The following is a 55,907-nucleotide window of genomic DNA, read 5'->3' as shown; positions in this document are numbered from 1 at the left end:
GCAGATGACCGAGCAGCGCATGCGCAGCACGACGTTGCCGCCCGTACGCAGCGCCCCGGCGCTCTTCAAGGACGCGTTGAAGAAGGGCTACGCTCCGCCAGTCGAAGTGCTGCCTTCGGTGGATGGCGTGAAGGGCATCACCGCGGCCGTGCCGGCGGATGACCTGAAGGCGCGCCTGCTGGGCGAATACTCCGCCTACCGTCGCAAGGAAGCGCGCGCACTGTATGACGAGCAGGGTGAGTCGGAGCGGGATGTGGCGCGGCAGTCTTTCGAGGAAGACGAACTGCCGTCGCTGGGCGCGCATATGCGTGATGACTGGCGTCGTCGCGGCCTGGATTCGAAGCTGGCCGAGACCGCATTCTTTGACTGGCTGGCCCGCAAGACATGGGGCGATCCCACCGATGGTGATCTGCTCGCCTTCACGCTGAGCCAGTCCCGCGCTGCCTGATCCGGCGGTTTGCCAATGAGGGCTGCCCGCTGTAATGGCAGGCAGCCTCGGTCGGATCGAGGTTTACTTCGGCAGCAACATCTGTTCGATCTGCTTCAGGATGTCGTCGCGCTTTTCACGCGTCAGCCCGCGCAACCTGAGCTCCAGACGGTCATCACCGTATGATTTCAGGTCTCCGACCGTCATTCCGTCGAGTTTGATATCGAGTCGCTGGGCGTAGCGCTGGCGTCCTGTCGGCTTCGCGCTTTCCTGCGCCGTGGCCCGGCCTTTAACGATGTCCGCGACTTGCCGCGTGCTCAGATCATCTGAAAGAATCTTGTTGATCAGGCGCAGCGTGGCGTCAGCGCCGCGCGCACTGTGGTACCGGCCAACCTGATAGGCCATGTTCGAACCAAAGCGGTCTGGCCGGGCGACCATCTCATGCATGACTGCTTCGGGCAACTTCGCGATTGACAGCGCGACGGCCACAGTGGATTCATCGAGACCGAGATGTTCGGCGAGTTCTTTCTGGCTTTGAAAATGTTTGTCATCTAGAAAACGCTTCCAGACGACGGCGTTATCAAAGACAGTCTGCGAATCACGCTGAACGTTGAGGTCGTAGCCGAGTTTGTAGCTCTGGATACCGATCGGCAGATCGATGACGATCGCCTTGACGAAATCCTTGTTCGCCTCTTTCAACGCCCGAACGCGGCGGCCGCCATCGCTGACGAAATAACTGCCAGGATTGTCATAGTCAGGGATGACATGGATCGCCTGTTGTTGCCCCTGCTTTGCCAGATTGACTGCGAGTTCGGCAATCGATGATTTCAAATAGAAATGACGTGGATTGAACGGACTCGGCTTGATCGTTTTCAGTGCAAGCTCAATGACCTGGCCAGAACGGTATCCATGTTCGATGCGCCAGGCGTGGTACTCAGCCGATTCGCTCCCAGCTTGTGACAGTGCTGGTTCTTCCATCATCGGCACAACCGCGACGTCGGACTGGCTGGAGCGTCCCGGCACGTCGGCTGACTTCGCATCGCTACGCTGAACAAGGCCATCGATAGCGTTGAGTCGGTCGAGCGCGGTGCGTTTTTCACTGCTGGTCGTATCAGGGCGCGCCTGGAAGCCTTTAGCGAATTGAGAGGGTTTCATTCAGGGTCCTTTATGCGCATAAATTCAGGGGAGCAAGGCGGCGATCTCGTTCGCGCACGCCCGTATTTCAAGGCTGGCGAGTTTGGCGCCGCGGTCATTCATCTGCAGGACGGTCTGCCCCAGTGCCATTGCCTGTTTATAGGCTTCTCGGGTCGGAATCTGGGTTTTGAGCAGCGGAAATCCGAGTTCTTCGAGGGCCCGTTTCAGTTCGCGGGTCAGCATGCGCTTCTCTTCAGTCTTGTTGAGCAGGAAGACTGCGCGAAGGTCCTCATTCATGGCCTGAGCCTGCTGAATGAGTTTGACGAGACCGACGCTTGACCAATAGTCGGCGGGCGATGATGAGGTAGGAATGACGGCGACCGTCGCTGCGAGCAGAACGACGCCAGAGACTTTTTCGGTAATGGACGGCGGACAGTCGACAACAATGATGTCGTAGTCGCCGACGAATTTCTTGATCTCGCGATGGATCTGGCCGCCAGCTTCAGAGAGATTGACGACGGGAAACGGAATTCCCGATTCTCCTTCAGACGATGCGCTTGCCCAGTGAACGAGGGTGTTCTGGCCATCGGCGTCTACAACGAGGACGCGCTTACCTTTTTCATGGAAGGCAGCGCCGAGATGCATGGCGATAGTGCTCTTCCCGACTCCGCCTTTTTGTTGCGTGACCGCGATGATTTCAGCTGCCAATTCTTCACCTCATTTTTAGACGCTGATGGATTTTACCGTGATGAATTTCGATTTCAATGATTTTCGTAGTTCAGACGCGACGAATTAGCTATTCGGCCAAGGTTTATGCGCATAAACGGGCTCCTGCGGGCTGATGGGTCACGGCAACCACGACTTTCGACATTTCGTTGGCCGGAGGCTGGGTTTTTGGCCGAGACGTACTGCGGTTATTTATTTTGTGGCGATGCGGTTCGCCATTTTGAGGAGACGTTGCGGATGTACCAACGTCTCTCTCACAAACGCGTACCCACCCTGATCTGCACACGGCATCCCCGCAGGTCTCAACAATCAGACTGGCGTTTATGCGCATAAACCAGAGGTCAATGAATCGTTATCGTGGAATGGGATCAAGACGGACAGATTTGTCCGCTGCCGGTAATACAGTCGTCAAGCTGCGAAACCAGAGAGCGGGCCGCGTGATTGCGAGTGCATCGAGTGCCTTGGCCGCGAGGCATGCATCGATGGTGAACCGCTAAAAAGGCGGCTTAATGTGACGGTTGGGAATGCGTCAATCCCCGGTCTTCTGGCTGGCACGATTGGCACCGGAACTGCTCGCTGTGGGAGACGTACCTCACGTTCAGCGAAAGGGCTTCGATTCGGGCCGTAACCCGTATTCACCCGTCGTCTTTGATGTGGCAACCAGCGCTTCGACAACAGGACGATATAAACCGCGAACGACCCACGGCCGTCGATCGGCCAGCAAATCGACACTCGACGCCCACCCACGTCTAAAGCACGGCGGCGTAAGCAAGCCGCGCAGAATTCACATCGAACGTCGATCCATCCGGTCGTCATCCCAGGAACCGTGGCCGCCTAAATCGGGCGGAATCGGTACACTTCCGGTTGCTCAACGACCCGCAGGCACTTCAAACCATGATCACGATCTATCACAACACTCGCTGCTCGAAATCGAGAGGCGCTTGCGATCTCGTCGCAAACGCCTTCAATCCGAAAAATGAACCAGTGGAAATCATCGAATATCTGAAGACCCCGCCTTCGGTTGCCCAACTGAAAGAGCTCAACCGCATGTTGGGTTGTTCCGTACGCGAGATGATGCGCGATACGGAAAAGGAATACACGGCGTTAGGTCTCGCTGCTCCCGAGTTGACGGATGATCAGTTATACGAAGCAATTGTGGCGAACCCGATCCTGCTACAACGCCCGATTGTCGTGCGAAATGGACGGGCGGTCATTGGCCGCCCGCCCGAGAACATCTCCGCGCTGTTTACCAGCGCGGATTGATCAGCAACGGTTGCGATAAAACATCGACTCAAACAAAAGAATAAGCGTGATGGCGCGCTTATCCTTTCGCGCCGAGCACGGCATCCTGAGTCACGATCTTTGCCGGAATGATATGCAGTTCAGCGAACGTGTCTGCAATTCGCTGTTGTGAGGCAAGCACGGCGGCGTCGACGGGCTTGTAGATGTGTTCGTAGTGTCGGAGTCCCGCTTCGATCACCTTTGCGTCGAGGCCCTGAATGGGAGCGAGCTGCGCCGCCGCTTCTGAATAATGGCCACGGACCCAGGCGCCTTCCTTGTTGACTTCGTCGATCACGACGGCGAGCACATCGCTGTTGTCCCGAGCGAACGGCCGCGCGCTCAGGAAGAATTGATGGTGATCCACGATCCCGCTCGCGTCCGCAAGCAGTCGTGCATCTGGTTGCTGTTTTGCGGCTTCGAGAAAGGGATCCCAGATCGCCCACGCATCGATCGCGCCGCGCTCGAATGCAGCGCGCGCATCGGCCGGCGGCAGGAACACCGGCTGTACGTCCGCATACGGGACGCCCGCTTTCTGCAGCGCTGCGACCAGAAACCAGTGCACGTCCGAACCTTTGTTCAACGCAATTTTCTTGCCCTTCAGATCAGCAAGTGTGTGGATTGGCGCCTCCCGATGGACAAGGATGCCTTCGGCGTGCGGTGTCGGCACCTCGTAGGCGGTGTAGACAAAGTTCGCGCCCGCGGCCTGCGCAATAACAGGTGGCGCCTCGCCGACGTAGCCAAAATCGATCGCGCCGACGTTCAGGCCTTCCAGTAGCTGCGGGCCCGCCGGAAACTCGGTCCACTTCACCGATACGTCGAGCGGTGCAAGGCGTTTCTCAAGCGTTTGCTTCGACTTGAGCAGCACGAGCGTGCTCGCAGCCTTCTGGTAGCCAATGCGCAGTTCCCGCGCGGACGTGCCCGCGAAAACGGGCAGGGCAGACGCGGCCAGCGCGACGCCGGCGCCGACAATGAATGCACGACGTGTCGGTATAAAAGTTCGTGGCATAAGAGGATTTCTGACGTTATGACGGCCGCAACAGGGACCGGTTGCGGCCAACGATAAGACGCCCCGCGCCAATTGCGAACTGATGGATTCGCATAAGCAAATCACGCGGCCCCTCTATGCCAACGATTGAAACAGACAACCGCGACACTCCGGTATCGTCCGGATGGCCAGGGTGTCGCGTTCTTCAGCGCCCGCTACAATCCGTCTGTGCCTCTCACGTAATGTCTTCAACCGACACAGGAAACGCCTTGCATCCATTGACCACTCTTGCGCCATGGGCAGCCCACGACACCCAGCTCATTCTTTCCTGTGTGTTGGGCCTCGCGATCATCATTGTCTTTATCAGCGCGCTCAAGCTCGCACCGTTTCTGTCCATTCTGGTCGGCACGTTCGCGGCGGGATTCACGGCGGGTTTGCCGCTCGAAGCAGTTGCAAGTGCGTTTAGCAAGGGCGCCGGCGCGTTGCTGGGGGACGTCGGTATCATCATTGCACTGGGCGCGATGCTCGGCGCGCTAATGGCCGATTCGGGCGCGGCCGACCGGCTCGTTTCCACGATTCTCAAGCACTCCACGCCGCGCCTGTTGCCATGGATGATGGCGCTCGTCGCCATCATTATCGGGTTACCGCTTTTCTTCGAAGTCGGGCTCGTCATGATGGTGCCGATCATCTTCGTGATGGCGCGCCGCTCGCAGCAACCCATCTTGCGCATCGCGATTCCCGCGCTGGCGGGCATGACAACCTTGCATGCGTTGCTGCCGCCGCACCCGGGGCCGCTGATCGCCGTGAGCGCACTCCACGCCGATCTCGGCATCACGCTGGGGCTGGGACTGATTGTCGCGATTCCCGCTGTGATTCTCGCCGGGCCGCTGTACGGCATGTGGCTGTCGAAGCGCATGCACGTCGTCGAGCCTGAGGAGATGGGCAAGCTGTTCACGGCCGAATCCAGCCAGCTGGAGCCGCCCGGCTTTGCGATTTCGCTGATCACGATCCTGCTGCCGGTCATACTGATGCTGGGCCGCACGGTCGCAAAACTGGGTCTGTCGCCGGAGACGTTTCTCTTCGATGCGCTCAACTTTCTCGGCGAGCCGCTCGTGGCGCTGGGCCTTACCGTGCTTTTCGCGATCGTCGCACTGGGCTGGTCACGCGGCATGCCCCGTGAGCGCGTCGGCGGCATTCTCCGCAAGAGCCTGCCGCCGATTGCCGCGCTGCTTCTGACCATCGGCGCGGGCGGCGGTCTCAAGCAGACGCTCGTCGTCGCCGGCATCAGCACGACCATTGGCAAGATCGCGGTCGGCGCGCATCTTCCGCTCATCCTGCTCGCCTGGTTGATCGCCGTCGCGTTGCGTCAGGCAACCGGTTCTGCCACCGTCGCCACGACCACGACGGCCGGCATCGTTGCACCTGTCGTCACTGGCCTGAGCGCGACGCACAATTCGTTGATGGCGCTTGCGATCGGCGCGGGCTCAGTCTTCTTCTGCCACGTGAACGACGCGGGTTTCTGGATGGTGCGCGAGTACTTCGGGCTGCAACTCAAGCAGACGGTCTTCGTCTGGTCGATTCTGCAAACGATTGTTTCGGTGGTCGGACTGGCCCTGACGCTTGTTCTATGGGGCGTGCTGACCTGAGGTGAGGTTCCGGCGCCGAAGCATGGCGCCCCTGCACGATGGAAGCGAAACGCGCGGCGAACCAGCAACGTTACGCGATTTGCGATGCGCCACGCGCGTGCCATCCGCAGGCTGGCAGGAATTGCCTGCTGGGTGGCAACCGTGCGTGGCGCCGCGTCGCTAGACTGGTTGCATCAGCGTCAGGTGCGCCGCATGAAGATGTGGCGCACCAGCGAACGAACCCGGCGATCTGCAGAAGCGCGTCACGCCCTTTCCATTCCGCTCAGGAGTCTTTTTATGCTGGAGTTGCGACCATCCTGCGAATGCTGCGGCAAATCCCTGCCGCCCAGCGCAACCGACGCAATGATATGTACGTACGAATGTACGTTCTGTGAAGTTTGCGCGTTGAGCGTGCTACGCAATGTCTGTCCGAATTGTGGCGGCAATTTTCAGTTGCGGCCGAATCGCCCGAAGGCGATGCTGGCGAAACATCCGGCACGCACAGAGCGGCACGAAGCGAAGCTCGACGAAGCGTCGCATGCGGAGTATTTCGAGCGCTATCGCACAACACCACCGTCCAGGCGTTGAGCGATCCGGCTTGCCCGGGGTCGCGCAGCGCAAACCCGCGGCGAACCGTCGTCCATCAACCTGAGTTCGCCAGAGCCGAACCCGAAATGCGCCCAACGAGCACCAGAAAACTTATTGCTCGTCCCCAGCCTCAGGGTTGCTGGCGGTGCCGTTGATTTCCTGCGACGCCGCGCGCAGCAGGCTGATATGTCGCCGGTAGTTGCGGCAACCGCTGCATGTCGGCAAATGCACGCCGATGGCGACCCACTCGCCCGCTGTCAGCGGGCGGTCGAGCGCGTCGGATAACAGTCGCGTGATGTGCTTACACTTGCCCATTGATATCCTCGCTGGAAAAGCCTTTCTCGCTGAGGCAGGTGCGCAGTCGCAGCCGCGCACGGTAGATGAGCACGCTGCAGTGATTTGCCGTCATCTGAAGCTCGGTGCAGATGTCGGCCGTCTCCAGTTCGAGGAACTCACGCATCATGAACACGCGTCCGATGTTTTCCGGCAGACGGTCGAGACAGATCTCGAACAGTTCCCAGAACTGCTGCCGACGTAACGCTGTTTCGGGCGTCGGCCACGGTCGCGGTTTGGCCTGTGCCGACCAGTGCCCGTTCTCCTTGAACAGCTCCCGGTCGAGCGCGGATTCGTCGTCGAGTTCGGATTCGAGCGCCGACAGGTTCACGGTGCGGTGTCGCGCGCGCAACGTATCGACGAGCTTGTGACGCAGGATGCCGAATACCCAGGTCTTGTGCCCGGACTGTCCCTCGAAACGATCGGCCTGCGTCCAGGCTGCGGTGAGCGCCTCCTGAACGGCATCTTCCGCTGCGGCGGCATCGCGGAGCTGCAGGCGTGCAAACCGGAGCAGGTCGCGGCGCAGTTGCGCCAGGTAGGCCGGATCGTCGAAAGCGGGACGCATCGGGCCGGTCATACGCGCCACTCCAGACGGACGGTGCTTTCCGCGCGAATCCGCCCGGTAGCCCATGCGCACGAGGCATCGGACCGCGCCGGAGCAGCGCCCGGGATGCGCGACGGTGGTCGCTGTCCAGTGATCGTCGGTGTGAATGCATGACTGCTGCTGTCGCGGTCGGCGAAATCAATCGGGTTCATGTGTGCGTGTGCGATGACGGATGGGTGCCGACGTGGGCTCGACTGCGGGGCAAGCTCAGGAAGCGGCCCGACAGCATAACCGCACGAAGCGAACTCCAGCTCCGGACGCACAGCATGCCTTCTGCAACCGGAGCGGTCGCGGGCTGGTTCGCCCGTCATTCTCCCGCACCTTGCCGTGTCGCGAGACAAAATTCGGCGTGTCGCGGGCAGCGGTCCGGTTTTCAGTCATCTCACCTTGGTCGCGCGAATGGCGGCTTTATGACAGTTGGCTTGCAAATGATTTCCCGATCCGCGTCGCGATCTTCAACCTCGCGCTCAAACCGGACCACCGCCGCGAGCGCTGTTACAGGTCCTGATGCCGGACGCGCGTCACACCTTGCCGCCACCGTCGATTCCGCATCCCTGCCGCCACACCGCCTTGCCGCGCTCCGAGAGTTCGCCGCTGCTGTGCCCCGCATCGCCCTCGGTGCCCTTGACCGCCATGTCGCCGCCGGCCTGTTCCTGCGCTTTCTGCTCCTTGTGCTTGCGTGCTGCAACGGCTTCATCGTGTGACTTGCCTGCGTAGTTCAATGTCATGTCTCTCTCCTCTTGAAAAAACCACGGACCACAGAGATTCGATGCCGTCGCGCCTGCACAGGTTCACTTTTCTACGACGCAACCCGCCTGCGGACTGTTTCGTCTTTACCGCGGTTTTGGGGCCCGGAAATAGATGCCGGGCGTTTTCCTTGATGGGCAAGGTTTGCAGCTCACTTATCCACAAGGTTGTTCAACGAAACTGTGGATATCTCGGATGCGCTGCGAGTTATCCACCGCACGCCGTGGCGTGGGCGTCTCAGGACGTTTCCCTTTCTGTCGGCATCGGCTCCGCTGACCGCCTATGATTGAGCATCGAGACCTTTTCGCGCGGCGCGCGCTCCACCTGAGGAAACGAAGATGGCTTATCAGATCGCGGTTATCGTAGGCAGCTTGCGTCGGGATTCGACGAACAGGCAACTGGCCCGGGCGTTGATCTCGCTCGCGCCGGCCGATTTTTCGTTCGACTTCGTGGATATCGGCGGATTGCCGTTGTACAGCCAGGATTACGACGCGGATTACCCCCCGGTGGCGCGCGAGTTCAAACAGAAGATTCAGGCGGCCGACGGTTTGCTGTTCATCACGCCCGAGTACAACCGGTCGATTCCCGGAGTGCTGAAAAACGCGCTCGACTGGGGTTCGCGGCCGTGGGGAACCAGCGCCTGGGGCAACAAGCCGGGCGCGGTCGCTGGCACCTCGCCGGGTGCGACCGGCACGGCACTGGCGCAGCAGCATCTGCGCAACGTGCTCGCGTATCTCGATGTCGCGACGCTCGGCCAGCCCGAGATGTTCATCAAGCACAACGCGGCCACGATCGACGAAAACGGCAAGATTCTCAACGACGACACGCGCAAGTTCCTGCAGTCGTTTGTCGATCGCTATGTCGCGTGGGTCAAGACGCACGGCGGGACACGATAGGCATTCCGCTCCGCCGATTCACCGGTTATCGCGAGACCACGCGACAAAAAAGCGGCGCTTCCGGAAGGAGCGCCGCATGTCCCGCTACACGCTACACGCCGGACGAAATCGACAGACCTGACTTAAACGTGATGGTGACCCGTCACCCGATCCCAGCCGTGACGCACAGCCGCCTTGACGCGTTCCCACGTGTCGCCTTGAGGTGTCGTTTCCCAGTTGCGACGGGCTTCGGGTTCGATGTCGTCCCACTGACGGTCGCGGTAACGGACGTCCTGGCCCATCTTTGCACCGTAGTGATACGCGCCTGAGTAGTCTTCGTAACGCGCGTCTTCGGCTGCGTATTTTTCGTCGTAATGGCCGCGGAAGTCCTCTTCGTATTCGAGAAACTCGTCAGGCACCGGCGCACCAATAGCGTCAGCGTCAGCGTCAGCCGCAGGCGAGGCGGGCGTCATGTAGGCGCCCGATCCTGGCGCGGCAGCCATCGAGACCGCGCGTGTCGCGTCGTCGTACGGTTCCGGCGTGTCGTAGCCTGAAGATGTACCGCCCAGCGGCGCGTGATCGCGTGCCTCGACACGCGCCGGGTCGACTGGATCGAGCGGCTCCAGCATCGGGCGTTCAGTCGCCGGAGACACCGGCGGGACGGGGGAGAGCGGCGGCGGCACGGCGCCAGCCGCACCGATCCCGAGTTCGTCGAGCATCGACTGGTCGCGCGCCGTGGTCGCATCCATCATCGGTGAATCCCACGCCGGCGCCCGCTCGCCGATATCGACCGCGCCGAGTTTCGCCAGCGTGCGCCCGGCGAGTTCCGCGTGCGATTCGCTCGCTGCGCTCACACAAACGAGTACCGCGCCGCGCCGTACGGCGTCGGCGTAGCGGGCAGTGGTGGCGGGGTCGGCCGGGCGCGGCCCCGAAGCGAACAGGCTCGACAGGAACCGCTCGATGTTGGCCATGAAACCGTGGCCGGCCTCGAGATTAGCGGCTGGATCGATGCCGGCCCCGGATGGCGTGACCGGATTGGCCTGCAATTCGATGTCGGTACGCGCGAAACCGGTTTGTACGAGTGTGTCGCGTGCACCTTCGGCCTGGGTGTAGGTGTCGAATAACCCGATCACGGTGTGTCGCATGGCTGCCTCCCTTCGTTTTCACAGGGCCGGTCCGGTGGGTCCGGATCGCGCGGCGCGAGGCGCGTCGCTGCCCAGTCATGGAAGCGAACGCAACGACCATGCCGGGTCTGCAAAAGTCCCGCTACGAAGGGGCGCGCACGGTTTCGCGGCGGGCGCCGCGACGCCCCCTGATTCGGCGTCGACGCGCTTTTTACAACCGCCACGTAATTAGCACTGCGCATGGCATGGCGCCGGGTCAGCGGGTCATCCGGAACTACACTGCGGGATGCGTGGGCGAGAGCGTGCCTTGAATGGTCTGCAGAATCTTGTCGAGCAAAGCGATATCGAACGGTTTCGACAGCACGCGCACGTCGACGTGACGCGCCCGGTCCAGTTCCTCGGCGTAGCCGGTCACGAGAATCACCGGCAGCTTCGTTTCGAACGCGAGCACGGCTTCGGCAAGGTCGATGCCGTTCATCGCGCCCGGCATGTGGATGTCCGAAATCACGAGATCGAACGGTAGCGGTTCGCCGCTGCGCGCCTGCTTTGCACGCGCTTCGTCGAACAGGCGTATCGCGGCGTCGGCGTTGAAGACACAGGTAATTTCGTGTCCCATCATCTGCAGCAATGCTTCGGTGCCGGCGGAGACTTCCTCGTTGTCCTCGACAAGCAGAATCCGCAAACCCTGGCGCACGGCAGCGGGTTTTTCCGCGCCGGGTTCCTCCGGGCGCGCGATCTGCGGCGCGGCCTCGGCGCGCGGCAGGTACAGACGCACCGACGTGCCCGCTCCAGTCGCGCTGTCGATTGCCGCGAGACCACCCGAGCGCTCGCAGAACGCGAACACCTGCGGCAGCCCGAGGCCGGTACCCATGCCCTTTGGCTTCGTCGTGAAGAGCGGCTCGAATGCGCGCGCGAGTACGTCAGGCGGCATGCCGACGCCCGTGTCCTCGAGCGAAATCTGCACGAAGTCGCCGGTGAGCGGAAAGCCGTCGTCGTGCCGGAACGCGACGTTGCCCGCGCGCACGGTGAAGCGGCCGCCGCTCGGCATCGCGTCACGTGCGTTGACGGCGACGTTGATCAGCGCGAGTTCGAGTTCGGCGACGTCGACGCGTGTGGGCCACACGCCCGCGCTCACGTCGACGACGAGCGCGACCTTCGCGCCAAGCGACGCGCCCAGCAGTTCGCGGCAGCCGGGCAACCAGCGTTCCACGACGATGGTTTCGTTGCGCAGCGGCTGCTTGCGCGCGACGCCGAGCAGTTGCCGCGTCAGCGACTGACCGCTTTTCAGCGCGCGCTCGATGGCGGACAGTTCACGATCGAGGCCAGGCGCGCCCCGCCGGCGGGCGATCTGCACGTTGGTCGAGACGATCATCAGCAGGTTGTTGAAGTCGTGCGCGACGCTGCCGACCAGATTGCCGAGCGCCTCCATCTTGCGCGACTGCCGGTACGCGGATTCGAACGAACGACGCATCGACACTTCCGCCTGCCAGCGCTCCCACCCTTCCTCTTCCGCGTGGAGACGCCTGAGCGAAAGCCAGATCACGCACCACAGCACGATCGAGGGCGTGAACATCGAGAGAACCAGCAGGCTCAGATGCCGGTACCAGCCGGCCCAGATCGCCGACGTGCGATAGCCGCACGACACATACACCGGATACGAGCCGACGCGCCGGAACGCGAGAATCATGCTGTCGCCGTCCACGCCGCGCATCTTGACGACGCCCGCGCGGCGGCCTTGCGCCAGTGCTTCCGTGAAAGGCGTGGGTGACGGTGCGTGCAACCGTTGCGGATATTGCGCGAGCGTGGCGCCGTCGGCGCGGGTGAGCGCGAGCGTCATCGGGGTGCCTTCGCCGCCGGGCAGTTCGCGATAGAACGCGTTGAAGTAGCCCGGCCGCAGCGCAACCGAGACCACGCCGGCAAACGCGCCGTTCTCGTCGTGACGGGCCACGCCGGTGTTGAACACCGTTTCACCGGCGACGTCGCCAGCCATTACCTTCGAGACGTGCTCCAGCACCTTGTTGTCGCGCAAGCCGGTGAAATCGGCACGGTCCGCGATCGAAACGGCCGGCACCGGATACAACCGGCTACTCACGAGCAGCTCGCCCGTGCCGCTGAAGATCGACACTGCGGCGATCTGCGGATAACCGCCGCCCATCGTGCGCAGCTTCTCGTGAATTCCCGCTTCGCGCTCGCGGATGCCCGCGTCGTCAAGACCGCTCACCAGGTCCACGACGCGCGCGTCGAGCGCCTCGTTCATGTCGAAAACCTTCAACGCGTGCTCTTCGGCGACGCGCACCGTGCGCAGCGTGACATCGGTTGCATCGGATTCGCGCGCTTTCAGGTCGCTCCACGCCATCGTCGCGACGTAAACGCACGGCAACACGACGGCCGCGATGAGCAGCGCGATCAATGTCAGGCGTCGCGCCGCGAAATGATGTTCGGGAGGCGCCGCCGGAAACAGCGGTTCGTCTTGCCGGCTGGCAGGCGCGCGGCTCGCCCGGAGCAGGTCGGGCCGTTCAGGATTCATCGTCGGCAGGGCTGGAAACGTCGGAAAACAGGGACACCGTGTCCAATATCATAAACGAGAAGAAAGTCCGGCTCGGATTGCGCGACGCACAATGGAAAAGGTTTTCCCGTACGCATACGGTTTTCGAGCGGTTTTTTCGCGAGGCAGCCGCAATCAGCGACGAATCCAGAAGCGCAAACGTACACAAAAGTATAAATTATAAATATTTACTATTTTTTGAAATGATTTATTCGATTCAGCGCTATTCATGGGTGGATTCTGTCAAGCCGATCGATTTTGGCGCGTTGCTTTTTCGCTGAATTAATTCAAGAATCATTCCTGTGACAATTAGTACGTCCGCCATGCCCGGACGTATCTCCAGCGGGGCCCATCAGACAGTGCGTGTGACATGCATGCTGGGGCCATCCGCGGATGCAGGCGCGGGGGCACCAGGTCTCAGGTCCAGAGGTCGTCTACTGCTGCGCCGTTCATGTACGGGGTAGGCTTCCATCATGTCGGATTCTGGCGTTGTCTTTTGCGCTCATGCACCTTGTTGTGCGGGCGCTTGTTCCTCGCATGCCGGCTTTTGCGGCGCGGTCACCTTCGTTCGATCCCTTTCTGACTGTTTATCCGCATGGCCGGTCCGGCGGCGGCTCAAGAACGGCGTCGCGCTGCCGTTAACCCGATTGAGCCTATAACGTCTACCGACCGCCGCCATGTCCTTGCCTATTGTGATTGCCGACGACTCGCTTCTTGCCCGCAAGGTGCTGACCAAAGCCCTTCCGCAAGACTGGGATGTCGATATCGCCTACGCATCGAACGGCGTCGAGGCGCTCGACCTGTATCGGGCCGGCAAGGCTTCCGTCATGTTCCTCGACCTGACGATGCCCGACATGACGGGTTTTCAGGTGCTGGAAGCGCTGCAGCACGAAGATCTCAATACGTTCGTGATCGTCGTGTCCGCCGACGTTCAGCCGATGGCGCAGGCGCGCGTGCGCACGCTGGGTGCCATTGCATTCGTCGCCAAGCCGGTGACGCCCGAGGCGCTACTGCCCATCCTCAAGGAGTACGGGTTGTATGTCTGAGCCAGCCCTGAACGAAGAACAGCGCGACGCGCTGCAGGAGGTCGCCAACCTGGCGATGGGCCAGGCCGCGACCCGTCTCGCGACGCTGCTCGATACGTTTATCGAGCTGTCGGTGCCGCGCGTGCGCGTCGTCGACGTGCGCGAGGCGGCTGCGGCGCTGCGCGACATGACCGGTATCAACGAGGCCGTCACGGCGGTGCGGCAGGGCTTTCGCTCCGACATCAAGGGCGAGGCGCTGGTGATCTGCCGCAGCGACAGCATCGCGCAGCTGTGCGCGCTGGTGAACGACCCGTATGCCGGTTCGGCGTACGAAACCGTTTCGCAGGAAGAGCTGGTTTACGACGTGGCGAACGTGCTGACGGGCGCCTGCGTGTCGTGCATTCTCGACCAGCTGGGCCGCACGCCGGTGTTTTCGGCGCCGGGGCTGCTGGGCGCGTCCATGTCGCTCGACGATGTGTTCCAGCCGAAGGTGCTCGCGTGGGAAGTCGCGCTGCTGGTCGAAGTGAATTTCGCGCTGGAAGACCAGAGCTTCCGTGCCCACCTGGTGATGTTGATGGCGGAAGAGTCGATCCGTCACATGAATGAGGCGCTCGACGCGCTGCTGTCCAGCCTATGAATGAGCCGTCCGCGTCCTTGAGCGATCTGGTTGTCGAGCGCGTTGGTTTCGGCATCTTCGTGCTCGATCGCGAAATGAACGTGCTGATGTGGAACCGGTTCATGCACGACCACAGCGGCCTTTCCGCGGAACAGGTGGTCGGAAAACCGATTTTCGCGAGCTTTCCCGAACTGCCGCGCGTGTGGCTCACGCGCAAGCTCGAAAGCGTGTTCCAGCTGGGCAGCTTCGCGTTCAGTTCGTGGGAACAGCGGCCGTATCTGTTCAAGTTCGACCATGACCGGCCGATTACCGGCGGCGTCGACTTCATGCAGCAGGATTGCACCTTCATGCCGCTCACGCGCGACCGCGAAGTCGTGGCTGTCTGCGTGACGATTTCCGATGTGACAGCCGTGAGCATCGTGCAGCGCGAACGCGAGGAAGCGGTCGCGAAGCTGCAGGAATATGCCGATCGCGACGGCCTCACGGGCATCGCGAACCGGCGCTATTTCGAGTCACGGCTGCGCGACGAATACACGCGCTGGCAACGGTACGGCGGCGACCTGTCGGTGCTGCTCTTCGACCTCGATCATTTCAAGAAGATCAACGACCGGTTCGGCCACGTTGTGGGCGATACGGTGTTGCGCGTGATGGCGCAGCGCGTCGCGGAGGTGGTGCGGGTACAGGACACGTTCGGCCGCTTCGGCGGCGAGGAATTCGCGCTGCTGCTGCCGTGCACGCCGCTCGAGGACGCCATGCTGGTCGCGGAAAAAATCCGCTGCAAGATCGGCGATACGGCCATCGACGTCCAGGGCACGCTCGTGCCGGTGACGGCGAGCGTCGGCGGCGCGTGCGCGCGTACCGGCGTGCCGGCCTACGAAGTGCTGATCAACGAAGCTGATGCCGCGCTCTACAGCGCGAAGCGGCAGGGGCGCAACCGGTCGGTCGCGTTCAACTGAGTCCCATCGCCCGCCTGAAGCGCGTGAGAATCAGCGCTGTCTTTCTGGTGGCGCTGCACACGGGTGAGTGACTCCGGGGGGATGTTCGCGTTGACCCGATAAAGCGGAAAACCGCTGGAACCCGCGGTCCTGGCGTGACCTTTGCCACGGCATTATTACGCCGGCCTGTCTTGCCGACGTGTTTTCAGCGGCGAAGGCCAAAGATTGTTATACTTTTCGGCGTTTCCGGCATCCCAGCCGGAATGTTTCGCGCGTGTCCGCGCGCGCGGACGACATGCCCTGCGTCCGGCCACCTGGCCAGGAACAGCGGGCGCCTCAGCGGAGATCGTCTTGGCCGTTTCCAACCTTGTCGTGGACGAAACAGAAACCGACGCAGCCGCCGTTACCTCGGGCAGCTCGTTCTATCTCGCAATGCGCATCCTGCCGGCTGCGCAGCGCGACGCGATGTATCAGGTCTACGCTTTCTGTCGCGCGGTCGATGACATCGCCGACAGCGACATGCCACGTGCCGAACGTGCGGCCGCGCTGGAGCGCTGGCGTACCGACATCGACGCGTGCTACGCGGGCACGCCGCGCGCTTCGTTGCGCGCGCTGACCCGGCACATTCACACCTTCAATCTGCAGCGCGAGGATTTCCACGAGATGATCAACGGCATGGCGATGGACGCCGCCGAAGACATCTGCGCGCCCGACGAAGCCACGCTCGACCTGTACTGCGACCGCGTCGCGAGCGCGGCGGGGCGTCTGTCGGTGAGGATATTCGGGATGCAGGACGCGCCGGGCCGCGAACTCGCGCATCACCTGGGCCGCGCGCTGCAACTCACCAACATCCTGCGCGACATCGACGAAGACGCCGGCATCCATCGCTGCTATCTGCCGCGCGAACTGCTGGCGCGCGAAGGCATCGCGACCACCGACCCCGATACGATCGCCGACGATCCGTCGCTGCCGCGCGTCTGCGCCGCGCTCGTCGCGCGTGCGCGGGCGCATTTCGCGAAGTCCGACGAAATCATGGATGCGCAGCCGCGTCGCGAAGTCCGCGCGCCGCGCATCATGTCGGGCGTCTACCGGTGTCTGCTCGAGCGCACCGTCGACCGTGGTTTTGACATCCCGCGCACGAAAGTCAGCAAGCCGCGCGCGCGGCTGCTGTGGATCGTCGCCCGCTACGCGCTGTTCTGATGGTCAAACTTGTCCATGTGATCGGCGCGGGCCTCGCTGGCCTCGCAGCCGCGGTACAGCTGCAGCGCCGCGGCGCGCAGGTCGTGCTGCACGAGGCCGCCGCGCAGGCCGGTGGACGGTGCCGTTCGTATTACGCCCGGACACTCGGCGCGACGATCGACACGGGCAACCATCTGATCTTCTCCGGCAATCAGGCAACGCTGGGTTATGCGCGCGCAATTGGCGCCGCGGACGAACTGGTGGGCCCCACGCAGCCCGAGTTTCCGTTCATGGATCTCGCCTCCAGCGAGCGCTGGACCGTCAAGCTTTCGCCCGGTCCATTGCCGCTGTGGGTGTTCGACGCGAATGCCCGTGTGCCGGACACGAACTGGGCGGACTATTTTTCGATGCTGCCGCTGCTGTTCGCGAAGCCCGGTCGCTCGATGGCGCAGACCATGCGCTGTAACGGCGTGCTGTGGGACCGGCTGCTGGGTCCGCTGTTTCACGCCGTAATGAACGTGGAACCGCGCGATGCCACCGCGCAACTGGCGGGTGCCGTCGCGCGCGAGACGTTTGCTGCGGGCGCCCGGGCATGCCGTCCGCTCGTCGCGCGTAACGGGCTTGGCAGCGCGTTTGTCGATCCCGCGTTGCGTCTGCTGCAGCATGGCGGTGCACAGATCAAGCTCGGCTCGCGGCTGAACGATCTGACGTTTTCCGAATCCGGGCGCGTCGCGTCGCTGCATTTCGCCGACGAAAGCATCGCGCTGGGCGCCGACGAAGGCCTGGTGCTCGCCGTGCCGCCGAACGTCGCGCAGTCGATCGTGCCCGGCTTGCAGGCGCCGCAGCGCTTCAGCGCGGTCGTCAACGTGCACTTCGCCATCGAACCGCCGTTCGGCTTGCCGCTGGTGATGGGCCTCATCGGCTCGACCGCCGGATGGCTGTTTGCGTTCGACGGCCGTCTGTCGGTCACGATCCATGGCGCTGACCATCTGACCGGCACGCCACACGAAGAACTCGCGAAGACAGTCTGGGCCGAGGTCGCACACGCGGCCGGCTTGCCGGCTGACCCGATGCCGGTATGTCAGGTCGTGATGGATGAACGCGCGACGTTCGCTGCCGTGCCCGACCAGGAAATGCTGCGCCCTGCCACGCGCGCGCGCTGGAATAACCTCATGCTCGCGGGAGACTGGACGGCCACCGGTCTGCCCGCGACGATCGAAGGAGCGATCCGCTCCGGCCAGAAGGCCGCGGACCTGCTTCTGAATGAACCGATGGAACGCCGATGAACGATTTATCCCAGGTCCCGCCGATGGATGGTGAGACGCCCGCCTCAATCCCTGCTTCGAGCCCTGCTGACACCGTCGATACTGCCGTGTCGCAGGACCTGCTGGAAAGCGCGATCGCGCGCGCGACCGACGCGATCCTCGCCGATCAGCGCGCCGATGGCCACTGGGTCTACGAACTCGAAGCCGACGCCACGATTCCCGCCGAATACATCCTGCTCGTTCACTACCTGGGCGAAGAGGCGAACCCCACGCTCGAACAGAAAATCGGCCGCTATCTGCGCCGCATCCAGCTGGCGGACGGCGGCTGGCCGCTCTTCACCGACGGCGCACTCGACGTCAGCGCGAGCGTGAAGGCGTACTTCGCGCTGAAAATGATCGGCGACCCGGAAGACGCGCCGCACATGCGCCGTGCCCGCGAGGCGATTCTCGCGCACGGCGGCGCGGAAGCGTCGAACGTGTTCACGCGCATCCTGCTCGCGCTCTTCGGCGTCGTGACGTGGTACGCGGTGCCGATGATGCCGGTCGAAATCACGCTGTTGCCGAAGTGGTTCCCGTTCCATCTGTCGAAGGTGTCGTACTGGGCACGCACGGTGATCGTGCCGCTGCTGGTGCTCAACGCAAAGCGTCCGGTCGCGCGCAACCCGCGCGGCGTGCGGATCGACGAACTGTTCCGCGGTGCGCCCGTCACGACCGGCCTGTCGCCGCGTGCGCCGCATCAGCACAAGGGCTGGTTCAGCTTCTTTCGCGGCGTGGACGGCGTGTTGCGCGCCATCGACGGCCTGTTCCCGAAGACATTGCGTCAGCGCGCGGTGAACGCGGCGGTGGCGTTCGTCGACGAACGGCTGAACGGCGAAGACGGTCTCGGCGCGATTTTTCCGGCGATGGCGAACGCCGTCATGATGTACGACGTGCTCGGCTATCCCGCCGATCATCCGAACCGCGCGATCGCACGCCGCTCGATCGAAAAGCTGCTCGTCGTTCACGAAGACGAAGCGTATTGCCAGCCGTGCCTGTCGCCGGTATGGGACACGTCGCTCGCGGCGCACGCGCTGCTCGAAACCGGCGACGCCCGTGCCGAAGAGGCCGCGCTGCGCGGTCTCGAATGGTTGCGTCCGCTGCAGATTCTCGACGTGCGCGGCGACTGGATTTCGCGTCGCGCGGACGTGCGGCCGGGCGGCTGGGCATTCCAGTACGCGAACCCGCACTATCCGGACGTCGACGATACGGCCGTGGTCGCGCTGGCGATGCATCGCGCCGCGGCGCTGACGCAGTCGAACGTGGACAACACCACGATTGCGCGCGCCCGCGAGTGGGTCGTCGGCATGCAGAGCAGCGATGGTGGCTGGGGCGCGTTCGAACCGGAAAACACGCAGTACTACCTGAACAACATTCCGTTCTCCGATCACGGCGCGCTGCTCGATCCGCCGACGGCGGACGTGTCGGGCCGCTGCCTGTCGATGCTCGCGCAACTTGGCGAAATGCCGTCGATGAGCGAGCCGTCGAAGCGCGCGTACGACTACATCCTGAAGGAACAGGCGTCCGACGGCAGCTGGTATGGCCGCTGGGGCATGAACTACATCTACGGCACGTGGACGGCGCTGTGCGCGCTGAACGCCGCCGGCATCAAGCATGACGACGTGCGCATCGCGCGCGCGGTGCAGTGGCTCGTGAAGATCCAGAACGAAGACGGCGGCTGGGGCGAGGACGGCACCAGCTACAAGCTCGAATATCGCGGCTACGAGCAGGCGCCGAGCACGGCATCGCAGACCGCGTGGGCGCTGATGGGCCTGATGGCCGCCGGCGCGCTCGACCATCCGGCGGTTGCACGCGGCATCGAGTACCTGCAACGCGAGCAGCGCGATCACGGCCTCTGGGACGAAACGCGCTTCACCGCGACGGGCTTTCCACGCGTGTTCTATCTGCGTTATCACGGCTATCGCAAGTTCTTCCCGCTGTGGGCGCTCGCGCGCTACCGCTCGCTCAGGCGCAGTGGCGGCACGCGTGTCATGGTCGGCATGTGATGGCGGTGTCGCGAAACACGCAGGCGCGTGGCGACAGGTTGCCCGTGATCGTCGTGGCCGGCATGGCGTTCGAAGCGCGCATCGCCCGCGGTGAAGGCGTCGAGGTGGTTTATGCGGCGCGCGCCGATCTGCTCGAACGTGCGCTGAGCGCGGCCGTCGCGCGTGGATGCAGCGGCATCCTCAGTTTCGGCACGGCCGGCGGTCTGGCGCCGGACCTCGAGCCGGGTACCGTGATCGTCGCGGACGCAGTCGAAGGACCGTTTGGGCGCGTCGAGACAGACGTCGACTGGTCGGGGCGGCTTGCGCTCGCGATCGGCGCGTCGCCGTTGCGTGCGCGGCTGCGCCGGGGTGTTCAGGCGGCGGTCGCCGCGCCGCTCGTCAGCGCACAGGACAAGCTCGCGCTCAATCGTGCGACGGGCGCGCTCGCGGTCGATATGGAATCGCATATCGCGGGCGCCATCGCCGCCGCGAACGGCGTGCCGTTCGCCGTATGCCGGGCGATTGTCGATCCGGCCTGGCGCACGTTGCCGTCGGCCGCAACGGCTGGCCTGCGCGACGACGGCCAGACAGCGATCGCGCCAATTCTGCGCGAGCTGCTCCGGCAGCCGTCGCAACTGGGCGCGCTGCTCCAGGTCGCGGCGGACGCACGCGCGGCCCGGCAGTCGCTGGTGCGGGCGCGGCACGCGCTCGGCACGGCCGGCGCGTTGCGCGCTGCTTGATCTGGCAAGGACCGGCACCTCCGCGGTCAGTCCCTCCTAAAGCAGCTGACTTCCCTCTTGAGATACGAGCACATCGAAGCCGATACGATGCACTGAGTCCGAACCGGGCTTTTTCTGATCGCGAACAGAGACCCGCAGGTGTCAATCCATGCCAGGACGGGTCAAGCATCGTTATCCGTCACCGCGGTAACCTGCAGGTTTTGCCATGCGACAGCAAGTTAGCCTGATGCAGGCGAGGCTGGTTCGTTCCGCCTGACCGGGACGAACCCGACCTGCAGCCCGAACAGTCTCGCAACGCTGTTGAGCGAGTCGACGGTCGGATTGCCGGTCCCACGCTCGATGTCCTGGATGACCCGGCGGCTGACACCCCGGTGCGCGGCGAATTCCGCCTGGGTCAGGCCCGTCATCTGTCGCATCGCCTTCATGGCTTCGGGAATACTCATATCGCCCCGGCCGATCCTTTCGTAGAAAGCGCGGCGCAAGGCGTTCTGCTCGTCACGGGAGGGTCGGGTCCGACGGGGCATGATGGGCCTCTGGGGGTTGAAGGGCTTTGAGCTGTCGGACCTGCGTAGCTACGTGTTGCGCCAGGAACCCGATGACGTCGTGATCGACGCCCTGTGCTTCCATGATGTCGGGCAGGCGTTCGATCTGCACGGCAAACCGGCTTAACTCCTGGGCTAGCATCCGGCGCTCGTGGTCGGGTACAGCCAGCGCCGCGAGCACGTCGCCCCAGTCCGTCAGCTCAACCCGGGTATCTGGTCGATACCACCTCAGTACCCGTGGAACCAGCTGGGGATCAAGGTACATCGGCGCGAAATCGAACAACGGCGTGAGCTGGACTTTGCCTTCGACCCGTTGCACAGCCGTGTTGCGAGCGTGATTGTCGGTATTGCACATCGCCAGATTGAGCACGTCCCGCCTGATGAATTCGAGCGTTTCGGCTGCTGGATCGGTCACGACCCTGCGGATTCCGGCTACGACCTCGAAGAGGCTCGGGCGCAGGTCGAAGCCGGACAGCCCCAGAATGGATGCGACGCTTTCCTGATGGATGCGCACGACCTTCCCGTCGCGCGCGATCCGGTCAAAGCGCGGAATCAGCAGAACGTCGCCGTGAAGGGTTGGCAATTCCGGATGTGTACGGATACCGAGCGCGGCGGCCACCCGCATGTACGCCGCTTCATTGCGCAGGACCTTGTCATCGGCCGGGCTATTTCCGCGCGGCAGTTTCGCGATCAGGTGCTGGGTGGCATCGGCATCGGGCAGGACGGCATCACCATGCAGCAAGCCCGCCCGGTCCCGGGTTAGCAGATATTTCGGCGCCGCACCCTGGACCCCCGTGGTGCCGGTGCCCAGCATCCCGTGCAGGAACATCCTTTCCTTGAATTCCGCGCTGCGCACGACGACGTCGTCGATTGTCAGGCCAGGCAGGCCACGCGCGGCCGGGTGTCGCGCCACGTGAGTCTCAAAATAGTCGACTGCCTCGGCAACCCGGATCCGGCCGACCGGATTGAAGGCGCCCGCGCAGATCAGTGGAAAGTCCGCACCAGGGCCATCCGGTAGTTTCAGCTCGCCCAGCAGAAAGCGACGACCCGCCCCCTGCGGGACGAGGTCGTAGAGGAAGGCGGGCATGGTCCGAGCCGCGCGGATGTCCATATCAACGGGCTCGGCCAGTGACAGGGGGGCGTCCGTATGTTCAACGGCATACATGACCAGATGATTCCACTGGCAAAGGCCGTCGTTGAGTTCGATCTGTGCGCAGTCGACCCAGCGGTCGTCCAGGAATATCTGCAGGGTGCAATCCATGAGGGAACTCCTTATGCCTCATAAATGTAGCACGATAGAGCCATGAATTGCTTATGCGCCTCTTATAAGGGTTTTTCTGCCGAATCAGCGGCTGAATAGTCTGGTGCGACACTGGCTATCACCCAGCAGTGAAAGTCTTCCTTCGAACGTAGCCTGGCCCCTACGACAGCCTGACAGGTTCGCACCTGTCGGGCTGTTTCCGTTGCATCCCGCAAAACGGGCGGCTTATTGCACGGCCGGCTTCGGCAACGGTGCGACCTCGGGCGTCTGGTTATCGGCGGGCGGCGTCGAGCCCGATGCACCCGAAGCAGGCGTCTCGCCCGGATCGGTGTAGTTCGGCACATCCGGTGGCGCGTTGGGCTGCGTGCCGGAAGCCGGTGCCGGCGCGGTCGAATCCGCGGCGCCTTCGCCCGGATCGGTGTAATCGGGCAGGCCGCCAGGCGCAGCACCCGAAGCGCCTGAAGCCGGCGCTGCGCTGGAATCGTCCGGCTCGCCGTAATCCGGCAACGCGGCCGGCGACGTGCCCACGGCACCCGCTGCACGCAGCAGCGAGATGCGCTGCTGCGTGTACGCGTCGCGGACGAACGAATACTTGTCGAGCGCCGCCTGCGAAAGCAGATCGGTCGCGCCGAGCAGGTCGGCGCGCTTGCTGACGAACTGCAACCCATACATCGGATTGCGCACCGCCGGCTCCGCGTAATTCAGCGGATTGAAGCGGAAATCGACCGCGAATCCGACGCTGTCGCGGAACGAACTCGGCCCGAACAGCGGCAGTACCAGATACGGACCCGACGGCACGCCCCAGCGTCCAAGCGTCAGTCCGAAGTCCTGATGATGTTTTGGCAGGCCGGCTGGCGTCGCCCAGTCGAGCAGCCCGAAAATGCCGAAGGTCGAGTTGAACGCGAAGCGCATGACGTCTTCGGTTGCGTCCGTGATGTGCAACTGCATCAGGTTGTTGGCTGCGTTGCCCAGATCGCCGAGATTCGAGAAGAAGTTGCTGATGGCCGTGCGCAGCGGACCCGGCGTGACCTTCTGGTAACCCTTCGCGATCGGTTGTGCAACGTAGGTATCGAGTGAGTCGTTGAACTTGAAGACGGCCCGGTTCATCGGTTCCAGCGGATCGCCGGGTTTGCGGTCAGGGCCAGTTGCACAGCCGCTGGCAACACACGCGACGACCAGCGCCAGCGCGGAGGTTTGCATCTTCATCCGTCAATCCCGTGGTGTTTTTTCGTAGCGCGCCTGGGGCGCGGTTTTCCCATCAGTACAGGCTGGAATACCACAGCGCCGACAAGCGTGCAGAACAGCGACAGCGCGAGCAGTTTGCCCATGCTCGATGTGCCCGGATGGTGCGACAGCCAGAGGCTGCCGAACGCCGTCGCCGTGGTCGCGGCGCTGAAGATGACGGCGTGCGTCAGGCTCGATTGCAGGAGCCCGGTCTGGCCGTTTCGCCAGGCCATCACGAAGTAGATCTTGAACGCCACGCCGACGCCCAGCATCAGCGGCAACGCGATGATGTTCGCGAAGTTGAGCGGCATGTTGAACACGACACACAGCTCGAGTGTGACCACCGCGGAAACGAGCAGCGGAATCAGGGTGCGCAGCACGTCGCCGAAACGGCGCAGCGTGATCCAGAGCAGGATCGTGATCGACAGCACGGCCCAGCCGGCCGCCTGCATGAACGCCTTGATGATCGTGTCGGCGGAATGCAGGATCGAGATCGGGCCGCCGATCGCGCCGGGTTCGGCCGCTTTCACCGCGTGTGCGAAGCGGCGCAGCATCACGTCGTCGCCGGGATCGGCGCCGGGCACAACCTTCGGCGAGATGTCGACGAGCGCGTGGCCGTCGGCCGAAACCCAGTTGCGCGCAATCTGCGCCGGCACGGTTTCGCGCGTGATTGGCGTGGGCTGCAGCAACGCGCCCAGCTGGCCGAGCGCGATCTTCAGCGGCGCGGACATCGCCCGTTCGGCGCGATCGCGCGTGCCGGCATCGGCGGCGGCGAGCTTCGTCAGCGTGGCCGACAGATGTTGCGCTTCGGCGGCGCCCGGACCCGGATGGTCCCCAGCGGCCAGCGCGAGCTGGCCGGCGGCGCGTTTGAGCGCGGCGACGCGGTTCGCGTCCGTGGCAGGCGGCGCGGGCGTTTGCGTGAGCGCCGGCAGCAGTTGCTGCGCCGCGCTCGCAATCAGCGCGAGTTTCTGCGGCTGGTCGGCGGGAATGAACGTGTCGAGCGTCGTCACACGGCCGACTTCCGGCAGCGCCGACAGTTTCGCCGCCATCTGGTCGGCGGCCGTGAGCGTTGGCGCGAGCACGTGCACGTTGTTCACCGACGCCTCCGGCGCGTCCTGCAGCGACAGCAGCGTCGCCATGGATTCCGTGTGCGGATCCTTCAGATGCAGCGGATTGAAGTCGAAGCGCAGATGCAGCAGCAACGGCAACGCGCCGACGATGACGATGAGCGTCGTGATCAGCACGGGCTTGCGGTTGCGGTCGAGAAAATCGTCGACCGGCGCGAGTTGCCGGAAGCCGGGCGCGACCGGCTCGGGCAGTGGCGCGAAGACCTTGAGGAGCGCCGGCAGCAGCGTCATGTTCGTGAAATACGCGACGAACATGCCGACGCCCGCGATTTTCCCCAGTTCCGACACGCCGCGATAGGCCGTCGGCAGGAACGAGAAGAAGCTTTCGGCGACGGCCACGGCCGCGAGCGTGAGCGGCACGCCGATGCTGTGCGCCGTGTTCAGCAGGGCGGCCGGCAGGCGGTCGTCATGGTTACGCTCCTCGCGATACTTCACGCCGAACTGCACGCCGAAATCGACCCCCAGCCCGACGAACAGCACCATGAACGCGACCGAGATCATGTTGAGCGCGTCGACCATCATCAGCCCGAGCGCGGCGGTGATCGCGAGGCCGACGAAAAGTGTGATGAATACCGCGAGGATCAGCCGTTTCGAGCGCAACGCGAGCCAGAGAATCACCAGCACGACGAGCATGGTGCCGATGCCGTTCACCACGGCGCCGTCTTTCACCGAGGCGAATTCTTCGTCCGCGAGCGGCTGTTCGCCGGTCAGGCGGACGGTCGCGCCGTACTGCGTATCCAGATGCAGCGACGCAGCGGTCGCGCGAATGTCCGCCGAGGCGCGCGCGCCGGGTTCAAGCGCGCCGAAATCGACGACCGGCTGCACCGTGACGAAGGCACGCGCCGGTTCTTTGGCCGCGTCCTTGTCCACCAGCGCGCGCCACGAGAACACGGACGGCTGGCCGGCGAGCACGCCGTCGAGCACGGTTGCGCTTTTCGACAGCAGGTGGCTCATGTCGGCGAGCTTGATCTGGCCGATCTGCAACGGCAGCAGCAGGCTCGTGGTCAGCACGCCGGCGAGGCCGGTCAGGCTCGGATCGTGCGCGAGCGAATTGATCAGCGGGCGCGCCTGCGCGAGCTGCGTGGTGGTCGACTGAACCTGGTTCAGTGGCAGGAACAGCATCCCGTTGTGCTCGAAGAACGGGCCGGCCTCGGGCTGCGAAACCGCGACGAATTCCTTCGACTGCTTCTGCAGCGCGGCCGTGAGATCGCGGGCGGCGGCATCGGCGAATTCGGGCGCACGGGCTTCGACGACGACGAGAACGGTCTGGCCCCGGTCAGGGAAGGCCGCATCCATCGCGTTTTCGAGGCCGGACCATTGCGCGTCGGTTTCGACCAGACGGCTGATGTCGGTATTGATCTTGAAGTGATGCGCGACGTAGATGCCGCTTGCGACGGCGAGCAGGATCGAGAGCGCGATGACCCACAGGGCATGGCGCACCGACCACGCAACGAGGCGGACGATGGATAACTTCAGCATACAGGCGGGAGAGTCCCTGTCGTTAATGGCGTATTCGGCGAAAGGGCACAAGTATACAGACGCGGCAGCCCCGCGCGCGGAGGGAGGCGGGATGGCGCAGTCAAAATCGGTATACTGGCCCTCAATGGTTCCCGCTGGCAGTTCAGCGGATCATTTTCCTTCCTGTTCCGAAGAGCGTATGAAACGTTATCTGTCTGCATTTGTTGTTACCGCCCTGGTGTCCACTGCGGCCTTTGCACAAAGCGCGCCCGATGCGGTCGTGAAAGCCGCGGTCGAAGGCACGGTCAACGCAATGAAGGCCGATCCGCAGGCACGCGGCGGCGACATGGGCAAGATTACGCAGGTCGTCGAGACGCACTTCGTGCCTTCCACGAACTTCCAGCGCACGACCCGCATCGCGGTCGGCAAGGCGTGGACGACCGCGACGCCCGAGCAGCAGAAGCAGCTGTACGAGCAGTTCCAGAAACTGCTGGTGGGCACCTACGCGGCATCGCTGTCGCAGTTGCGCGACCAGGACGTCAAGTTCAACTTCCTGCCGTCGACGGCCGCGCCGGGCGCCAGGGACGCCGTCGTGCAGTCGCACGTGATCAGCAATGGTGGCGATGACGCGATCGGCTACCGGCTGGAAAAGACGGCCAGCGGCTGGAAGATTTACGACATCAACATGATGGGCGCCTGGCTCATTCAGGTGTACCAGACGCAGTTCGCCGATCAACTCGCGAAGGGTGGCGTCGACGGGCTGATCAAGTTCATGATCGCGCATAACGCGCACAGCGCGGGGTAAGCCCGGGGCCGTCGGGCTTCGTCAGTGTCGCCGGATGTAAAAAGAGCGCAACGGCATCAACCGTTGCGCTCTTTTCATTTCAGCCGGGGCGGAAGACCTCGCGCGCCGCTCAGTGCGCCGCAGCCGCCTTTTCCACCTTCTTGCCCTTACCCGTCCGTCCGATCTCTTCCAGCTTGATCTCGACGTGACGTGAGAACACGTATTCCGCCGGACGCTGCTTGTCCAACGGAATATCCTTCGCGAACGCCCCGGTCGTTTTCGGGCCCGAAATCGCGACCTTCAGCGCCTTCAGCGGATGCGTGACCGTATCCATCACGGCCGTCGCTTCAAACCCGCAGTGGACCATGCAATCCGCGCACTTTTCATAGTTGCCCGTACCGTAGTTTTCCCACTGGGTTGTGTCCATCAGTTCCTTGAAGGTCTTCACATACCCTTCGCCGACCAGATAGCACGGCTTTTGCCAGCCGAACACCGTGCGCGCCGGGTTGCCCCACGGCGTGCATTCGTACGTCTGATTGCCGGCCAGGAAGTCGAGGAACATGCTCGACTGGCTGAACGACCAGTTCTTGCCGTTGTTGCCGCGCTTGAAGATTTCGCGGAACAGGTGCTTGGTCTTGTCGCGGTTCAGGAAGTGCTGCTGGTCCGGCGCGCGTTCGTACGCGTACCCCGGCGAAACGGTAATACCGTCGACGCCCATCGGCCCGAGCGTGTCGAAGAACGCGGCGACGCGTTCCGGCACGGCGTCGTTGAACAGCGTGCAGTTGATGTTGACGCGAAAACCGCGGCGCTTCGCTTCCTTGATCGCGGCGACGGCCTTCTCGTACACGCCTTCCTGCGAAACGGAGTGATCGTGCGCTTCCTTGTCGCCGTCGAGGTGAACCGACCAGACGAAGTACGGATTCGGCTCGTAATCGTCCATCTTCTTTTCCATCAGGAGCGCGTTCGTGCACAGGTACACGAATTTCTTGCGCGCCATGATGCCCTTGACGATCTGCGGCATTTCCTTGTGCAGCAGCGGCTCGCCGCCTGCAATGGAAACCACCGGCGCGCCACATTCATCGACAGCGCCAAGGCATTCCTCCAGCGAAAGCCGCTGGTTCAGGATGGGATCCGGATAGTCGATCTTGCCGCAGCCATTGCACGCCAGATTGCAGCGGAACAGCGGTTCCAGCATCAGTGCGAGCGGGTAGCGTTTGTTGCCTGAAAGGTGCTGACGCATGATGTATGCGCCGACCCGGAATTTTTGCAGAAACGGAATAGACAAGACGTCCTCCTTAAACTTCGCGTGCAGCGAGTGGTTGCGTCAGCTTTGACGGCAACTTGAATTCAACTTTCTCTTCCCGGCCCGACATCGTCGTGACTTCGACGGACCCCAATGCGCGCAGCGCATCGATCACGTTTTCAACCATTTCCTCCGGCGCCGACGCGCCCGCCGTGATACCGACGGTCTGCGCATGCGCAAACCACTCCGGCCGCACTTCGGAACCATCGGCGACGAGGTAGCTCGGCACACCCGTTTCGCCGCCGATTTCGCGCAGACGGTTCGAGTTCGAGCTGTTCGTCGCACCGACGACCAGCAGCACATCGACCTGCGTGCTCAGTTCGCGCACCGCCGCCTGGCGGTTTTGCGTCGCGTAGCAGATGTCGCGCGTATCCGGGCCGACGATGTCGGTGAAGCGGCGCAACAGCGCGTCGATGATGTCGCGTGTGTCGTCGACCGAAAGCGTGGTCTGCGTGACGTACGCAAGCGGCGTGTCGAGCGGCAGATCGAGCGTACCGACTTCGGCCTCGCTTTGCACAAGCAGCACCTTGCCGGGAATCTGGCCGATCGTCCCTTCGACTTCCGGATGCCCGGCATGTCCGATCAAAATCAGCGTGCGGCCGGAGCCCACGTACTGACGACCCTGAACATGCACTTTCGTGACAAGCGGGCAGGTTGCGTCGAGCACGTCGAGGCCGCGCTGTTCCGCATCACGCTCGACGGTCTGGGCGACGCCGTGCGCGCTGAAAATCGCCACGGCGCCCTGGGGCACCTCGTCGAGCTCCTCGACGAAACGGGCGCCTTTCCGGCGCAGGTTATCGACCACATGACGGTTGTGGACAATTTCGTGGCGCACATAAACGGGCGCCCCGTGTTGCTGCAAGGCGCGATCGACAATCTCGATCGCGCGGACAACGCCCGCACAAAAGCCGCGGGGTTGAGCAAGGATGACTCGCATAGGCTGGCGAACTCCGACTGACGCGGGTTTCGAAGAAGTCGGTAAAAACGACCTTATCGCCGCGGCATCATATTAGATGGTGTATTGAGTCCGACCGGAGCCGGCACACCGAAAACCAAACGCGCATTCTAACGCGATCGGCCAGGACGCGCTTTCCAGGACATGTCCGATACCACAAACGCCGCGGCAATAATGACTCGCTGCAGCGCGGGTGCGGAACCCTTAAACTATCGGACCTTGCGGTACCCGCTTGTAACGGCTGCGTTTGCTGGCCGCCTCACGGGCCGCTTCACTGTCCGGATCACCGGATGCATTTCAAGGCTCGCAGGATGAAGGTCGACCGCCCCGAATATGTCCGCGCCCGCGTCGCACGCGAACTGCCGCACCGGGCGCCGGAATGGGCCGTTTCCGCGCGAGACCTGTCGGTTGAGGGCAACGCATGATCCTGGTTCTGTTTGCACTTTCGTGTCTTTCCCTGCTGATCTGGGGTGTGCTGCTGCTCGCGCGCGGCGGGTTCTGGCGCACGCGTCCGGCAGCTCCACTGGCCGCGAAACCGCGCGGCAGCGAAGGCTGGCCAGCCGTGGTCGCGGTCGTGCCGGCCCGCAACGAGGCCGACGTGATCGCCCGGGCGGTCGCTTCGCTGCTGGGTCAGGATTACGCGGGCGCGTTCCACGTGATCGTCGTCGATGACCACAGCACCGACGGCACCGCCGACGCCGCCCGCGCCGCCGCGCTCCAGCTGCAATGTGCCGACCGGCTGACCGTGCTGGCCGCGAAGCCGCTTCCGGCGGGCTGGTCCGGCAAGGTCTGGGCGCAGTCGCAGGGCATCGAGGCTGTCAAAACGCTCGGCCTGGCCGCCGACTTCCTGCTTCTCACCGACGCCGACATCGGTCATCCGGCCGATGCCGTGACGCAGCTTGTCGTGCGCGCCGAGGAAGAAAAGCGCGATCTCGTCTCCCTGATGGTCCGTCTGCGCTGCGATTCCTTCTGGGAAAAGGCGCTGATCCCGGCGTTCGTGTTCTTTTTCGCGAAGCTTTATCCGTTCTCGTGGGTCAACAACCCGCGCAACAGGACGGCAGCGGCCGCCGGCGGCTGCATGCTGGTGCGGCGCACCGCGCTCGAGGAAGCCGGCGGCATCGAGTCAATCCGTGCCGAACTGATCGACGACTGCAGCCTCGCGGCGCGTATCAAGCATCGCGGCGAAGGGCGTCATCCGATCCGGCTGGACGTCGCAGCGCGCAGCGTTTCGTTGCGGCCCTACGACAGCTGGAAGGACATCTGGAACATGATCGCGCGCACGGCGTTCACGCAGCTGCGCTACAACGGCTGGCTGCTGGCCGGAACGCTTGTGGGCATGGCGGTCATCTATCTGGTTCCGCCGGTCGTGGCGCTCGTGCTTGGCCCGCTCGGCTGGCCGGCGTGGCTTGCCTGGGCGCTGATGTGTTGCGCCTACGCGCCGATGCTCCGGTACTACGGCCGCTCGCCGCTGTGGGCGCCGTTCCTGCCGCTCGTCGCGCTGTTCTATGTCGGCGCGACGTTCGCTTCGGCGTTGCGGTACTGGCGCGGCAAGGGCGGTCAGTGGAAAGCGCGGGTTCAGGCGCCGGTGCAGGAGCGCTAGAACCGCCCGGAACCGCAAACGGCGCGGGCGGCGCGCAATGCGCCGCCTTCTGCATCAACGCTGCGTCAGCATCGCGTACATCTGGACAACCATCTCCGGCGAGAACGTGAACGGCACCCACCCGTGGCCGGTGTGACGCAGCACCAGCAGACGGTCGCCGTTCGACTGCTTCTGCGCGGCCATCACCGGATTCTTCGTCGATACGAAGCGCCAGCCTGTCGGCAGGCCGCCCGGCGGCTCGGGCGTCATCGACGCGCGCGCGTTCGCCAGTTCCTCGATCAGTTGACCGACCTGTTCGGTATGCAGCGAGACGGTCTGGCCGCCGATCGTCATCGTGATTTCGTTCTGCGCCGGACGGGCGATGCTGAGCGCAGGCTTTTCACCGGCAACGGGAGCGTCCAGTTCAGCGGGCCCGGGCGACATAGCCGCGCCGGCGCCGGCTTCAGCGGCGGCCTCCGATGCCACTTCTGCCGCGGATTCCGCGGCGGCCATAGCCGTGGCCTTCGGGGCAAGCGCGACCTGGATGAGCTGATGGAGCTGATCGACGCCCGTTTCGAGCGCGCCAATCTGTTCTTGAAGATTCATGCGAGACTTTCTCTGGTAAGACCGGCGATTTTAACCGCTGCGTGCGGCCCTGAACGGATGCCGGCCGGCCGACGTTGTAACAAAGTGCATGTGCGGCCGTACGGCGACAGCGCTCATGCCTTCTTCAGATAACCGGCCTCCCGGAACCACTGCAGCGCGTCGCTCAAGCCTTCGCGATACGGGCGCGCGCGATAACCGAGTTCACGCTCCGCCTTCGCCGACGTGAAGTACATCTTGTTCTTCGACATCTTCAACCCGTCGACCGTGACGAACGGCTCGCGCTTCGTGAACTTCGCGACTGCTTCCGCGCCGACGGCCAGCGGATACAGCGGCCAGCGCGGCAGCGCAATCGTCGGCGGCTTGCGGCCGGTGAGATTCGCGATGTCGGCAAGCATCTGCTGCAACGGCAGGTTTTCGCCGCCCAGAATGTAGCGCTCGCCGATGTTGCCGCGCTCCAGCGCCAGGAAGTGCCCGGCGGCGACGTCGTCGACGTGCACGAGATTCAGGCCGGTATCGACGAACGCCGGAATCTTGCCGAGCGCCGCCTCGACGATGATGCGCCCGGTCGGCGTCGGCTTGACGTCGCGCGGGCCGATCGGCGTCGACGGATTGACGATCACGGCGGGCAGCCTGTCTTGCGCGATCATGCGTTCCACCGCGCGCTCGGCCAGCACCTTGCTGCGCTTGTACACGCCGATTGCCTTGTCGGGCGTGAGCGGCGAGGTTTCATCGGCGGACTGGCCGGAACTCGTCACTTTCAGCGTGGCCACGCTGCTCGTGTACACGATCCGCTCGACGCCTTCGGCGAGCGCCGCGCGCATCGTCGCTTCGGTGCCTTCGAGGTTCGAGCGCTCGATGTCGAGCGGGTCCGGTGCCCACAGACGGTAATCCGCGGCGACGTGAAAGAGGTAGCGCACACCGCGCAGCGCGGCGCGCATCGACGCCTCGTCGCGCATGTCGCCCACGACGATTTCCGCGTCGAGCGCCTCGACGTTGCGCCGCGGACTCGTCGCGCGCACGAGCACGCGCACCGCAAAACCCTTTTGCTGTGCAATGCGCGCCACTGCCGATCCGACAAAGCCGGAGGCGCCGGTGACGAGCACCAGATCGCGATTCTGATCGGTCATCCGTTTCGGTTTCCCTGCATGGCGCGCGGCGTTTCGTTCGCGTGGGCGTGCGAAAGCGGGCTGCGCCGGGTGAATGGTCGACGGATTGTACGTGGAGCGCGCGCGGCGGTCACCGGCGTGTGCCGCAATGTCGTGCAAGCCAGCATCAATCCGGTGGGACGACTAGAATGCCGGCTTGAAAAGATAGTCAGGAGAAGCCGGCATGACTGCGCCAGATCTGGATTCACGAATCGAAACGTATTACGTGCGTGTGCGCGGGATGGTGCAGGGCGTCGGCTTTCGTCACGCGACCGTGCGTCAGGCGCACGCGCTCGGCATCCGGGGCTGGGTCGCCAATCTCGAGGACGGCTCGGTGGATGCGATGTTGCAGGGCACGGCCAACCAGGTCGACCGGATGCTGTCGTGGCTGCGTCACGGACCGCCTTCGGCGCGCGTGACCGAAGTCAGCGGCGAAGAACGGTCGACCGAAAAACGCTACGAGCGCTTCGAGCAGCACTAGACGCGCGCGAAGCAAAACACGCGGCGCGCATGCCGCGCCGCGCTTCCCGAAAGAACTAGCGCGCCACCAGCAGGCTTTCCGCAAAACCCCAATCGCGTTCGATCCATTGATGCTGGCACGTGAAGCCCGCATCGCCGGCAATCGGCCCGACTTCGTCGGCGCGATATTTGTGGCTGCTTTCCGTCCAGATCGTCTCGCCTTCTTCCAGCGTCACCGTGAGCCGTGCCGCCGCGACATGCGCGCTCACACGCCGTTTCGCGCGCAGATGCATCTCGATGCTGCGCACTTCCGGATTGAAGCGCGCGACGTGTTCGAACGCATCGAGCGGAAAATCGCCGTCGAGTTCGCGGTTGATCCGCGCGAGCAGGTTCAGGTTGAACGCCGCGGTCACGCCGATCGGATCGTCGTAGGCAGCGACGAGCGTCGGCACCGGTTTGTCGAGGTCCGTGCCGAGCAGCAGCGCGTCGCCCGGCTTCAGCATCATGCGGATGTCGCGCAGAAAACGTGTCGCCGCGAGCCGCCCGAAATTGCCGATCGTGCTGCCAAGGAACAGCACCAGCAGTTGCTCTCCGTCCGGCCGCTTTTCGCTGACTTCCGCGAGCCCCGCCAGATAATCCTTCTCATAACCGACAATCGAAATCCGTTCGATATCGCCGAGCTCGCGCCGACACAATTGCAAAGCAGTGCGCGAAATTTCAATCGGGCAGTAAGAAGTGGGACGCTTTTTACACAGTGCTTCAAGAATTCGACGGGTCTTGCGGCCACTGCCGCTGCCGAGTTCGGCGACGGTGACGTCCGGTGAAAGCTGCGCGACGATGTCGGTGGCGTGACGCGCCAAGAGGCGCTCTTCCGAGCGCGTGACGCCGTATTCGGGCAACGCCGTGATCACTTCGAAGAGCGCGGAGCCCACTTCGTCGTAAAGGTATTTCGACGGCAATTCCTTTTGCGGCGCCTTTGTCAGGCCGGCGCGGACCTCAACGGCAAATCCGGGTGTCACTTCTTGCAATAGCGCAGGCTGAGTCATGCAGTGTTCCTCTTTTCGGTGGTGGCTGCTGGCCGTGCGGGTTGGCGCGCATCGGTGACGCGCGCATCGGAAAGGCGGGTACGTGCCCGCGCTGATGATGGCAAGGACGTGCGTTGAAGCAAGAATCGCGCTTGTCGGCTGCACGTGCGAAGCGGTTCGACGCGAAAGGTTATCCCTAAACCGGAATCGCTGCTGACGGGTGAAGTTACGTTCTAGTCCATCGGGCGCCGATGCGCACGGAATAAATGCAGCGATCGGGGCGACGCGTCTGCGTCTAGAATGCGGGCTTGCTTTTACGCGGCGGTGACAGCTGCCCCTTTTCCGATGCGCCGCCCGCCTCTACGAATCTTTGTGATGAAAATGAAAGACGCCTCTTTTGAGCGCGGCACGGCAGGTGTTTTGCCGTTTGCCGGGCAGGTTCAGCGCGTGCTGCGCAGCTCGAATGCCGCGGTATCGCTGCCGGCGGATCGATGAACCAGTATGAGCCGGGACGCGGCATCGCGTTATCCGTGGGCGCTTCGGCACTGTTCGCATTGCTTTCGGCCTATGCAAAGCTGCTCGCGCCGCTCACGGGCCTCGATATCTTCGCGTGGCGAATCATCTGGACCGTGCCCGGCGCGCTGCTTCTGATCGCGTTGCGGGGAAGGCTGCCGGCGTTACGCGAACTCGCGCTGCGCGCGCTCAGACAGCCGCGCATCGGGTTTGCACTGGTGGTAAGCGCCGCGCTGCTTGGCGTGCAGTTATGGGTTTTCCTGTGGGCGCCGCTGCACGGCCGCATGCTCGAAGTCTCGCTCGGCTATTTCCTGTTGCCGCTGACCATGGTGCTTGTCGGGCGCTTTTACTATCACGAGCGTCTTGAAGGGCTGCAATGGCTGGCTGTCGCATGCGCGGCGCTCGGCGTCGCGCATGAACTGTGGATGACGCGCGCATTTTCCTGGCCGACGTTGCTCGTCGCGCTCGGCTATCCGCCGTATTTCGTGTTGCGCCGCAAGATAAACGCCGATTCGCTGACTGCGTTTGCGCTCGAAGTGGCGCTGCTTTTTCCTGTCGCGATTGCGTTTGTCGTGACAGGCGGGTCGCTCGCATTGCTCGCTGGCCGCTACGACATGTGGTTTTTATTGTTGCCGGGACTCGGCGCGCTCAGCACCGTTGCGCTCGCGTCGTATCTGAAGGCGAGCCGGCTGTTGCCGATGGCGCTCTTCGGCGTTCTTGGCTACGTCGAGCCGGTGCTGCTCGTGATCGTATCGGTGACGCTGCTGCGCGAGACGCTTACGGCCGCGCAGCTGGCCACTTACGGGCCGATCTGGATCGCCGTCGCGCTGACCGCGCTGCATGGCGTGCGCCTTGTGCGCTTCGCGCCGCGCTAGCGTCGCTGCGCGGGAACCGGCGCGGCGGGATTGATGCGCGTCGCGCCGACCCGCGCCTCGACGGCTTTGCGTAGCGCGGGGCGCCAGCCCAGGCCAAACAACGCTTCGGCGAGTACGAAGAGCGGACCGATGACGAGTCCGGTCAGATCGTCGACGAACGCCGGCTTGCGATGTTCATACACAACGTGGCCGACAAACTGGAACACCCAGCCGACCACGAAGAGGCCCACACCGGAAACGAGCCACGTCAGCGTGGACTGCGCGGCGAGCCACTGGCCGGCGGCGACGCACAGCGCAAGCGCCGCGGCCATCATGATGCCGAGCGGCACGTCGAGCACGAGGTAGTAAGGCGCCATGACGACGACCAGCACGCACGCGGGGGAAAGCGGGAACGGCAACGCGGCGAAGGCGAGCGCGGGCCGGCTCAGCAGCACGGCAACGGCAAGCACGATCATGGGAATGCCGACGAAGTGCGTGGCGATATTGCGGCGGTCGCGATGATACGCCGCGTACTGCGTCAACTGTTCGGTGAGTGTTCTCATGGATGACGTCCCCGGATCGAATTCTTCATAACCGCCGGCAAAGTCATTTCAAACCTGCGGGTAGCCGACAATTTCGCACGGAAACCGGTCGATGAATTCGAGTCTTTCCTCGACTGGCAGCGAAGTGGCGCTTATCGACACGCTGTCACGCAACATGTGATTTCGCGCCTGTGATCGAACGACGGAATGCTTCACGTCGCCGAAAAGGTGTCGAAAAGATCGCGAAGGCGTTGCCATGCCGATATACTTTCACGCTCTTCCGAACGGCACTTCCGGGTCAGAAACATCGCATGCGTGTACGTATTCTTGCCGTCGCGGCTTTAGCGTTCTCAATGTCCGTCGCCCACGCGGAGTCCTCGCTGTCCACGTGGAGCAAACAGCTTTTTTCGCACGCGGAGCCTGGCGTGCCATTTGCGCCGGGCGCGTCGTACAGGGTCTGTTTCGTGCCGAACGGCGCAAGCTGCCAGGATCTTCTCGTCGACGAAATCAACAACACGCGGCGCACGCTGCTGATCCAGGCTTACTCGTTCACGAGCGCGCCGATCGCCGCCGCCGTCAAGCGCGCCAAAGATCGCGGCGTGGACGTTCGCGTCATTCTCGACAAGAGCCAGGTTTCGCAGCGATATTCGAGCGCGACGTTCCTGCGCAATGCGGGCATTCCGGTTGTGATCGACACGAAACCGGCGATCGCGCACAACAAGGTCATGGTGTTCGATAACGCAAGCGTTTTCACCGGTTCGTTCAACTTCACGAAATCGGCTCAGGAACGCAACGCCGAGAACGGGTTTCTCGTGCGCGGTGACGACAGGATCGTGAGAGCGTACGTCGACAACTGGAACGAGCGCTTCAGGGTCTCCACGCCGTACTGACCTTCCGGACAGCATTCCAGATGCCGCGCTTCGCGCATCGGAATCACGGCCGCGCCGCGTCAAACAGCATCAGTTGTCGAACACGCCATGTTCGGCATGCACGGGCTGGCGGTCGACGGCCTGCAGCCGCCAGTAGCCGCTCATCGGCGCATGCGCCACCGCCGACGACCATGCCGCCGAGCCTTGCGCCGCGCTCACGCGCAGCTTGCGATCGACATGCAGGCCGCGCAACGTGCAAAGCGGCTCGTCGTCGCGCGGTGCGCACAGCGTCGTCACGCCATCGACATCATGCACTTCCCCCCATGCGGGGAAGTCGATGCCCTGATGTGCTTCTCTGGACCATCGATGCTGCTCGGTATCGAGCCAGAGCACAGCGTAATCGTGATTCACGCTGGGATCCGACCCGTTGATCAAAATCGTGAGGCGCATTGGGAGCTCCGGACGAAAGATAGATGACGAACGTGGAGACGCGGGATGCCTTCAGTCTAGGTCGGAGCAATGTATTAGCAAGACGTTCCCGCAAATTGCATCGGGCACTTGTTACGGAATACTTGCGCGGACCCACGCGCCATGACAGCGGCAAGGCAGCGGCGTCAGCTATTGTGAAAAATGCCCGCCTGAAAGACGCAAAAAGCGTGAAAACCGCCGCGTTCGACTATCGGCTGCATTGAAAAACACAATTGGGGAACGGGTTGCGCAACTCCTAGATTTAAAGAGGCACATCCGGCGTGTGGCGTCGGCATGTGCTCTCAAAGCGCGTGAAGAGACGCACCGATGTCCAGCGCGCACCCACAATGCAGGCACGGATGGAGGCATCAGATGTCACAGCTCAAGGGCTCCAGAACCGAAGAAAATCTGAAGGCCGCGTTCGCTGGCGAATCGCAGGCGAATCGTCGTTATCTATATTTCGCAGCCAAGGCCGACGTCGAGGGACAGAACGATGTCGCCGCGCTGTTCCGTTCGACCGCCGAAGGTGAGACCGGGCACGCACACGGTCACCTCGAATATCTCGAAGCGACCGGCGATCCGGCGACGGGCTTGCCGTTCGGGTCTTCGCGTCTGAATCTGGAGGCTGCGATTGCTGGCGAAACGCACGAATACACCGATATGTATCCGGGCATGGCCAGGGCGGCGCGCGAAGAAGGCTTCGATGAAATCGCGAACTGGTTCGAAACGCTCGCGAAAGCGGAGCGCAGTCACGCGAATCGCTATACGAAGGCACTCGACGCGCTGGTCGACTGACAGGCCGCTCGCCGGTCTGAATCGACGCCACTGAAGCACGCACCCCCGCGCGTGCGCAATGTGTGCGCACGCCTGTCGCGTGCCGCACGCGCGGCGCGGCGCGGTGCTGCTTCGTCCGATCGCATCGCTTTCGCAAGAGGAGCCTGACGCCATGCCCCATAAAGAAGGCAGTCTGGAGGCGCCCACACGACATCCGCTCGACTGGCTCTCAGACGGGTTTTACGATCAGGCATCGCTCGACACGGAGCTGACGCGCGTATTCGACATCTGCGCGGGCTGCCGGCGCTGCGTTTCATTATGTGGCGCGTTTCCCGCGCTGTTCGATCTCGTCGACGAAACCGACGGCGGCGAAGCGCACGACGTCGATACGCGCGCGTTCGGCAAGGTCGTCGACCAGTGTTATCTGTGCGATCTCTGCTACATGACGAAATGCCCGTATGTGCCGCCGCATCCGTGGAACGTCGATTTTCCGCATCTGATGCTGCGCGCCAAGGCGGTCGATTACAGGCGCGGCGACGTGCCGTTACGCGACAAGTTCCTTTCGAATACCGATGCGCTCGGTCATCTGGCCGGCATTCCCGTTGTTACGCAGACGGTGAACGCGGTGAACCACACGTCGGCGGCGCGCGGCGTAATGGAAAAGGCGCTGGGCGTCGACAAAGACGCATGGTTGCCCGATTTCGCGGCCCGCAAGTTTCGCGGCGCGGCCCGCAAGTCTCCGCAAAAGCCGGTTCGGGACGGCGAGCGCACGCCCGGCAAGGTCGCGATTTACGCGACCTGTTACGTGAATTTCAACGAACCGGGCATCGGTCACGATCTGCTTGCCGTGCTCGCGCACAACGATATTCCTTACGAGCTCGTTAAAAGCGAAGCGTGCTGCGGCATGCCGCTGCTCGAACAGGGCAACCTGCAGGGCGTCGCGGACAAGAAAGAGAAGAACATGCCCGTGCTCGCGAAATACGCGCGCGAGGGCTACGCGATCATTGGCGCGATTCCGAGTTGCGTGCTGATGTACAAGCACGAACTGCCGCTGATGTTCCCTGACGACGAGGCGGTGCGTGCCGTCAGCGAAGCGTTCTGGGATCCGTTCGAGTACTTCGTGTCGCGCCATCGCGACGGACTGCTGAAAACCAACTTCAAGACCGCACTCGGGAAAGTGTCGTATCACGTACCCTGTCACGCGCGGGTGCAGAATATCGGACGCAAGACGTTCGATATGTTGTCGCTCGTGCCCGAAACGAAGGTCAGCGTGATCGAGCGCTGCTCGGGTCATGCAGGCACGTTCGGCGTAAAGAAGGAGTTCCACGCGATGGCGATGAAGATCGGCACGCCGGTCTTCAAGGCGATGGCACAATCCGAGCCTGATTACATCTCGTCGGACTGCCAGCTCGCGGGGCATCACATCGAACAGGGTATCGACGAAAACGGCCTGCATCGCGCTGAACTTGCGCACCCGCTAACGCTGCTGCGCAAGGCGTACGGCATCTGACACCGACAAAGTGAGGCACGTCATGAGCATCGCCCGGAATTCGCTGCTTTCGCTGGAAACGTACGCAAAGTCGCGCAAGGAGATGCGTGCGCAGGTCATCGAACACAAGAAAGCGCGCACCGTACCGCTTGGCAATCACGTGACCTTCCTGTTCGAGGACGAAACGACGATCCGCTATCAGATCCAGGAAATGCTCCACATCGAGAAAATTTTCGACGAGGAAGGCATCCAGGCCGAGCTCGACGCCTATCTGCCGCTCGTGCCCGATGGCAGCAATCTGAAAGCGACGATGCAGATCGAGTATCAAAACGAAATCGAGCGACACGCGGCGCTCGCGCGGCTGATCGGTATCGAGGATCGCGTGTTCGTGCAGGTCGACGGCGAAGCACCGGTGTATGCCATCGCCGACGAAGACCTGGAGCGCGATAACGCGGATAAAACCTCGGCGGTGCATTTCGTGCGCTTCGAACTGACGCCTTCGATGAAGGCGCGCCTGCGCGACGGCGCGGCGCTCAGTATCGGTAGCGATCATCCGAACTACCCGGTGCCGCTTTATGCGATCGAGCCGGGTGTTCGCGCTTCGCTCGTCAGGGATCTGAAGTAGCGCCTTCAGGCGCCTGGGCAGACTGGAGGCGTCGGGCGCGAGCAGGCAGGTTGCATGGCATGTGGCGGAACATCGGAACGACGCTGTACCCCACGCATATCAGGCCGTTCGCTTCGCGGCGGACCTTCCGGCGAAAAGCCGGCGCGTCATGTCGAACGCCACCAGATTGCCGGCCACCACCAGCACCAGTCCAACCACTGCCAGCACCGACCATCGATAGCCTTCGAACACTGTCGACAGCGCGAGCGCGACGATCGGGAACAGCACGGTGCAATACGCGGCCCGTTCCGGCCCGATGCGTCCGACGAGCGTCAGATAGGCGGTGAAGCCGATGACCGAGCCCGGGATCGCGAGATAGGCAAGCGCGCCGAGATAGCGCGGCCCCGCTTCCAGCGCGAACGGCAGGCCGGCGGCGAGGCTGCCGAGCGTCAGCACGCTTGCGCCGATCAGCATCGCCCAGCTGTTCGTGACCAGCGGATGCAAGCCCATGCCCTGCATCCGGCTGGACAGCAGATTGCCCGCCGAGAAGCACATCGTGCCGAGAAAGGCGATGCCGAGCCCGCGCCACATGACGACGTCGCCCGCGTGCAGCGCCATCTGCTGCTCGAACAGACACGCGATGCCGGCGAGCCCCAGCAGCGCACCGACGATCGCCGTCGGCTGCAGTGTGCGTCCCATGAAGAGGCGGCCGTTGATCGAGTTCAGCAGCGGCGCCGTCGAGAACACCACGGCGACCAGGCCGCTCGGCACCACCTGCTCCGCGTAATAGAAGCACAGGAAGTTGACACAAAAGAGCGCGAGACCCTGCGCCGCCAGAAAGCGCCACGCCGCGCGCGGCGGCCACATCGGGCGACGCATCACGCGCAGGATCGCGAACAGCACGAGCGTGGCGAGCCAGAAACGCAGCGCGATCGAGACGGGCGGCGGCGTGACGCCCAGTTGCCATTTGATGGCGATCCACGTGGTGCCCCAGATCAGCACGGTCACGGCGTAAAGAAGCGGATTCATAAGCGGTATGGGTGGAAGCAGCCAGACATTCGGAAGCGCTGACTATGCACGCGCGGGCGTCGCGCGACTTGTCCAGGATTGCGCACTTTTCCTGCCCGTGCCAGCGACGGCGGGGCGTTGCCCGTATACTTCATGCATCTTTCCTGCTCATCGCGACGCCCCAGCGTGAATACGAATTCGCCCGTTCCGTTGATCGACCCTGCCGGGCCGCCGTTCGGGCTGCACTCGGTGTGTCGCACGCTGGGCGAATCGAACGCGACGCTGGAGAAGTTCGCGTGGCTTGGCGACCAGCTGGCCGTCGCGATCTGGCGGCGCGATACCGAAGAAGCGGAGACGATCTACGACCGGCCCGGTCATCACACGCTGTCGTGCTATCTGAACGGCGGCTACCGGACCGAACGCCAGAAGATGCCAGGCCTGTACGGCGCACCAAGCCGGCTATGCGCGCTGCCGGGCGATCACGAGTCGCGCTGGTGGGTGCGTGGACACATGCACTTCATGCATCTGTATTTCCTGCCTGGGCATTTCACGCGTCGCGCCGTGCAGGAACTCGATCGCGAGCCGCGCGAACTGACGCTCGCCGACCGCACGTATTTCGAGCATGCCGAAATCGCGCAACGCTGCCAGACGCTCGCCAACGAACTGTGGGACGACCCGGACGGACGCCTGCGTGCCAACGAAGCCGCCCACGACGTGCTGAGCCTGCTGCTGAGGGCGCAATCCGTGCAGCGAACGGACGTTGTACGTAAGGGCGGGTTGTCGGTGGCGACGCGCCGCCGCTTGCGCGACTACATCGCGGCGAACCTGACGGCGTCGCTTACGCTCGGCGAGCTGGCCGAGGTCGCGTGCCTGTCGGAATTCCATCTGGCGCGGATGTTCCGCACGTCGTTTGGTCTGCCGCCGCATGCGTGGGTCGCGCAGCAGCGACTCGACCGCGCGCGCGAACTGCTGCGCACGACCGCGCTGCCGCTCGAGCGGGTCGCGCTGCAAAGCGGCTACGCGAATCCGAGCCACCTGAGCCATCGTTTTCGCGCGGCGCTGGGCGCCACGCCCACGGCGTATCGCCGGACGATGCGGTCGGCCTGAACCGGTCCACGATCGATCAGGACCACAGGCCGGATTCTTCGTTCGGCCGCTGGTCGAATACCAGCACTTCGGCGTTGTCGCGGAAACGCTCGCGGGGCAGGCCGGCGCCTGAACGCCGGCCGTGCAGATGAAGACGGGCCAGCGCGCAAGGCCGGCCCGCGCTCGCGGGTTTCAGGTCCGTGCTACGCGGCGCAACGGCTGCCACGTTTCGTCCTTCAACGTGTGGGCCTCGCCGCGCGGCGTAAGGTGCGTCGCGCCGGATTCACGCAGCAGATCGCGCAGCTCGTTGATGACCGGAAACACTTCATGGTTCCAGTCCTCGCCCTGTTTGTCGTGCGCGGCCTGCTCGGCTTCGACGATCTCGCGGTCTTCCCTGAAAATGCGCTCGGTGAACCACACCAGCAACGGCCACGCCAGATCGAGCGCGCCCGGAATGCCCGGCTTCCTGATCGACAGCAGCCCGAACGTGCGGTTCGTGCGCTGCTCGGCATCGAGCGGCACGTAGATGATCCAGAGATTCATCACGAGCGTCTGGTCGGACGTGCGGATCTGTAGCGTCTGATACGGATATTCCGTACGGATCGTCATCACGTCCTTGTCGTTCTGGCCGCCGCTGCTGCGGTTCTGGCCGAACACGAGTGCCTCGCCGACCGGCTGCTTGCCTTCCATGCGCGCGAACGTGTAGTCGACCTCGACCCAGCCTTCGCCGCGCCGACGCCCGAGCGAACGGGCGCGCATCTGGCCCATCTGCCGGCGGTGCAGGAACTGGTGGTTCATGTCCATCAGGTTCTCGTGCATGAACGAGTAATGACATTTGACGGCGCGGCCGAAACGACGCGTCTTGTACGCCTTGTCGTTTACCGAGGCGAGCGGTGGCAGCGGTTTTGTTTCCGCGAGTGCGGGGTCGCCGGGAAACACGAAGATCAGGCCTTCGACTTCGCGGCACGGATACGAGCGCACGCCGTTCGGCAGCCGTTCGCGACCCAGGTACGGCACATCGATGCACTTGCCCGAGCAGTCGTAGGTCCAGCCGTGATAGCCGCAACGGATCGATTCGCCATCGACGACACCCTGATGCAGCGGTACCTGGCGGTGCGCGCAGCGGTCTTCCAGCGCGAACACCTTGCCGGACTCCGTGCGCGCCAGCACGATCGGCTCGCCGGCAAAATGGACGCCGTGTGTCTTGCCGCGCTTCACTTCCCGCGACCACGCGAGCGGATACCAGTTATCCGGGTGAATGGGCACGCGACGCAGGTCGCGCACCGGCGCCCCCGCGGCTGCGCCGGAAGCGGCCTCATCAAGGGTGCTGCTATCCAGCGTGGGAACTGCATGCATGGGGGACGCCTCCTTGCGACTGAACTGGATCCCGTCGATTGAAATAATTGACAGCAATTGGATGAACTTCGCCGGTCAGTCTACTCGAACCAAAGTCCGCGCGCAGTGTTTGCGAATGCCGGGTTTGCTCGCCCTGGCCCGCCTGGCGGGCGCGCGGCGCCGCTGGCGGCCCGGAGCCGGGCGGTAAATATGTCTCGCCGCGGCGCTTCGATGCCGCTATTTTCGTGGCTCGCGGCCGCTGGATTTCCGGTCACTGGCGCGATCGCCACCCGCGTCATCGTCACCGTCGTCGCTCTGGACGAACGGCGAATCCGTGTCGACGCCGCCCGCGCTCAGCGCGATCCGGGCCTCTTCGGCGAGCTTTTCATAGTGTCGGCGAAAACGGGTCAGGTCACGCTCTTCCAGTTCCTCGAGGTCGAGCAGCGCGTTGTGCGCGCCCTCGATCGCGCGGATCAGCTCGTCGAGCTTGATCTGCATCGCGGCCGTATCGCGGTTCTGGGTGTTCTGGATCAGGAACACCATGAGGAAGGTCACGATCGTGGTCGACGTGTTGATGACCAGCTGCCACGTGTCGCTGTAGTGGAAGAGCGGCCCGGTGACCGCCCACAGCACGACCAGCGCCGCGGCGACCACGAACGTCAGCGGGCGGCCCGTCATCGTGGAAAGGAAGCTCGAGAATTTCGAAAACCAGGTTCTGTGCATCCAGATCTCCGTCTTCAGGTTGACCGGTCGGGGACGTCTGTACTTCCGGCTGGATGATGACACACCGTCCCCCACACGAGGCGGCATCACGCCCTACAATGGCAGTCTGTCTTTTCCATTGTCGATCCATCTGTCAGGGAGCCCGGGCATGAATCCATCCGCCGCTATTGTCACTATCCTGGGTGCGCTGCTGATCGGCGCGATGAGCCCCGGACCCAGCTTCCTGATCGTCGCGCGCAGCTCGATCGGCCTGTCGCGGCGCGACGGCCTCGCGACGGCGCTTGGGATGGGCGTCGGCGGCGTGTTTTTCAGCGGCATCGCACTCGTCGGGCTGTATACCGTGCTGGCGGCCGTCGGCTGGCTTTATCTGGGGCTGAAGGTGGCGGGCGGCCTGTATCTGATCTGGATCGCGTCGAAAATCTGGCGCGGCGCGGCCTCGCCGTTCACCGTCGACGCGACCGCGGGCGCCGGACGGCAGGATGCACGCAAGTCGTTCTGGATCGGCCTGAGCACGCAGCTGAGCAATCCGAAGACGGCGATCTATTACGGCAGTATCTTCGCCGCACTGCTGCCGCATCATCCGCCGCTGTGGTGCTATTTCCTGCTGCCTCCCGCCGTGTTCACCATCGAAGCCGGCTGGTACACCGTCGTCGCGCTCGGGTTTTCGAGCCGCCGGCCACGTGAGATGTATATCCGGGCGAAGGCGTGGGTCGACCGGATCGCGGCAGGCGCGATCGCCGCACTCGGCCTGCGCCTGATCTGGACGGCGCATAAAGCCGGTATCTGATCGTGCTGTGACGGGAGCGTGAGCGGTTCTTGCCGCCCGCGAATGCGGGAGACCGCAGCCGATCCCACGCCGCGTCCCACCTTCACCGGCACGCAACCGGCGCGGCAACCACCACTCCGGCTGTCAGACGTAACCGGTCAAGTCTTTGTTCTAATGGACTTTGCTGCCTACACTTCATTACAGGCAGCAGCTTCACCTGATCATGTGTCTCCTGTTATGTCAAAACAACAGAAAGGAGTCTGATCCATGTTCCAGCAGATTCTCAATCCAGCTGGCAACCTCTTTGTGTCATGGTTGCTGGCGCTCATCCCCGTGGTTGTTCTTCTGATCCTGCTTGCGGTCTTCAAGCTTTCCGCGTGGATTTCCGTATTGATCGGCGCCATTGTCACGCTGGTGCTGGCGGTGGCGGTGTGGCACATGCCGGTCGACACCGGAATCCGGGCATACGTCTATGGTTCGCTGACGGGCATCTGGGCAGTCGACTGGATCACGTTCTGGGGCGTGATGATGTTCAACTCGCTGACCTTGACCGGTACGTTCGATGACTTCCGGCGCTGGCTGACGAGCCTCGGCACCGCGGACGTCCGGGTGCAGACCATCCTGTTCGCCTGGGCGTTCGGCGCCCTGCTGGAGGGGCTCGTTGGTTTCGGCTATCCGTGGGCATTTGTCGCGCCTATCCTGATCGCCCTTGGCATCCCTGATCTCGACGCCATCCGGGTTGCGGCGATCGCGAATAACGCCCCGGTGTCGTATGGCGCGCTCGGCGTGCCAATCGTCGCACTTGCCGCCGTGACGGGCCTTCCGCTCATGGCGCTGTCCGCCTCGGTGGCGCACATCGTGGCCGTGCTTGCGCTGCTGCCGCCGTGGATCCTGATCTACCTGGTCTCCGGACGAACCGGTCTGCGCGATGGCTGGCCGCTCGCCGTGGTCGGCTCCCTCGCCTACATCGCAGGACAGTATCCTGTGGCGGTTTATCTTGGACCTTATCTGCCCGATATAACGGGCGCGATCGTCTGCTTTGCGGCCCTGCTTGTGCTGCTGCGTTTCTGGCGGCCGAAACGCGTACTCGGCTACGGCGGCAAGCCGGTCGATGCGGCGCTTGCCGCAGCGGGCAACGAGCCACACGGCCTGTCCGGCGGCCGGGTGTTTCGCGCCTGGTTGCCCTTCATCGTCCTGATCGTGGTGGTCGTACTCTGGACCGGTCCCTGGTCGCCCTTGCCGCGCATCGTGTGGTTCAAGCTTTCGGTCGCCGCGGGCTCGTCGATCCATCAGGGCTCGACGGTGGCCGCTACCTTCGCTTTTGCGCCCTTTATCGGCGGCTCGGCCATCCTGGCGTCGTGGTTCATCATCAGCCTGCTGCTTGGCATGAAGCCCGCGCAATATGCGGAGGCCTTCCGCCGCACATGGCACCAGATGTGGGGAGCCATGCTGGTGGGCATCTTCATCTTCGGCCTCGCCTATGTCTTCAATTTCTCGGGCATGGCGGCTTCCCTTGCCGAGGGATTCTCGAAGCTCGGCGTCGCTTTCATCATCGTCGCGCCCATTCTGGGCTGGATTGGCGTGGCGCTGTCCGGCAGCAATACGTCCACGAACGCGATGTTCGGCTTCTTTCAGGTGACAGTCGGGCGCCTGCTGGGCTTTCCAACGCTGCTCCTGCCGTCGCTCAATTCGGTGGGAGCCGAAGTCGGCAAGCCGGTGGCGCCACAGACCGCAAGTGTCGGTGTATCGACGAGCCGCTTTGTACGCAACGAAGGCGAAGTGATCCGCCACAACATGGGGTGGACGTTCATCATGCTGATCTACCTGGTGGTGATCGGGGTCGGGTTTTACTTCTTCGCGCCTGGCCTGATGACGCTCCCCGGAGGCCAATAAGGCTCGCAGAAGCGCCCGCTGTCTGAGAAGGCGATCCCGTTACTTCGCTGGCCCGAAGATATTGATCATGTTGCCTTCGGGATCGCGGATCATCGTCGAGCGCAGATGCGCTGAAAGCGGCTGGTCGGCCCACACGATCTCGACGGTGTGCCGCACGAGCGCGGCGGTCGCGGCAGGCAGATCGTCCGTTTCCAGCACGAGCGCTTTCCAGCCCGGCACGTTCAGATGCCCAGGCGGCGCGGTGCGATCGACCGGGCGACCGGTTTCGCCGGCACGCGATACCAGTTCGATGCGCATGCCGCCGGCTTCGATCATCGCGTAGTCGGCGCCGACGGCATCGAACCGCCCGCGTTCGCTTACGGCAAAGCCCAGCACGGCTTCGTACCACGCGATCATCGCGTCGAGGTCGCGCACGGCGAGCGCGAAGTTATGCAGCCGCAAACCGCCGACTGGCGCAGGCTTCGTTTGAATCGTTGACATCACGGACTCCTTGCGACGAAACCAGCGCTTCGTCGGTTGCTGTCTTTTGCGATCGGTGGCCGGCTCGCCGGCCTTCAGTTGCGTGACTGATGCGTGAAGCCGCTCAGGCCGCGATTTCAGCGTTCTGCGGGAACAGCGCGCGACGGGTTTCCTCGTCGAACTCCGCCTTCAGCGTCAGCTTTTCCTTCAGTGCCTGCGCGCGGGCAGCGGCCGGGCACGCCGAGATTTCGTCGACGACGCGCTTCACGTCCGGATAATCCGTCAGACCTTTCTCGCCGAGGATGTAGCCGGCGAAGTTCGCCCAGCCCCACAACGCCATGTCGGCGATCGTGTATTCGTCGCCGGCCAGATACTTCGACTGCGCGAGACGGTCGTCGAGCACGCGGTAATGACGTCCGACTTCCTTCAGGTAGCGGTTGCGCGCGTACGGCAGCGCTTCCGGTGCGTGATGCAGGAAGTGGACCGCCTGACCCGAGAACGGTGACAGGCCGGTTGCGACGAACTGCAGCCACGACAGCATCCGGGCGTGTTCCTTCGCCGTCGAAGGGATGAAGCGGCCATGCTTCGCGCCGAGGTAGAACAGGATCGCGTGCGAATCGAACACGACGACGCCGTCGTCATCGATCGCGGGCACTTTCCCGTTCGGATTGATCTTCAGGAAGTCGGGCTGGTGCTGCTCGCCCTTGAAGGTGTCGACTGCGACGAGTTCGAAAGGCGTCTGCAGTTCTTCGAGCAGCAACGCGGCTTTCATCGGATTCGGCGACGGGTGGAAATAAAACTTCAGCATGATGATTCCCTGATTAAGTGAGTGACAGCAAACGCTGGAGACGAGGCTGGCCACGACCATGCGGCGAACCGCGTGGTCGAAGATCGTTGGACTAACTGGACGCGGCGCGCGCCTCATGCCGCGCCGCGATATGTGCAACCGCGTCCGGCCGGGCAGGCCGGAGCGGCGTCAGGCGATGGGCGGCGCGTTACCGGAAAGCCGTGCGCGATCGTGCGGCGTGGTGAAGTTCTGTACCGGGCCGAGCGGCACGATGCCGGTCGGATTCACTGAAGGATGGCTCTCGTAGCAATGCCGCTTGATGTGCCCGAAATCCACCGTGCCCGCGACGCCCGGCAACTGGTAAACATCGCGTGCATAAGCCGACAGGTTCGGGTAATCGGCGATCCGCCGCAGATTGCACTTGAAGTGCCCGACATACACCGCGTCGAAGCGGATCAGCGTGGTGAAGAGACGGATGTCGGCCTCGGTGACGTGATCGCCGGTCAGGAAGCGGCGTGTCGCCAGTTTCTCCTCGAGCCAGTCGAGCGAATCGAAGAGCGGCACGACGGCTTCTTCATACGCCTGCTGCGTCGTCGCGAAGCCCGACTTGTAGACGCCGTTGTTTACGGTGTCGTACACACGCAGGTTGATCGCATCGATTTCTTCGCGCAGCGCCGCGGGATAAAAATCGCCTGCTTTCGCGCCGATTCCGTCGAACGCCGAGTTCAGCATGCGGATGATTTCCGACGACTCGTTATTGACGATCTTCCCCTGCCATTTGTCCCCCACGACGCGGCGGTCGTCGAGCTGTTTGATCAGCGGCAGCCACATGTGGCTCGACTCGGCGTAGCCGTGCAGCAGGACGACCGGTGTTGCGTCGCCGTGACCTGCCGCAAGGTAATGCAGCTCGATACCGTTCGCATTGATCGAACGATCCTGGACGACGGGTTGCGTGGCGGCATGCGCGGCCGACAGCATCGCGCCGGCGGCCAGCAGGGCCACGCCAGCGTGCTTTGCGACTTTGTTCAAGCGGCTCATGACGGTTTTCTCCGGTGAGATTTCCAGCGATCCCGACAGGATCTTCTGGTGACGTGATGCCATGGTGGACTGGCGCACCGGTTTTGCCGTACGATTTTTCCGATGAACTCGTTCGAAGGAGTTGAACATGTTGTCAGAAGACGAATTGTCCCTGCTGGAGGCGATACGGGAGAGCGGCAGCCTCTCGCGGGCGGCGGCGCGGCTGGGCAAGGCGCCTTCGACCGTTTCGCACGCCGCGCGGCAGCTGGAAACCCGGTTTGACGCGCTGCTCTTCGACCGGCGCCGCTACCGGCTGCAACTCACGCCGGCGGGGCATCTGCTGGCGCAGGAGGCGGCGCGGCTGATGCAGGACGTCTCGCGCATGACGCAGCGCGTGCGCCAGATCGCGAGCGGCTGGGAAGACCGCCTGTGGATCGTCACCGACGAAATCCTGGAGTTCGAGTTCCTGATGCCGGTCGTGCATGCGTTCGATGAGCTGAACTCCGGCGTCACGCTGCGTATGACGGGCGAAGTGCTCTCCGGCACGTGGGAAGCGCTGCGCGACGGTCGCGCCGACCTGATCGTCGGTGCGACCAATGAACCGCCGGCCATTCCGGGATTGCGCTGGTTCGAGCTGGGCTCGATGGAATGGGTGTTCGCCGTGTCGCCGCGCCATCCGCTCGCCGCGGTGGAAGAGCCGCTGCGGCGCGAGCGGATCGTCGCGCATCGCGCGGTCGTGGTGGCGGACTCGTCGCGGATGACAGGCGGGCGCGCATACGGCGTCGTCGGCGGGCAGCCGGCGCTTGCGGTGCCCAGCATGCGCGCGAAAATCCTCGCCCAGCGCGACGCGCTCGGTGTCGGCTGGCTGCCGCGCTATCGGGTGGCATCGCTGCTCGAACGCGGCGAGCTGGTGGAAAAGGCAACCGCCGATCCGCGCGAGCCGAACGTGCTCTATGTGGCATGGCGCGGCGATCACGAAGGCCGCGCGCTGCAGTGGTGGCTCGAACAGTTGCGTCAGCCGAGGCTCGCGCAACGTCTCGTGCAGGGAATGGATCGCTTCGCGTGAACGGACGGCGGCGACGAAGACGAAACGCGTTACGTCTCGCTCCAGAGCCGCAGCAGGTTGTGATACACGCCGACGAGCGTGCGCTTTGCCGATTCGTCGCCGTTCGTTGCGTTCAGACGCTGGATCGCGTTGTCCATGTCGTACAGCAGCGCGCGCTTCGTATCGTCGCGCACGAGGCTCTGCGCCCAGAAGAAGCTCGACACCCGTGCGCCGCGCGTGACCGGCCGCACCTGATGCAGGCTCGTACCCGGATAGAGAATCGCGTGCCCGGCGGGCAGCTTCACTTCCTGCACGCCGAAGGTATCCTCGATCAGCAGCTCACCGCCGTCGTATTCGTCGGGCGGCGTGAGAAAGAGCGTGATCGACAGATCGGTGCGCACGCGCGCGCCGTGTCCGGGAACGAGGCGGATCGCGCCATCCACGTGACTGCCGAAGTGCATGCCGCCTTCGTAGCGGTTAAAGAGCGGCGGATACAGCTTGTTCGGCAGCCCCGCGCTGATAAACACCGGATGCCGCTCCAGCGATGCGACGATGATTTCGCCCATTTCCGCCGCGATCGGCGAGCCTTCCGCGATCTGCTGGTTGCGCTTGACCGGCGCGCCCTGATAGCCCGCCGTCGCGCGGCCGTCCACCCATGAATCCGTGGCGGCTTCGAGCCGCGCACGCATCGTGGCGGCGTCTGCGGGACTGAGAACGTCCGGGATCGTGACAATCATCGTGTGATACTTCCTGCGTCAAACCGCCCGTTTCCCCAGAAGCGAAACGGGCGGTGTTTCGTGAACCGTCGCCTGACTGATCCAGCGCAGCGATCAGAAGAAGCGATAGTTTAGCGTGGCAAGGAAGGTGCGGCCGTAACCCGGCACCGCGCGGCCGCCGTCGGACGGAATCAGCGCGTCGTAGTACTTCTTGTCCGTGAAGTTCAGCAGGTTGAACTGCACGTCGTACTTCTTCGCGTGATATGCGGCCATCGCATCCCAGCGCGTGTAGCCGCCGACCGACACCAGATTGTTGTTCGCCGCATAACGCGACGACGTGTACACCGGGCCGCCGCCGACCTGCCAGTGCGGCGTGAAGTCGTACGTGGTCCACAACGTGAGCATGTTGCGCGGCGTGTTGGCGGGTGTCTTGCCCGCGGTGCCGTCGAGCGCTTCCAGCACGGTGCCGTTCATGTACGTGTAGCCGCCGAACACCTGCCACTTGTTCGTGATGTGGCCGGCAAGTCCGAGCTGATAGCCGCGCACGCGGATGTCGCCGTCGAGCTGGTAGTTGCCGGTTGCATCCTGCGTGCGTGCGTTCGTCTTTTCGATGTCGAAGAGCGACTGCGTCACGGACAGTCCGCCGCCCAGCAGATCCCACTTCGAGCCGATTTCATACGAGCGGTTCTTTTCCGGCGGCAGGTTCTGCTGGCCGTTCGTGAGCGTCAGCGCTTCGAGCGAAGGGTCGAACGACGTGCCGTACGACACGTAGTACGACTGCCAGTCGGTCGGCTGATAGATGATGCCGCCGCGCACGCTGGTGAAGAAGTTCGTCTGCGTGGCGTAGCCCGGCACGTTGATCGAATTGTTGATCGACGCCTCGTAGCGATCCCAGCGCACGCCGCCGACCACCTTCCAGTGTTCGCCGAGCGAAATCGTATCGTTCATGTAGAGGCCGATGCCGTTCGCGCTCGATTCGGCGAGATTGGTGGCCACTTCGTTCACATTCGCCGGACGCGTGGTGTACGTCGGGTCGATCAGCGGCACGATTGCCAGCGTGTTCGACGGCAGGCCCGGCGTGGTCGCGGCGAAGGACTGGTTGCTGTACGTCTCGTGGCTCAGGTCGACGCCCACGATCACGTCGTGCTTGACGAAACCGGTATTGAACTTCGCTTCGAGATCGGTCGAGTTGTACAGCGAGTGGTCGTTGATGTTGCGGTCTTTGCCCTGCAGCTTCACGTACAGCGACGAGAGCGGCAGCGTCGTGTAATTGCCGTTCGTGAGGGCGGTCGAGCTCGCGAGCGGGCCGGTCAGCACGGACGCCGCATTGGTCTCGCGCGCTTCGGTGCTGTAGTGGGCGATCTGCGTCTGGTTGCGCAGCGTCAGGTTTTCGTTGAAGCGATGCTGGATGCGCGCGGAGAACTGCTGCACGTCCTGCATCGTGCGGTCGTCGGTGAAGCCGTAGAACGCGCCGCGATTCACCGGCGCCGGATGACCGTTCAGGGACGGCACGCCGTAGTCCGCCTGGTCGCGGTTGTGCTGGATCAGCGCGGACAGCGTGATTTCGGTCGGCGTGCCGATGCCGAACTTCACTTCCGGCGCGACGCCGTAGTCCTTGTTCTTCATCACGTCGCGGCTCGAGCCGAGATCCTGGCCGAACGCGTTGATACGGAATGCGGCGGTATCGCTGATCGGCTGGTTCAGGTCGACGGTCGTGCGATAGCGGTCGTGCGTACCGGCCTGCACCGACACGTCGGCGCGCTGCTTGAGATTCGGCTCCTTGCTGACCTGGTTGATCACGCCGCCCGTCGAGCCACGCCCGAAATACAGCGACGACGGGCCGTACAGCACGTCGATCGATTCCAGGTTGAACGTATCGCGATAGTACTGGCCGCGGTCGCGGAAGCCGTCGAGATAGATGTCGGTGCGCGCCGTGAAGCCGCGCAGGTTGATGTTGTTGCCGATCTGGCCGCCTTCGGCCGCGCCGAGCGTGACGCCCGGCACGTTGCGCAGCGCGTCGCTGAACGACGTCGCGGCCTGCGATTGCAGCACCGCTTTCGGTACCACAACGGCGGCCTGCGGAATGTCGCGCAATGCAGTCGGCACCTTCGCGCCGACGCTCGATTTTTCGGGCTGGAAGTCGCCGCTGTTGTCGGCCTGGCCGGTTACGTTGACGGCGGGCAGCGTATTGCTGGCGGCGTCGGCGGTAGCGGTCGGGGCGGATTGCGCTGGCTGGGCAGCGCGCGTGGCCGGCTGGGCGGTGGTCTGCGCGTACAGCGGTGTCGCGAATACAGCCAAAATGGCCGCCGCGAGCGGTGTCGTCCTGATCATCGTCGTGAATCCCTGTCGTTGTTGCGTTTCTTTTTTCGGTCTGGCGAAACACGGACGTCCCGCCGTGGCCCGCTGCGCGTCATGTCGCGCGCGCGATTCAACCCCGCCAGACCACTGTTCAGGGACCGGCAATGCCGTTAAATGCGAATCGTTATCATTTCACAAATGGTAACGATTCGCAACAAAGCCATGCATTTGGTGGGTATTTAATGAGTGTGCTTACAACACTTTCCGGCGGGACGTTTCAGGGAGAGGTGACGACGAAGCCCGGCAAAAAGCTTCGTGGAAGACTATGGAAGCAGCCATGGTGAAGCGCGCAAACCGCCCCGGATCTACGCGCGCGCTGCTCGCTTGATGGCCTGCGGCGGCTGGCCGAACGCGCGCAGAAACGCCCGACGCATCCGCTCGGTGTCGACAAAGCCGGTTTCGACCGCGACGGTTTCCAGCGAATGACGACCGGTCTCGATCATCGATCGCGCCGCTTCCACACGCAGGTTTTCGATGGCTTTCGCCGGCGACTGCCGCGTCTCGTCGCGAAACGCGCGGCTGAACTGGCGTGGGCTCAAATGCGCGACCTCAGCGAGCGTTTCCACCGACAGCCGCTCGCGCAGATGACCCTTAGCCCATGTGAGTGCGGTCTGGATGCGGTCGGAACGCGGCTGCAGGTCGAGCATCGCGGAAAACTGCGACTGGCCGCCGGTGCGCCGGTGATAGACCACGAGCTTTCTTGCGATCGCGCGCGAGACATCGGCGCCCAGATCGGCCTCGACGAGCGCGAGACACAGGTCGATGCACGCGGTCATACCCGCCGACGTCCACACCGAACCATCGACGATGAAGATGCGGTCGTCGTCCACCCGCGCTTTCGGGAAACGGTGTTGCAGTTCGCGGGCGAAAACCCAGTGCGTCGTGACCCGCCTGCCGTCGAGGATGCCCGCTTCGGCGAGCACGAATGCACCGGTACAGATGCTGGCGGTGCGCCGCGACGCGGCCAGCGCGCGATTCAGGAACGTGCGCAGGCCAGCCGACGAAGGCTCGACGAACATCGCGCCGGCCACGACCACTGTGTCGTACGCGGGATCGTCGAACGCCTTCGATTCGACCTGCACGCCCGCCGAACTGCGCACGAGCCCGCCATGCTCGGAGATGACCTCGATTTCATACGTTGGCTTGCCCGCCTCCAGGTTCGCAATCTCGAACACTGACACGGCGACCATGTCGAGAATCTGGAATCCCGGGAAAACCACCACACCGACGCGCTTCATCCCACCCCCTTCGTTTGGCCGCTGTTCCTGCTACATCGAACGATAATGTCCGAAAACGAGGTAAATACGTCATTTGAGACACGACGATACGCGCCTAGACTCTCCCATGTCAACAGCGGAAGCCGCCGGTCAACCGGGCATCCGTCGCGATTTTTCCCTTATTGATCAACATGAACGGCGCATCGCGGCGGCGCAGGCCGCGCGCTCAAGGAGAGTTTCAAATGGCAACTTCATCGAACAGGGGCACGGCGCTGGTTACGGGCGCATCGTCGGGCATCGGCGCGATTTACGCGGATCGTCTCGCGCGCCGCGGCTACGACCTGATCCTGGTGGCGCGCGATACGCAGCGTCTGGCGAACCTCGCGGACAGGCTGTCGACGGAAACCGGCCGCACGGTCGAAACGCTCGGCGCCGATCTGACCGTGACCGCCGACGTGCGCCGCATCGAAGCGCGTCTGCGCTCCGATGCGGGCATCACGATGCTGGTCAACAACGCCGGCGTCGGCGCGACGGCCACGCTGATCGATTCCGATCCGGACAGCCTCGAAAGCATGATCCAGCTGAACGTCGTCGCGCTGACGCGGCTGACGTCGGCGGTGGTGCCGGGTCTGGTCGCGCGCGGCAAGGGAACGGTGATCAATATTTCGTCGATCGTCGCGGTTTCGCCGGAGCTGCTGAACGGCGTGTATGGCGGCACGAAGTCGTTCGTGCTGAGCTTCACGCAGTCGCTGCATCACGAAGTCGGCTCGAAAGGCGTGCAGGTGCAGGCCGTGCTGCCGGGCGCAACCAGCACGGAGTTCTGGGATCGCGCGGGCATGCCGGTCACGGCGTTGCCGCAAGCCTGGGTGATGTCGGCCGCCGATATGGTCGATGCGGCGCTCGCCGGTCTCGACCAGGGCGAACTCGTCACGATTCCGTCGTTGCCGGATGCGGCGGACTGGCAAAAGGCCGACGACGCGCGTCTCGCGCTCGGCCCGAACCTGTCGCATAGCCGTCCGGCGGCGCGCTACGGCGTGGGCGCGGCGGCGTAACGGACCCGCGCGCGTTTGACGAAAGGCCCGGGCGGGTTTGCGCCCCCGGCGGTGTTCCCCGAGGACCCCCCGGGGGAGGGGGCCCGCCG

General features: G+C 63.6%; 55 protein-coding genes (1 of these 55 running past the window's edge). 27 read left to right on the top strand and 28 right to left on the bottom strand.

Going from position 1 to position 55,907, the window contains the following annotated elements; all coding sequences use genetic code 11:
- Positions 1-448 carry the 3' end of a replication initiation protein gene (locus LPA34_RS17980; protein ID WP_228980621.1) on the top strand. Its footprint begins 905 nt before the window's first position, so the window shows 448 of its 1,353 coding nt (coding positions 906-1,353); the start codon falls outside the window, past its left edge; it ends in the stop codon at positions 446-448.
- Between the two features lie 63 nt (positions 449-511).
- Here the strand turns inward: LPA34_RS17980 and LPA34_RS17975 are convergent, their stop codons facing one another.
- Complete coding sequence (locus tag LPA34_RS17975; protein WP_228980619.1) at positions 512-1,582, bottom strand: ParB/RepB/Spo0J family partition protein; 1,071 nt, start codon at positions 1,580-1,582, stop codon at positions 512-514.
- 24 nt (positions 1,583-1,606) lie between these two features.
- Entirely contained in the window at positions 1,607-2,269 is a 663-nt protein-coding gene (gene parA, locus LPA34_RS17970; RefSeq protein WP_228980617.1) for a ParA family partition ATPase, read from the bottom strand.
- Positions 2,270-3,181: 912 nt separating this feature from the next.
- Here parA and arsC point away from each other — a divergent pair.
- Positions 3,182-3,550: an arsenate reductase (glutaredoxin) gene (gene arsC, locus LPA34_RS17965; RefSeq protein WP_228980615.1), complete on the top strand. Its 369-nt coding sequence runs from the start codon at positions 3,182-3,184 to the stop codon at positions 3,548-3,550.
- Between the two features lie 58 nt (positions 3,551-3,608).
- Here arsC and LPA34_RS17960 read toward each other — a convergent pair whose 3' ends face one another.
- Positions 3,609-4,574 carry a sulfonate ABC transporter substrate-binding protein gene (locus tag LPA34_RS17960; RefSeq protein ID WP_228980613.1) on the bottom strand — a complete coding sequence of 322 codons (966 nt, stop codon included), beginning with the start codon at positions 4,572-4,574 and terminating at the stop codon, positions 3,609-3,611.
- A gap of 248 nt (positions 4,575-4,822) precedes the next feature.
- On the opposite strand from LPA34_RS17960, the gene LPA34_RS17955 reads away from it, so the two are divergent.
- Positions 4,823-6,199, top strand: a complete 1,377-nt coding sequence (locus tag LPA34_RS17955) for a GntT/GntP/DsdX family permease (RefSeq protein ID WP_228980611.1) — start codon at positions 4,823-4,825, stop codon at positions 6,197-6,199.
- A 276-nt stretch (positions 6,200-6,475) separates the two neighbouring features.
- Complete coding sequence (locus LPA34_RS17950) at positions 6,476-6,766, top strand: DUF1272 domain-containing protein (RefSeq protein WP_228980765.1); 291 nt, start codon at positions 6,476-6,478, stop codon at positions 6,764-6,766.
- A gap of 111 nt (positions 6,767-6,877) precedes the next feature.
- On the opposite strand, the gene LPA34_RS17945 is transcribed toward LPA34_RS17950, so the two are convergent.
- The 3 genes from LPA34_RS17945 to LPA34_RS17935 all read right to left on the bottom strand — a co-directional run bounded on the left by LPA34_RS17945 (position 6,878) and on the right by LPA34_RS17935 (position 8,431).
- Entirely contained in the window at positions 6,878-7,081 is a 204-nt protein-coding gene (locus LPA34_RS17945) for a zf-HC2 domain-containing protein (protein ID WP_228980609.1), read from the bottom strand.
- Complete coding sequence (locus LPA34_RS17940; RefSeq protein WP_228980607.1) at positions 7,068-7,676, bottom strand: RNA polymerase factor sigma-70; 609 nt, start codon at positions 7,674-7,676, stop codon at positions 7,068-7,070. The genes LPA34_RS17945 and LPA34_RS17940 overlap by 14 nt, the downstream gene beginning before the upstream one ends.
- 548 nt (positions 7,677-8,224) lie before the next feature.
- Positions 8,225-8,431 carry a hypothetical protein gene (locus tag LPA34_RS17935; protein WP_228980603.1) on the bottom strand — a complete coding sequence of 69 codons (207 nt, stop codon included), beginning with the start codon at positions 8,429-8,431 and terminating at the stop codon, positions 8,225-8,227.
- Positions 8,432-8,788: 357 nt separating this feature from the next.
- Here LPA34_RS17935 and LPA34_RS17930 point away from each other — a divergent pair, with 357 nt between their 5' ends.
- Entirely contained in the window at positions 8,789-9,346 is a 558-nt protein-coding gene (locus LPA34_RS17930) for an NADPH-dependent FMN reductase (RefSeq protein ID WP_228980601.1), read from the top strand.
- Between the two features lie 122 nt (positions 9,347-9,468).
- Here LPA34_RS17930 and LPA34_RS17925 read toward each other — a convergent pair whose 3' ends face one another.
- Both LPA34_RS17925 and LPA34_RS17920 read right to left on the bottom strand, forming a co-directional pair.
- Positions 9,469-10,470, bottom strand: a complete 1,002-nt coding sequence (locus LPA34_RS17925) for a hypothetical protein (RefSeq protein ID WP_228980599.1) — start codon at positions 10,468-10,470, stop codon at positions 9,469-9,471.
- Between the two features lie 253 nt (positions 10,471-10,723).
- Positions 10,724-12,976, bottom strand: coding sequence for a hybrid sensor histidine kinase/response regulator (locus LPA34_RS17920; RefSeq protein WP_228980597.1), 2,253 nt, complete (start codon positions 12,974-12,976; stop codon positions 10,724-10,726).
- On the opposite strand from LPA34_RS17920, the gene LPA34_RS17915 reads away from it, so the two are divergent.
- From LPA34_RS17915 to LPA34_RS17880, 8 genes are all read left to right on the top strand, one after another.
- Positions 12,859-13,275 carry a hypothetical protein gene (locus tag LPA34_RS17915; protein WP_228980776.1) on the top strand — a complete coding sequence of 139 codons (417 nt, stop codon included), beginning with the start codon at positions 12,859-12,861 and terminating at the stop codon, positions 13,273-13,275. The two genes, LPA34_RS17920 and LPA34_RS17915, sit on opposite strands and share 118 nt — an antisense overlap.
- Positions 13,276-13,671: 396 nt before the next feature.
- Complete coding sequence (locus tag LPA34_RS17910) at positions 13,672-14,040, top strand: response regulator (protein ID WP_228980595.1); 369 nt, start codon at positions 13,672-13,674, stop codon at positions 14,038-14,040.
- The gene (locus LPA34_RS17905) at positions 14,033-14,656 is read left to right on the top strand and encodes a chemotaxis protein CheC (protein ID WP_228980593.1); all 624 of its coding nucleotides are present in this window, start codon (positions 14,033-14,035) and stop codon (positions 14,654-14,656) included. Before LPA34_RS17910 ends, LPA34_RS17905 begins: the two co-directional genes overlap by 8 nt.
- Positions 14,653-15,591, top strand: a complete 939-nt coding sequence (locus LPA34_RS17900) for a GGDEF domain-containing protein (RefSeq protein WP_228980590.1) — start codon at positions 14,653-14,655, stop codon at positions 15,589-15,591. The genes LPA34_RS17905 and LPA34_RS17900 overlap by 4 nt, the downstream gene beginning before the upstream one ends.
- Positions 15,592-15,921: 330 nt before the next feature.
- Positions 15,922-16,770, top strand: coding sequence for a presqualene diphosphate synthase HpnD (gene hpnD / locus LPA34_RS17895; RefSeq protein ID WP_228980585.1), 849 nt, complete (start codon positions 15,922-15,924; stop codon positions 16,768-16,770).
- Complete coding sequence (gene hpnE, locus LPA34_RS17890) at positions 16,770-18,035, top strand: hydroxysqualene dehydroxylase HpnE (protein WP_228980580.1); 1,266 nt, start codon at positions 16,770-16,772, stop codon at positions 18,033-18,035. Before hpnD ends, hpnE begins: the two co-directional genes overlap by 1 nt.
- The gene (shc, locus tag LPA34_RS17885) at positions 18,032-20,056 is read left to right on the top strand and encodes a squalene--hopene cyclase (protein ID WP_228980579.1); all 2,025 of its coding nucleotides are present in this window, start codon (positions 18,032-18,034) and stop codon (positions 20,054-20,056) included. The genes hpnE and shc overlap by 4 nt, the downstream gene beginning before the upstream one ends.
- Before the next feature lie 62 nt (positions 20,057-20,118).
- Positions 20,119-20,775: a phosphorylase gene (locus LPA34_RS17880; RefSeq protein WP_228980761.1), complete on the top strand. Its 657-nt coding sequence runs from the start codon at positions 20,119-20,121 to the stop codon at positions 20,773-20,775.
- A 218-nt stretch (positions 20,776-20,993) separates the two neighbouring features.
- On the opposite strand, the gene LPA34_RS17875 is transcribed toward LPA34_RS17880, so the two are convergent.
- From LPA34_RS17875 to hpnN, 4 genes are all read right to left on the bottom strand, one after another.
- Positions 20,994-21,257: a helix-turn-helix domain-containing protein gene (locus LPA34_RS17875; RefSeq protein WP_228980576.1), complete on the bottom strand. Its 264-nt coding sequence runs from the start codon at positions 21,255-21,257 to the stop codon at positions 20,994-20,996.
- Positions 21,258-21,270: 13 nt separating this feature from the next.
- A complete protein-coding gene (locus LPA34_RS17870) occupies positions 21,271-22,578 on the bottom strand; it encodes a type II toxin-antitoxin system HipA family toxin (protein WP_228980574.1) in 1,308 nt (435 codons plus the stop codon).
- A gap of 225 nt (positions 22,579-22,803) precedes the next feature.
- Positions 22,804-23,784 carry an MlaA family lipoprotein gene (locus tag LPA34_RS17865; RefSeq protein WP_228980572.1) on the bottom strand — a complete coding sequence of 327 codons (981 nt, stop codon included), beginning with the start codon at positions 23,782-23,784 and terminating at the stop codon, positions 22,804-22,806.
- Positions 23,781-26,408, bottom strand: coding sequence for a hopanoid transporter HpnN (gene hpnN, locus LPA34_RS17860; RefSeq protein WP_228980567.1), 2,628 nt, complete (start codon positions 26,406-26,408; stop codon positions 23,781-23,783). Before hpnN ends, LPA34_RS17865 begins: the two co-directional genes overlap by 4 nt.
- A gap of 178 nt (positions 26,409-26,586) precedes the next feature.
- Between hpnN and LPA34_RS17855 the strand changes: the two genes are divergently transcribed.
- Positions 26,587-27,192 (top strand): MlaC/ttg2D family ABC transporter substrate-binding protein, encoded by a 606-nt coding sequence (locus LPA34_RS17855; protein WP_228980565.1) that lies wholly within the window; start codon positions 26,587-26,589, stop codon positions 27,190-27,192.
- A gap of 109 nt (positions 27,193-27,301) precedes the next feature.
- On the opposite strand, the gene hpnH is transcribed toward LPA34_RS17855, so the two are convergent.
- Positions 27,302-28,456 carry an adenosyl-hopene transferase HpnH gene (hpnH, locus tag LPA34_RS17850; protein ID WP_228980563.1) on the bottom strand — a complete coding sequence of 385 codons (1,155 nt, stop codon included), beginning with the start codon at positions 28,454-28,456 and terminating at the stop codon, positions 27,302-27,304.
- A gap of 10 nt (positions 28,457-28,466) precedes the next feature.
- Positions 28,467-29,411, bottom strand: a complete 945-nt coding sequence (gene ispH, locus LPA34_RS17845; RefSeq protein ID WP_228980562.1) for a 4-hydroxy-3-methylbut-2-enyl diphosphate reductase — start codon at positions 29,409-29,411, stop codon at positions 28,467-28,469.
- A gap of 439 nt (positions 29,412-29,850) precedes the next feature.
- On the opposite strand from ispH, the gene LPA34_RS17840 reads away from it, so the two are divergent.
- Entirely contained in the window at positions 29,851-31,029 is a 1,179-nt protein-coding gene (locus tag LPA34_RS17840; RefSeq protein WP_228980560.1) for a glycosyltransferase, read from the top strand.
- A 54-nt stretch (positions 31,030-31,083) separates the two neighbouring features.
- Here LPA34_RS17840 and LPA34_RS17835 read toward each other — a convergent pair whose 3' ends face one another.
- Positions 31,084-31,614, bottom strand: a complete 531-nt coding sequence (locus tag LPA34_RS17835) for a hypothetical protein (protein ID WP_228980558.1) — start codon at positions 31,612-31,614, stop codon at positions 31,084-31,086.
- Between the two features lie 113 nt (positions 31,615-31,727).
- Entirely contained in the window at positions 31,728-32,741 is a 1,014-nt protein-coding gene (hpnA, locus tag LPA34_RS17830) for a hopanoid-associated sugar epimerase (protein WP_228980557.1), read from the bottom strand.
- A 202-nt stretch (positions 32,742-32,943) separates the two neighbouring features.
- On the opposite strand from hpnA, the gene LPA34_RS17825 reads away from it, so the two are divergent.
- Complete coding sequence (locus tag LPA34_RS17825; RefSeq protein WP_228980554.1) at positions 32,944-33,240, top strand: acylphosphatase; 297 nt, start codon at positions 32,944-32,946, stop codon at positions 33,238-33,240.
- 55 nt (positions 33,241-33,295) lie between these two features.
- Here LPA34_RS17825 and egtD read toward each other — a convergent pair whose 3' ends face one another.
- Complete coding sequence (gene egtD, locus LPA34_RS17820) at positions 33,296-34,264, bottom strand: L-histidine N(alpha)-methyltransferase (RefSeq protein ID WP_228980553.1); 969 nt, start codon at positions 34,262-34,264, stop codon at positions 33,296-33,298.
- Positions 34,265-34,734: 470 nt separating this feature from the next.
- Between egtD and rarD the strand changes: the two genes are divergently transcribed.
- Positions 34,735-35,631, top strand: coding sequence for an EamA family transporter RarD (gene rarD, locus LPA34_RS17815; RefSeq protein ID WP_228980551.1), 897 nt, complete (start codon positions 34,735-34,737; stop codon positions 35,629-35,631).
- On the opposite strand, the gene LPA34_RS17810 is transcribed toward rarD, so the two are convergent.
- Entirely contained in the window at positions 35,628-36,173 is a 546-nt protein-coding gene (locus tag LPA34_RS17810; protein ID WP_228980549.1) for an Mpo1 family 2-hydroxy fatty acid dioxygenase, read from the bottom strand. The genes rarD and LPA34_RS17810 overlap by 4 nt on opposite strands.
- Before the next feature lie 290 nt (positions 36,174-36,463).
- Here LPA34_RS17810 and LPA34_RS17805 point away from each other — a divergent pair, with 290 nt between their 5' ends.
- Positions 36,464-37,042 (top strand): phospholipase D family nuclease, encoded by a 579-nt coding sequence (locus LPA34_RS17805; RefSeq protein WP_228980547.1) that lies wholly within the window; start codon positions 36,464-36,466, stop codon positions 37,040-37,042.
- A gap of 69 nt (positions 37,043-37,111) precedes the next feature.
- Here LPA34_RS17805 and LPA34_RS17800 read toward each other — a convergent pair whose 3' ends face one another.
- Positions 37,112-37,471 (bottom strand): DUF3564 domain-containing protein, encoded by a 360-nt coding sequence (locus LPA34_RS17800; RefSeq protein ID WP_228980545.1) that lies wholly within the window; start codon positions 37,469-37,471, stop codon positions 37,112-37,114.
- A 23-nt stretch (positions 37,472-37,494) separates the two neighbouring features.
- Between LPA34_RS17800 and LPA34_RS17795 the strand changes: the two genes are divergently transcribed.
- The 4 genes from LPA34_RS17795 (at position 37,495) to LPA34_RS17780 (ending at position 40,377) form a co-directional block, all read left to right on the top strand.
- Positions 37,495-37,713 (top strand): hypothetical protein, encoded by a 219-nt coding sequence (locus LPA34_RS17795; protein ID WP_228980543.1) that lies wholly within the window; start codon positions 37,495-37,497, stop codon positions 37,711-37,713.
- Positions 37,714-37,861: 148 nt separating this feature from the next.
- On the top strand, positions 37,862-38,284 hold the full coding sequence (locus LPA34_RS17790; protein WP_228980541.1) for a rubrerythrin family protein: 423 nt from the start codon (positions 37,862-37,864) through the stop codon (positions 38,282-38,284).
- A gap of 151 nt (positions 38,285-38,435) precedes the next feature.
- Entirely contained in the window at positions 38,436-39,773 is a 1,338-nt protein-coding gene (locus LPA34_RS17785) for a heterodisulfide reductase-related iron-sulfur binding cluster (RefSeq protein ID WP_228980539.1), read from the top strand.
- 22 nt (positions 39,774-39,795) lie between these two features.
- Positions 39,796-40,377, top strand: coding sequence for a DUF3501 family protein (locus LPA34_RS17780; protein ID WP_228980537.1), 582 nt, complete (start codon positions 39,796-39,798; stop codon positions 40,375-40,377).
- A gap of 99 nt (positions 40,378-40,476) precedes the next feature.
- On the opposite strand, the gene LPA34_RS17775 is transcribed toward LPA34_RS17780, so the two are convergent.
- On the bottom strand, positions 40,477-41,385 hold the full coding sequence (locus LPA34_RS17775) for a DMT family transporter (RefSeq protein WP_228980536.1): 909 nt from the start codon (positions 41,383-41,385) through the stop codon (positions 40,477-40,479).
- A 132-nt stretch (positions 41,386-41,517) separates the two neighbouring features.
- On the opposite strand from LPA34_RS17775, the gene LPA34_RS17770 reads away from it, so the two are divergent.
- The gene (locus LPA34_RS17770; RefSeq protein ID WP_411179006.1) at positions 41,518-42,471 is read left to right on the top strand and encodes a helix-turn-helix domain-containing protein; all 954 of its coding nucleotides are present in this window, start codon (positions 41,518-41,520) and stop codon (positions 42,469-42,471) included.
- A 171-nt stretch (positions 42,472-42,642) separates the two neighbouring features.
- On the opposite strand, the gene LPA34_RS17765 is transcribed toward LPA34_RS17770, so the two are convergent.
- Positions 42,643-43,806 carry an aromatic ring-hydroxylating oxygenase subunit alpha gene (locus LPA34_RS17765; protein WP_228980532.1) on the bottom strand — a complete coding sequence of 388 codons (1,164 nt, stop codon included), beginning with the start codon at positions 43,804-43,806 and terminating at the stop codon, positions 42,643-42,645.
- A 216-nt stretch (positions 43,807-44,022) separates the two neighbouring features.
- Complete coding sequence (locus LPA34_RS17760) at positions 44,023-44,508, bottom strand: low affinity iron permease family protein (RefSeq protein ID WP_228980530.1); 486 nt, start codon at positions 44,506-44,508, stop codon at positions 44,023-44,025.
- Between the two features lie 148 nt (positions 44,509-44,656).
- Here LPA34_RS17760 and LPA34_RS17755 point away from each other — a divergent pair, with 148 nt between their 5' ends.
- Both LPA34_RS17755 and LPA34_RS17750 read left to right on the top strand, forming a co-directional pair.
- Entirely contained in the window at positions 44,657-45,295 is a 639-nt protein-coding gene (locus LPA34_RS17755) for a LysE family translocator (RefSeq protein ID WP_228980528.1), read from the top strand.
- Positions 45,296-45,580: 285 nt separating this feature from the next.
- Entirely contained in the window at positions 45,581-47,167 is a 1,587-nt protein-coding gene (locus tag LPA34_RS17750) for an L-lactate permease (protein ID WP_228980760.1), read from the top strand.
- 39 nt (positions 47,168-47,206) lie between these two features.
- Here the strand turns inward: LPA34_RS17750 and LPA34_RS17745 are convergent, their stop codons facing one another.
- From LPA34_RS17745 to LPA34_RS17735, 3 genes are all read right to left on the bottom strand, one after another.
- Positions 47,207-47,647 carry a VOC family protein gene (locus LPA34_RS17745; protein ID WP_228980526.1) on the bottom strand — a complete coding sequence of 147 codons (441 nt, stop codon included), beginning with the start codon at positions 47,645-47,647 and terminating at the stop codon, positions 47,207-47,209.
- A gap of 103 nt (positions 47,648-47,750) precedes the next feature.
- A complete protein-coding gene (locus LPA34_RS17740) occupies positions 47,751-48,434 on the bottom strand; it encodes a glutathione S-transferase family protein (RefSeq protein WP_228980524.1) in 684 nt (227 codons plus the stop codon).
- A 168-nt stretch (positions 48,435-48,602) separates the two neighbouring features.
- Positions 48,603-49,451 carry a glutathione S-transferase C-terminal domain-containing protein gene (locus LPA34_RS17735; protein WP_228980521.1) on the bottom strand — a complete coding sequence of 283 codons (849 nt, stop codon included), beginning with the start codon at positions 49,449-49,451 and terminating at the stop codon, positions 48,603-48,605.
- 127 nt (positions 49,452-49,578) lie between these two features.
- Here LPA34_RS17735 and LPA34_RS17730 point away from each other — a divergent pair, with 127 nt between their 5' ends.
- Positions 49,579-50,496 (top strand): LysR family transcriptional regulator, encoded by a 918-nt coding sequence (locus tag LPA34_RS17730; RefSeq protein WP_228980518.1) that lies wholly within the window; start codon positions 49,579-49,581, stop codon positions 50,494-50,496.
- A gap of 29 nt (positions 50,497-50,525) precedes the next feature.
- On the opposite strand, the gene LPA34_RS17725 is transcribed toward LPA34_RS17730, so the two are convergent.
- The 3 genes from LPA34_RS17725 to LPA34_RS17715 all read right to left on the bottom strand — a co-directional run bounded on the left by LPA34_RS17725 (position 50,526) and on the right by LPA34_RS17715 (position 54,787).
- A complete protein-coding gene (locus LPA34_RS17725; protein ID WP_228980517.1) occupies positions 50,526-51,212 on the bottom strand; it encodes a Fe2+-dependent dioxygenase in 687 nt (228 codons plus the stop codon).
- 93 nt (positions 51,213-51,305) lie between these two features.
- Positions 51,306-53,522 carry a TonB-dependent receptor gene (locus LPA34_RS17720; RefSeq protein WP_228980515.1) on the bottom strand — a complete coding sequence of 739 codons (2,217 nt, stop codon included), beginning with the start codon at positions 53,520-53,522 and terminating at the stop codon, positions 51,306-51,308.
- 332 nt (positions 53,523-53,854) lie between these two features.
- Positions 53,855-54,787, bottom strand: a complete 933-nt coding sequence (locus LPA34_RS17715) for a GlxA family transcriptional regulator (protein WP_228980514.1) — start codon at positions 54,785-54,787, stop codon at positions 53,855-53,857.
- A gap of 221 nt (positions 54,788-55,008) precedes the next feature.
- Here LPA34_RS17715 and LPA34_RS17710 point away from each other — a divergent pair, with 221 nt between their 5' ends.
- Entirely contained in the window at positions 55,009-55,818 is an 810-nt protein-coding gene (locus LPA34_RS17710; protein ID WP_228980511.1) for an SDR family NAD(P)-dependent oxidoreductase, read from the top strand.
- Positions 55,819-55,907 lie beyond the last annotated feature (89 nt).

The sequence above is a fragment of the Paraburkholderia gardini genome, from assembly GCF_907164575.1.
Classification (GTDB): domain Bacteria; phylum Pseudomonadota; class Gammaproteobacteria; order Burkholderiales; family Burkholderiaceae; genus Paraburkholderia; species Paraburkholderia gardini.
This window is presented reverse-complemented; position numbering and strand designations above follow the sequence as displayed.

Bases quoted from the DNA above. Each gene is read 5' to 3' on its own strand.
- LPA34_RS17975 (WP_228980619.1), bottom strand. From the start codon at position 1,582: ATGAAACCCTCTCAATTCGCTAAAGGCTTCCAGGCGCGCCCTGATACG.
- arsC (WP_228980615.1), top strand. From the start codon at position 3,182: ATGATCACGATCTATCACAACACTCGCTGCTCGAAATCGAGAGGCGCT.
- LPA34_RS17960 (WP_228980613.1), bottom strand. From the start codon at position 4,574: ATGCCACGAACTTTTATACCGACACGTCGTGCATTCATTGTCGGCGCC.
- LPA34_RS17950 (WP_228980765.1), top strand. From the start codon at position 6,476: ATGCTGGAGTTGCGACCATCCTGCGAATGCTGCGGCAAATCCCTGCCG.
- LPA34_RS17945 (WP_228980609.1), bottom strand. From the start codon at position 7,081: ATGGGCAAGTGTAAGCACATCACGCGACTGTTATCCGACGCGCTCGAC.
- LPA34_RS17940 (WP_228980607.1), bottom strand. From the start codon at position 7,676: ATGACCGGCCCGATGCGTCCCGCTTTCGACGATCCGGCCTACCTGGCG.
- LPA34_RS17935 (WP_228980603.1), bottom strand. From the start codon at position 8,431: ATGACATTGAACTACGCAGGCAAGTCACACGATGAAGCCGTTGCAGCA.
- LPA34_RS17930 (WP_228980601.1), top strand. From the start codon at position 8,789: ATGGCTTATCAGATCGCGGTTATCGTAGGCAGCTTGCGTCGGGATTCG.
- LPA34_RS17925 (WP_228980599.1), bottom strand. From the start codon at position 10,470: ATGCGACACACCGTGATCGGGTTATTCGACACCTACACCCAGGCCGAA.
- LPA34_RS17915 (WP_228980776.1), top strand. From the start codon at position 12,859: ATGTCAGGCGTCGCGCCGCGAAATGATGTTCGGGAGGCGCCGCCGGAA.
- LPA34_RS17920 (WP_228980597.1), bottom strand. From the start codon at position 12,976: ATGAATCCTGAACGGCCCGACCTGCTCCGGGCGAGCCGCGCGCCTGCC.
- LPA34_RS17910 (WP_228980595.1), top strand. From the start codon at position 13,672: ATGTCCTTGCCTATTGTGATTGCCGACGACTCGCTTCTTGCCCGCAAG.
- LPA34_RS17905 (WP_228980593.1), top strand. From the start codon at position 14,033: ATGTCTGAGCCAGCCCTGAACGAAGAACAGCGCGACGCGCTGCAGGAG.
- LPA34_RS17900 (WP_228980590.1), top strand. From the start codon at position 14,653: ATGAATGAGCCGTCCGCGTCCTTGAGCGATCTGGTTGTCGAGCGCGTT.
- hpnE (WP_228980580.1), top strand. From the start codon at position 16,770: ATGGTCAAACTTGTCCATGTGATCGGCGCGGGCCTCGCTGGCCTCGCA.
- shc (WP_228980579.1), top strand. From the start codon at position 18,032: ATGAACGATTTATCCCAGGTCCCGCCGATGGATGGTGAGACGCCCGCC.
- LPA34_RS17880 (WP_228980761.1), top strand. From the start codon at position 20,119: ATGGCGTTCGAAGCGCGCATCGCCCGCGGTGAAGGCGTCGAGGTGGTT.
- LPA34_RS17870 (WP_228980574.1), bottom strand. From the start codon at position 22,578: ATGGATTGCACCCTGCAGATATTCCTGGACGACCGCTGGGTCGACTGC.
- LPA34_RS17865 (WP_228980572.1), bottom strand. From the start codon at position 23,784: ATGAAGATGCAAACCTCCGCGCTGGCGCTGGTCGTCGCGTGTGTTGCC.
- hpnN (WP_228980567.1), bottom strand. From the start codon at position 26,408: ATGCTGAAGTTATCCATCGTCCGCCTCGTTGCGTGGTCGGTGCGCCAT.
- LPA34_RS17855 (WP_228980565.1), top strand. From the start codon at position 26,587: ATGAAACGTTATCTGTCTGCATTTGTTGTTACCGCCCTGGTGTCCACT.
- ispH (WP_228980562.1), bottom strand. From the start codon at position 29,411: ATGCGAGTCATCCTTGCTCAACCCCGCGGCTTTTGTGCGGGCGTTGTC.
- LPA34_RS17840 (WP_228980560.1), top strand. From the start codon at position 29,851: ATGATCCTGGTTCTGTTTGCACTTTCGTGTCTTTCCCTGCTGATCTGG.
- LPA34_RS17835 (WP_228980558.1), bottom strand. From the start codon at position 31,614: ATGAATCTTCAAGAACAGATTGGCGCGCTCGAAACGGGCGTCGATCAG.
- hpnA (WP_228980557.1), bottom strand. From the start codon at position 32,741: ATGACCGATCAGAATCGCGATCTGGTGCTCGTCACCGGCGCCTCCGGC.
- LPA34_RS17825 (WP_228980554.1), top strand. From the start codon at position 32,944: ATGACTGCGCCAGATCTGGATTCACGAATCGAAACGTATTACGTGCGT.
- egtD (WP_228980553.1), bottom strand. From the start codon at position 34,264: ATGACTCAGCCTGCGCTATTGCAAGAAGTGACACCCGGATTTGCCGTT.
- rarD (WP_228980551.1), top strand. From the start codon at position 34,735: ATGAACCAGTATGAGCCGGGACGCGGCATCGCGTTATCCGTGGGCGCT.
- LPA34_RS17810 (WP_228980549.1), bottom strand. From the start codon at position 36,173: ATGAGAACACTCACCGAACAGTTGACGCAGTACGCGGCGTATCATCGC.
- LPA34_RS17805 (WP_228980547.1), top strand. From the start codon at position 36,464: ATGCGTGTACGTATTCTTGCCGTCGCGGCTTTAGCGTTCTCAATGTCC.
- LPA34_RS17800 (WP_228980545.1), bottom strand. From the start codon at position 37,471: ATGCGCCTCACGATTTTGATCAACGGGTCGGATCCCAGCGTGAATCAC.
- LPA34_RS17795 (WP_228980543.1), top strand. From the start codon at position 37,495: ATGACGAACGTGGAGACGCGGGATGCCTTCAGTCTAGGTCGGAGCAAT.
- LPA34_RS17790 (WP_228980541.1), top strand. From the start codon at position 37,862: ATGTCACAGCTCAAGGGCTCCAGAACCGAAGAAAATCTGAAGGCCGCG.
- LPA34_RS17785 (WP_228980539.1), top strand. From the start codon at position 38,436: ATGCCCCATAAAGAAGGCAGTCTGGAGGCGCCCACACGACATCCGCTC.
- LPA34_RS17780 (WP_228980537.1), top strand. From the start codon at position 39,796: ATGAGCATCGCCCGGAATTCGCTGCTTTCGCTGGAAACGTACGCAAAG.
- LPA34_RS17775 (WP_228980536.1), bottom strand. From the start codon at position 41,385: ATGAATCCGCTTCTTTACGCCGTGACCGTGCTGATCTGGGGCACCACG.
- LPA34_RS17770 (WP_411179006.1), top strand. From the start codon at position 41,518: ATGCATCTTTCCTGCTCATCGCGACGCCCCAGCGTGAATACGAATTCG.
- LPA34_RS17765 (WP_228980532.1), bottom strand. From the start codon at position 43,806: ATGCATGCAGTTCCCACGCTGGATAGCAGCACCCTTGATGAGGCCGCT.
- LPA34_RS17760 (WP_228980530.1), bottom strand. From the start codon at position 44,508: ATGCACAGAACCTGGTTTTCGAAATTCTCGAGCTTCCTTTCCACGATG.
- LPA34_RS17755 (WP_228980528.1), top strand. From the start codon at position 44,657: ATGAATCCATCCGCCGCTATTGTCACTATCCTGGGTGCGCTGCTGATC.
- LPA34_RS17745 (WP_228980526.1), bottom strand. From the start codon at position 47,647: ATGTCAACGATTCAAACGAAGCCTGCGCCAGTCGGCGGTTTGCGGCTG.
- LPA34_RS17740 (WP_228980524.1), bottom strand. From the start codon at position 48,434: ATGCTGAAGTTTTATTTCCACCCGTCGCCGAATCCGATGAAAGCCGCG.
- LPA34_RS17735 (WP_228980521.1), bottom strand. From the start codon at position 49,451: ATGAGCCGCTTGAACAAAGTCGCAAAGCACGCTGGCGTGGCCCTGCTG.
- LPA34_RS17730 (WP_228980518.1), top strand. From the start codon at position 49,579: ATGTTGTCAGAAGACGAATTGTCCCTGCTGGAGGCGATACGGGAGAGC.
- LPA34_RS17725 (WP_228980517.1), bottom strand. From the start codon at position 51,212: ATGATTGTCACGATCCCGGACGTTCTCAGTCCCGCAGACGCCGCCACG.
- LPA34_RS17720 (WP_228980515.1), bottom strand. From the start codon at position 53,522: ATGATCAGGACGACACCGCTCGCGGCGGCCATTTTGGCTGTATTCGCG.
- LPA34_RS17715 (WP_228980514.1), bottom strand. From the start codon at position 54,787: ATGAAGCGCGTCGGTGTGGTGGTTTTCCCGGGATTCCAGATTCTCGAC.
- LPA34_RS17710 (WP_228980511.1), top strand. From the start codon at position 55,009: ATGGCAACTTCATCGAACAGGGGCACGGCGCTGGTTACGGGCGCATCG.